The following is a 53,765-nucleotide window of genomic DNA, read 5'->3' as shown; positions in this document are numbered from 1 at the left end:
CGATTCGATATCTCTATTACAACCCATCGTCAGCGAAGGGCGATTCCCCCGAGAGCACGTTGCTGGGCGGCCAACGTGTTAACTTCCAGAACTGGCCCGCGCTTCAGCTCCGCTGTACGGAATGCTGGCTGTGGGGGCAAAAATATGGTCGCATTGACGGTGACTTTAGCGTCAATGGCGACACGCTGAGCCTGACGGGCGGCGTGCTGGACACCGGTTTTGGTCACATCACCGCCAGCGGCGTATGGGTCAACGGGCAGACGGGCCAGCGCACCTCGCTGAAGGGCAAAGTGCGTGGCGATAAAGTCGACGCCGCGACGAACTTCTTTGGCGTCGAGACGCCGATCCGCGGTTCCTCGTTTACCACCGATTATGATCTCCACTGGCGTGCAGAGCCGTGGAAACCGGACGTCGCCTCCCTCAACGGCATTATTAAAGCGCGGCTCGGGAAAGGGGAATTCACCGATCTCAGCAGCGGCCACGCCGGGCAACTGTTGCGTCTGCTCAGTGTCGATGCGCTGCTGCGTAAACTGCGCTTCGACTTCAGCGATACGTTCAGCGAAGGCTTCTGGTTTGATTCGATTCGCAGCACCGCGTGGATTAAAGACGGCATTCTGCATACCGACGACACGCTGGTGGATGGCCTCGAGGCTGACATCGCGATGAAAGGCTCGGTGAATCTGGTGCGTCGAGAGCTGGATATGGAAGCCGTCGTCGCCCCTGAAATCTCCGCCACCGTCGGCGTTGCCGCCGCGTTTGCCGTCAATCCGATCATCGGTGCCGCGGTGTTTGCCGCCAGTAAAGTGCTTGGTCCGCTGTGGAGTAAAGTCTCCATTCTGCGCTACCGCATCACCGGCCCGGTAGATAAACCGCAGATCAACGAAGTGCTGCGCCAGGCGCGCAGCGAGACAACGCAATGATTTGACGTGAGCTTTGAATTGCCTCACTCTCAATAGATAAAATCTTTCATACCGTCGCGCTGAGCGGCAACCGAAGAGTAGCATAACGATGAGTCTGAACCTGGTAAGTGAACAACTACTATCGGCAAATGGCCTGAATCATCAGGATTTGTTTGCCATTCTTGGTCAACTGACGGAGCGTCGTCTCGATTACGGCGATCTCTATTTCCAGTCGAGCTATCACGAGTCCTGGGTTTTAGAAGACAGCATCATTAAAGACGGTTCGTATAACATCGATCAGGGCGTCGGCGTCCGCGCCGTGAGCGGCGAAAAAACCGGTTTCGCCTATGCCGATCAGATCAGCAAACTGGCGCTGAAAAACAGTGCCGAAGCCGCACGTACCATTGTGCGCGAGCATGGCGACGGCAAAGTGAATACCCTTGGTGCCGTGGAACATCAGCCGCTTTATACCTGCCTTGATCCACTGCAGAGCATGAGCCGTGAAGAGAAGCTGGACATTCTGCGCCGCGTCGACAAAACCGCCCGTGCGGCGGATAACCGCGTGCAGGAAGTGTCTGCCAGCCTGACCGGCGGACGGCACGCTGGCCGCCGATGTGCGTCCACTGGTGCGTCTCTCCGTCAGCGTGCTGGTGGAAGAGGACGGTAAACGCGAGCGCGGCGCCAGCGGTGGTGGCGGTCGTTTTGGCTATGACTATTTCCTCGCCGACCTCAACGGCGACGTGCGTGCCGACGCCTGGGCGAAAGAAGCGGTGCGCATGGCGCTGGTGAATCTCTCCGCTGTTGCGGCGCCTGCAGGCACCATGCCGGTCGTGCTGGGCGCGGGCTGGCCTGGCGTGCTGCTGCATGAAGCGGTCGGTCACGGCCTGGAAGGCGACTTCAACCGCCGTGGCACGTCGGTATTCAGCGGTCAGATGGGGCAACTGGTGGCGTCTGAGCTGTGTACCGTGGTCGATGACGGCACGATGATCGATCGCCGTGGTTCCGTCGCCATTGACGATGAAGGTACGCCGGGGCAGTACAACGTATTGATTGAAAACGGTGTGCTGAAAGGCTACATGCAGGACAAGCTCAACGCGCGTCTGATGGGCGTGGCGCCGACCGGCAACGGTCGTCGTGAATCCTACGCGCATCTGCCGATGCCGCGCATGACCAACACCTATATGCTCGCCGGGAAATCCACGCCGCAGGAAATTATCGAATCCGTTGAATACGGCATTTTCGCGCCGAACTTTGGCGGCGGTCAGGTGGACATCACCTCCGGCAAATTTGTCTTCTCTACCTCAGAAGCGTATCTGATCGAGAACGGCAAAGTGACCAAACCGGTGAAAGGTGCGACGCTGATTGGCTCCGGTATCGAAGCCATGCAGCAGATTTCGATGGTCGGTAATGACCTGAAGCTGGACAACGGCGTCGGCGTTTGCGGCAAAGAAGGGCAGAGTCTGCCGGTGGGTGTGGGCCAGCCGACGCTGAAGGTCGATAACCTGACCGTCGGNNCCCCCCCCCCCTGCTGCAAATTCCCTCGCCCGTGCATTCCCTGGTAAAGCTGCGACACCCCAACGAAATAATCCGTCAGCGCGTTGATGCAAACCTGCACTTTCAGCGGCAGCTTATCTTTCTCGGTATACAGCGCATACACCGGTCGCGGGTCAGACTGATAGCGCGGCAGCAGTGTTTCCAGCACGCCCTGGTTGATCTCGTTGATCACCCACATCAGCGGCACGTACGCAATGCCCGCGNATTGTCCGGACGCACGCTATATTCAAGCCATGAATGGCTGGCAAGATCGGCGGGTTTCTCCGGCGTACCGGCTTGTTGCAGATAGCTTTTGGCGGCGCAGAGCACCATTGGCATTGAGCCAAGGCGGCGGGAAAACAGGCTGGAATCCTGTAGCGCGCCGACGCGGATCACCACGTCGAGACCGTCGGCGATGAGATCCGGCGCGGGGATGCCGGTGACCAGATTGATGGTCAGTCCCGGATGCTCTTTCAGCATTTCTGCGGTGATATTGGCGAGCACATTTTGTGCCATCGTTGAAGAACAGCCGATGCGCAGGGTACCGATGGGCGTATTGTTAAAGGCGTAAAGCTGCTCGTGCACGTCCTGCACTTCGTGCAGCATCCGTCGGCAGCCCTGGTAGTAAATTTTACCCGCTTCTGTCAGGCCAATGCTGCGCGTGCTGCGGTTTAGCAGCTTCACCTGCAACTCATCCTCCAGTTTCGACACCGTCTGGCTGACAGAGGAGACGCTCATTTGTAGCTGTCGTGCTGCCGCAGTGAAGGAGCCAAACTCGACCACTTTGGCAAACACCGTCATGCGTTTTAGTCTTTCCATTATTCACTCTGGCTTAAAAGTGATTTAGATCACATATCGTAGATAAGAGGATAACAGTTACGTTAATATACTGTTAGCTGAATAATAAAAAGCATCGCTACTCACCTGCTCCCAAATCAAGGTCAACATGAGTCTGTTCCCCGTCATTGTGATTTTCGGTCTGTCATTTCCGCCGATCTTCTTTGAATTACTGCTGTCGCTCGCCATCTTCTGGCTGCTTCGCCGGGTGCTTATCCCCACCGGAATCTATGATTTTGTCTGGCACCCCGCGCTGTTCAATACGGCGCTGTACTGCTGTCTTTTTTATCTGATATCGCGTTTGTTCGTTTGAGGTCGCTGTGAAAACACTAACAAGAAAAATCTCCCGTACGGCCATCACACTGATACTGGTTATCCTGGCGTTTATGGCTATTTTCCGTGCCTGGGTCTATTACACGGAATCGCCGTGGACGCGTGACGCGCGCTTCAGCGCTGACGTCGTTGCCATCGCCCCGGACGTCGCCGGTCTCATCACTGAGGTGAATGTCAAAGATAACCAACTGGTGAAGAAAAACCAGGTGTTGTTTGTCATCGACCAGCCGCGCTACCAGAAAGCGCTGGAAGAGGCCGAAGCGGATGTCGCCTATTACCAGGCGCTGGCTAACGAGAAACGCCGGGAGGCGGGGCGTCGTAATCAGTTAGGTATTCAGGCGATGTCGCGGGAAGAGATTGATCAGGCAAACAACGTGCTACAAACCGTTCAGCATCAGCTGGCGAAAGCACAGGCCTCGCGCGATCTGGCGCGTCTTGATCTGGAGCTGGAAGAGGCTGAAGCGGATGTCGCCTATTACCAGGCGCTGGCTAACGAGAAACGCCGGGAGGCGGGTCGTCGTAATCAGTTAGGTATTCAGGCGATGTCGCGGGAAGAGATTGATCAGGCAAACAACGTGCTGCAAACCGTCCAGTATCAGCTGGCGAAAGCACAGGCCTCGCGCGATCTGGCGCGTCTGGATCTGGAACGCACCACCATCCGCGCCCCTGCGGACGGCTGGATCACTAACCTGAACGTCTACACCGGTGAGTTTATCACCCGCGGTTCGACGGCAGTGGCGCTGGTAAAAGAAGGTTCATTTTATGTCATGGCCTACATGGAAGAGACCAAACTGGAAGGTGTGCGCCCGGGCTATCGCGCGGAAATTACCCCGTTAGGCGGCTCGGTGGTGCTGAAAGGCACTGTAAACAGCGTGGCTGCGGGCGTAACCAGCGCCAGCAGCAGCAATGACGCCAAAGGCATGGCGNNAACCTGAACGTCTACACCGGTGAGTTTATCACCCGCGGTTCGACGGCAGTGGCGCTGGTAAAAGAAGGCTCGTTTTATGTCATGGCCTACATGGAAGAGACCAAACTGGAAGGTGTGCGCCCGGGCTATCGCGCGGAAATCACCCCGTTAGGCGGCTCGGTGGTGCTGAAAGGCACCGTAAACAGCGTGGCGGCAGGCGTAACCAACGCCAGCAGCAGCAATGACGCTAAAGGCATGGCAACCGTCGACTCCAACCTCGAATGGGTTCGCCTGGCGCAGCGCGTGCCGGTGCGTATTCAGCTCGATCAGCAGCGCGGCAATCTGTGGCCTGCCGGGACGACTGCCACGGTTGTGATTACCGGTGCCAAAGACCGCGACGAGCGTCAGATGACGTTTTTCCAGAAACTGGCGCTGCGCCTGCGTGAGTTCGGTTAATCGTCATGGGCATTTTTTCTATCGCCAGCCAGCATATTCGCTTTGCGCTTAAGCTTGCCTGCGCGATTGTACTGGCGCTGTTTGTCGGCTTTCACTTCGAACTGGAAACGCCGCGCTGGGCGGTGCTGACCGCGGCGATTGTCGCAGCGGGCCCGGCGTTTGCCGCCGGGGGCGAGCCGTATTCCGGCGCCATCCGTTATCGCGGCATGCTGCGTATTATCGGGACGTTTATAGGCTGTATCGCTGCGCTGACCATCATCATTCTGATGATCCGTGCTCCGTTGTTGATGATTCTGGTGTGCTGCGTCTGGGCCGGTTTCTGTACCTGGATCTCCTCCCTGGTGCGCGTGGAAAACTCTTACGCCTGGGGGCTGGCAGGGTACACCGCGCTCATTATTGTGATCACCATCCAGACCGAGCCGCTGTTGACGCCGCAGTTCGCGGTGGAGCGCTGCAGCGAGATTGTGATCGGCATTGTCTGTGCGATCGTCGCCGATCTGCTGTTTTCCCCGCGATCGATCAAACAGGAGATCGACCGCGAACTCGACGCACTGCTGGTGGCGCAGTATCGGTTGATGCAGCTGTGTATCCGTCACGGCGACAGCGAAGAGGTGGACAAAGCCTGGAGTGCGCTGGTGCGCCGCACTCAGGCACTGGAAGGGATGCGCCGCAACCTGCATATGGAATCTTCGCGCTGGGCCAAAGCCAACCGTCGCCTGAAAGCGCTGAACACCCTTTCGCTGACGCTTATCACTCAGGCGTGCGAAACCTACCTGATTCAGAATACCCGCCCGGAACTGATCACCGACGCCTGGCGAGAGCTGTTTGATGAGCCGGCCGACACACCGCAGGATGTACATAAACAGCTCAAACGCATGCGTCGCGTGCTGGTGTGGACGGGTGAGCACGATACGCCGGTAACGATTTACAGCTGGATTGGCGCGGCCACGCGTTATCAGTTGCTTAAGCGCGGCGTGATCAGCAATGCCAAAGTCAGCGTCCGCGAAGAAGAGATTTTGCAGGGGGAAGTGGTGGTGCGCGCGGAATCCGCCGAACGCCACCATGCAATGGTCAACTTCTGGCGTACCACGATTTCCTGTGTGCTCGGTACGCTGTTCTGGCTGTGGACAGGCTGGACATCAGGTAGCGGTGTGATGGTGATGATTGCCGTGGTGACGTCGCTGGTGATGCGTCTGCCGAACCCACGCATGGTGGCGATTGACTTTATTTACGGCACGCTGGCTGCGCTGCCGCTGGGATCGCTGTTTTTCCTGGTGATCATCCCCTCGACGCAGCAAAGCATGCTGCTGCTGTGCATCAGCCTTGCGGTGCTGGCATTCTTTATTGGGATCGAGGTGCAGAAACGGCGGCTGGGCTCGCTGGGGGCGCTGGCGAGTACCATTAACATTATCGTGCTCCTGCCGCTGGGATCGCTGTTTTTCCTGGTGATCATCCCCTCGACGCAGCAAAGCATGCTGCTGCTGTGTATCAGCCTTGCGGTGCTGGCATTCTTTATTGGGATCGAGGTGCAGAAACGGCGGCCGGGGGCGCTGGGGGCGCTGGCAAATACCATTAACATTATTGCGCTGGATAACCCGATGACCTTCCATTTCAGCCAGTTCCTCGACAGCGCGCTGGGGCAACTGGTGGGCTGTTTCCTGGCGTTTATGGTGATCCTGCTGATCCGCGATAATTCGCAGGCGCGCACCGGTCGTGTGCTGCTGAACCAGTTTGTATCGGCGGCGGTGTCGGCGATGACCACCAATACGGCGCGTCGAAAAGAAAACCGGCTTCCGGCGTTGTATCAACAACTGTTTTTGCTGCTGAACNGCGGTGTCGGCGATGACCACCAATACGGCGCGTCGAAAAGAAAACCGGCTTCCGGCGTTGTATCAACAGCTTTTTTTGCTGTTGAATAAATTCCCCGGCGATCTGGCGAAATTCCGTCTCGCACTGACGCTGATTATTGCCCATCAGCGCCTGCGCGATGCGCCGGTGCCCGTTAATGACGATCTCTCGGCGTTTCACCGTCAGTTGCGTCGCACTGCTGATCAGGTGATTGCCGCCAATAACGATGTGAAGCGTCGCCGCTACTTTACGCAACTGCTGGAAGAGCTCGACATCTATCAGGAAAAACTGCGAACCTGGGACGCGCCGCCGCAGGTGACCGAACCGGTCAGGTGGCTGGTGGGTATGCTGAACAAATACCAGAATGCGCTGACCGATAACTAACCACTGAAAACCGACGCCAGAAGCGTAATGTCGATCAGCTAAGGATCAGTTGAACGATTTGGTAGTTATGTAAGAATCTGTAATCGCACAAGGATTACGGATTTTTTTATGCTTCTCTGTCAGGTTCTTAACATCGTTTGTAAATTCACTCCGAAAGGATTTGCTGCTCTTTCTGACCTTCTGTCACCTGAACTTATTGATGAACGCCTCGCTGATACCGGCACCGTAACAATCCGTAAGAGCCCCGTGAAGTACGTGGTGTAAAAATTAGTTTACAGAGAGGGTGACGTTCCAGGGTAGTAACTCTTTCACACGGTTGGAAGGCCAGGTGTTGGTGACCCTGAACGCGGTGTTAATGATATCCAGCTGTTCAGCGATGCTCTCTCCCAACGGCTTCAGTTTGCCACTGCAGACAGGGCATTCGGTTTCTGTCGGGGAGATAACCTGCCTGTCACGGGGGAGTGTTGCCGGAAGCGCTTTGTGGGCGGGAGAGTCTGATGTTTTTGGTACTGCATCTCCGGCCATTGAGGTGAGTTGCGAGTGCACTTCGCCAAGCCTGTTCTGGAGCTCGGTAATACGCTTTTCAGTCTGAGCTATTTTCTTTTCTATCTTCTCGCGGTTTTTCTCGCTGCTGCGGCCAAACAGCATTCTCTGTAGTTTAGCGACCAGCGCCCTGAGTGAGTTGATCTCGCGGGCATAGCTGGTTATTTCACCGGACAGCCTAATGATAATCGCCTGCTGGGCGACCAGCAGCGTTTTCAGTTGCTCGATGTCGTCGGGAAGTACACTGTTCATTCCCCTGTTTTATTACAGGGTATATTCGTATACCAGACCGTTCCATTCGTTTTGGATGCTGCTAGGCGATACCCTCCAGCAGCATGGACAACTGGGCGGGCGTCAGATGTACTTTCCCTTCATGGGTCACCGACCAGACAAAGCGTCCCCGTTCGAGACGTTTGGCGAACAGGCGCAGGCCGTCACGATCGGCCCACAGTATTTTCACCATTTTGCCACTGCGGCCACGGAAGACGAAGATATGCCCGGAGAACGGGTCATCTTTTAGCGTGTTCTGCACCTTCGAGGCCAGACCGTTGAAGCCACAACGCATATCGGTGACGCCAGTGATGATCCAGATTCTGGTTCCGGTTGGCAGCGTTATCATCAGGAGCCGTCTTTCGACTCGCCAAGTAATACTCGCAGTAAGGCCGGAGTCATAGTGCCATATAGTTTTACCGTTCCACCGGGGAATGCCACCTCGCAACAGAGTACATCGGCAGATAATGGTGGTGTCAAAGGGGCCGGAGCGACTGAGGGCGTTACGATACTTACCGGTAGCAGTTCAGCTGGCAGATTATCCGCACGGTTCAGTTTTCCCTGTTTATACTGGTGGCGCCAGTTATACAGCAGAATGTCATTAATACCGTGTTCACGGCCAAGACGAGCCACATTGATATCAGGTTGCATTAACAGCTCGACGAGGTGAAGTTTGAACTTTGTGGAGAAATTAGGTCGCCGGCGTTTTTCGGGTATTTCTCTGGTAGGAACAGGTCCGTATTGTTGGCTTTTCCAGGGGTAGATAAACCGTTCAAGTTGTTCAGGTGATATGTTTTAGGGAACGGGTCAGTTCAGACCTGAGCAGGCAAAGCGCCGGAACAGGTTATGCAGGGTGGTTCTGGGAATACTGATTCGTTTACTTGTCTGTTTCCCATGAACTTTTTTATCAAAGCGAAAATGTAGAGCTTCGTTAATCCATGCCCGATTATTCAATGCTCTGTGTCCATTATATGGAAAAATAGTAGACATTATTGTTACCCGGATGAGTCAGCTTATCCGGACGTCCTTGGTGGTGCACTTACTTTGCTTCCAGGTAAACGGTCTTTTGTTGTTCCCTGTGCGGTCGTTCAGGCGCGTCAGCTGCCGGGCGCTAATGTTATCCAGCAGGTCTTCGAAAAAACACGCCAGCTCTGGTTTGAAAAAACACCACTATCGCACTGGAACGGACTTACCCTGATGGTGATAGATGGTACCCTGTAGTGAACGCCGAATACCCCTGAAAATGATGTCGCCTCCGGTCGAACGGCGAATGCCATCTCTCACTCTGAATGGCCTCAAGTTCGCATGGTCTGGCAGATGGAGGTCACCAGCCATTTCCTGACAGGAACTGCTTTCGGTAGCGTATCAGCAACCAGTGAAGTTGATATTACCGCACAACTGGCAGTCATCGGGAGAGGAAAAACACTGGCTAATCCCACTCAAAAAAGTGTCGGAGCAAGAAGCACATAAGCGTAAGACCCCTTATGAGAAAAACGCCATTATACAGCAGATGATGGAGACTAGCATGAATGTCTCCTACGTCGCACGCTCGCACGGTATCCATCTCAGTCTACTGTTAAAGTGAAAGAAGCGATATCAGGAAGGTACCCCACGCTCTACAATCCTGACCTTATGATGCTACTCTGACCTTCCAGGAACTCGCTGACAGGGACACAACATGATTACACTTCCAGCCAGCAGCCGTATCTGGCGCATCGCTGGCATCACCGACCTGCGTAATGGGTTCTACAGGCTGACTTCTCCGGTTCTGAACACGCTAAAATTGCTAGTCCTTGGCACGGCGGTGAGCTGAAACCGTTTAACACCAGTATCTCTGAGCAACTAGAAATCATCCGCAATGCCTTTAAGTTTATTGAAACGGTGCACCCGAAGCTGGCCTGTAACCGATATGAATACATAAAGCAGGCCCCACTAACAGCAAAACACGTTGTGTGTGGGTATGCTGTGTCAGGCCTGCTGGTACAATGACGAAGTTATGTAAGTACTCGCCATTGTACCAGCAGGCCTTAATCTGCGCGCAGCAGGTGCTGAAACATGATAATGGCAAAAATAGAATTGTATACTACAGCATAAAGTTGATTAACTGATAGTAAATTTATCTTCAGTTAGCCTTGGCACTTCAAAAGGTTAGACGTTTTTACATAGCCGTATCCACACCATGTCCCTCTGACGAATTAAAAAAGAGGAATATTTAACTCGGCACTTTCTTTTTCAGGTTTATTAATTAACGCTTTCCCGTGGCAACCTGCACCAAAGTGTTCACCTTCCCAGCGACCGACAATGGCTGCCCCCATGGCGTTACTCATGACGTTGGTTGCGGAACGTCCCATATCCAGGAATGGATCGACACCCATCAACAGGATCAGCCCTGCTTCCGGAATGTGAAATTGGCTCAGCGTGGCGGCAATAACCACCATAGAAGCCCGGGGTACGCCTGCCATACCTTTTGAGGTCAGCATAAGAATCAACAGCATGGTGATTTGTTCACCCATGCTCAGCTCAATGTTGCATGCCTGCGCGATAAACACGGTGGCAAATGAGCAATAAGCCATTGACCCAACGAGGTTAAAGGAATAGCCAATTGGCAGGACAAAACTGGCAATTTTGGAAGAAACACCGAACTTTTCCAGTTGATTAAGGGTTCCCGGGAAAGCGGCTTCAGAACTGGACGTGGTGAAAGCCAGTAATGCAGGTTCTGTAATTTTCCTGACCAGTCGACCAATGCATGGTCCAACGATAATAGCGGACAGTCCAATCAGGATAGCCCACAACATACCCAGCGTCAGGTAGAACTCCCCCATAAAAATACCAGCACTTATCATTACCCCGAGACCGCGTTCAGCAATCAGCGCCGAAATGGCAGAAAAAACAGTCAACGGCGCAAACAGCATGACATAGCCAGTCAGTTTCAGCATGACGTGCACGAGTGCATCAAGTGCTTTAACAATTGGGGCACCTTTTTCTCCAACTGCTGCCAGACTGCAACCAAGGAAAATGGAGAATACAACGATTTGCAGGATCTCGTTACGTGCCATGGCATCAATGATGCTGGTCGGGATTGCATGTGAAACAAATACGGACACCGTAAACGGTTCAGACTTGATAGAAGAAACTGCACCTGCGTCATGCGGGACAAAATTAATCCCCATACCAGGCTTAAAAATATTAACAACGACTAAGCCTAATGCAATAGACAATAAAGAGGCACAAATAAAAAGGAATAACGTTTTAGAAAATATACGGCCTAATGTTTTTGCATCCCCCATTCTGGCAATGCCAACAACCAGTGTAGAAATAACCAGTGGAGCAATAATCATTTTTACCAGACGTAAAAATATAGTGGTAAAAATAGATATATCCTGCGCATAGACTTTTGCTGTTTCAACGGATGCCATATGGTTAATCGCTACCCCGGCAATCATGCCGAGGATGAGACCAGATATGATCATCTTTGTTAAACTCATCTTCATATTTTACTCCATCGGATAAGAGCTGGATTAATAATCAAAAGGGCACATTTTTGGCAAAGCAGCAGGTCAAACATGTGCCTGTTATTACCAGTTACATAGATAATCTGGAATACGCTGATACATTAAAACGCTGTATCCCAGTCGTTATTGTTGTATGCTTTTTATATTATTACAAAATAAAGTAATACCCAACAATAGTGTGTGTTTAGGCACCATAAACATTGATGTTACCAATACTCCTTCGATAATATTTCAAGGTATTATAACTTTTAAGATATTAGCCAAACTAATATACGGTTTTCTGATCAATCATATTAAAGATGCACAAAAACACCGTCAATGTACATCTAAATATTGTGTTAATGATGTAAAGTGTGTGTTAAAAAGTATTTATTTTTTATGTTATCTTATTTTTTTTATTTTAAAGACTGTTGGCAATTTAGAAATCTCCCGTTAACCTGATATCGGAATTCCCTTCTGTAACCACAATGGAACCTCGTCATGTTTGAGAACATTACCGCTGCGCCTGCCGACCCTATTCTGGGGCTGGCCGATTTGTTTCGTGCCGATGACCGCCCGACCAAAATTAACCTCGGAATCGGTGTGTATAAAGATGAAACAGGAAAAACCCCGGTTCTTACCAGCGTAAAAAAAGCCGAGCAGTATCTGCTGGAAAATGAGACCACCAAAAATTACCTCGGCATCGACGGTATTCCAGAGTTCGGGCGTTGCACCCAGGAGCTGCTGTTCGGCAAAGGCAGCGCGCTGATTAACGACAAACGTGCGCGTACGGCTCAGACCCCGGGCGGTACCGGTGCGCTGCGTATCGCAGCAGATTTCATTGCCAAAAACACCAGCGCAAAACGCGTATGGGTGAGCAATCCGAGCTGGCCAAACCATAAAGGCGTGTTTAATGCCGCCGGTCTGGAAGTGCGTGAATATGCATACTACGATGCGGCTAACCATGCGCTCCCGGTATCGATCCGACGCTGGAGCAGTGGCAGCAGCTGGCAAATCTGTCCGTCGAAAAAGGCTGGCTGCCGCTGTTCGACTTCGCCTATCAGGGCTTCGCCCGCGGTCTGGAAGAAGATGCGGAAGGCCTGCGCGCGTTTGCTGCGCTGCATAAAGAGCTGATTGTTGCCAGTTCGTTCTCGAAAAACTTTGGCCTGTACAACGAGCGTGTTGGTGCCTGTACGATTGTTGCCGCAGACAGCGAAACGGCTGATCGCGCCTTCAGCCAGATGAAATCAGTGATTCGCGCCAACTACTCTAACCCGCCCGCACACGGGGCCTCTGTGGTAGCGACCATTCTCAGCAACGACGCCCTGCGCGCCATCTGGGAACAGGAACTGACAGACATGCGCCAGCGCATTCAGCGCATGCGTCTGCTGTTCGTGAATACGCTGCAGGAGAAAGGTGCCGATCGCGATTTCAGCTTCATCACCAAACAGAACGGCATGTTCTCCTTCAGCGGCCTGACCAAAGAGCAGGTGCTGCGTCTGCGTGAAGAGTTTGGGGTTTATGCGGTCGCGTCCGGGCGTGTTAACGTCGCCGGGATGACGCCGGATAACATGGCGCCGCTGTGCGAAGCGATTGTCGCGGTGCTGTAAGCGCACCATCATGATGAAAAAGGCCGCTTTCGCGGCCTTTTTGCTTTTTACCAGACAGGCATTTCATCCTGCAGGAAAGGGTTATGCAGGCGTTCCTCGCCAAGCGTCGAGAGTGGACCGTGTCCGGGAATAAACGTCACATCATCGCCGAGTGGCAATAATTTGCGTTTAATCGCGTCGATAAGCTGACCGTGATCGCCACGTGGGAAATCACTGCGGCCAACCCCGCCTTTGAAAATCACATCGCCGGAAATTAACAGGCGGGAGGCGTCATCAAAGAACACGATATGCCCCGGCGTATGGCCAGGACAGTGCAGCACCTGCAGCGAAATGTTGCCAACGCTGACCGTATCACCCTCATTCAACCAGCGATCGGGGGTTAACGCCGGGCAATCGCCCAGCCCGAACATTTTGCTCTGAGCGGGTAAGCCCTGAAGCCAGAACTCATCTTCTTTTTCCGGACCGATTACCGGGATGCCGTAATGCTGCGCCAGCTCTCCCGCGGCGCCAACGTGATCGAGATGCCCGTGGGTCAGCAGAATTTGCATCAAGGTCACCCCTGCTGCGGTCACTTCCTGTTTGATTCGTTCTGCATCGCCACCCGGATCGACCAGCGCGGCCAGTTTAGTGTGTTCACACCAGATCAGTGAACAGTTCTGGGAGAACGCCGTAACCGGAATAATTCGATAGTTCATGATGCTCCTGCTTAATTACCAGTGCCGAACCGGACCGGTATCAATATGCACAAAGTTGCTCCGTGGGTAATATCCTACACCACCAGCGCGCAGAGATAACGCGGCTTTGCGAATATTGCTTAACGACGTGCCTTCGATATGGAAATCCATGGCCTGGCCTTTGGTGTGATAGCTCTGTTTCGCAACACCGCGACTGTGCGCACGCATTTCATTGTTAGTATCCAGTGAACGATAACCCGAAATCAGTTGAACGGGTTTACGGGTGCCAAGCAGGCCCTGGAGGCGGTAGAGCTGATCAAAGAGAGCGGGATCGATGGAACGCATTTTGTTCGCGCGGTAGTCACGGAAAAAATGATTTAGTTTTGCTAATTCTTCCTGAATATAGCCTCTGCCATCGAAAAACTCCGCTTTAATTGATTCGCCGGTATTCAGGTTGTTCAGCGTCAAAATACGCGGTCTGGGCGTCGAGAGGGTGGCAAACGCCGGCGTAGGTAAGATGGCAGCCGCGCCTAAGGCAACGCCACCTAACGCCAGCAGCTTGCGGCGATTAGCGTCAAATTTGTCCATGATAATCAGGTCTACAGGTAAAGTGGTCGTTATATATGCACTTCTGGCGCACGAAGGGAACCTTACCGGGCTACACCACTGCCGTCAAGGCACCCTATCCCAGGAAAAACGGCCCTTTTTGACTTCCGGGCGCGCTTTCCCTGTTTCATACGACAACTAAATGGCCTGAACTACTTCATTTATCTGATTAATTGTTCTGCTTTTGACAGAATTTGTGCGCCAGATCGCGCCGTGAGGTCATAATTGTAAATATCTGTACGATATTGCGTGCGCCCGTCCGCGCCGACAAAGGCCGTCAGGTAGTAGAGGTTCACCGGAATATTTTCCCGAATGTTCACGTAGCGCGTATCGCCCTGCTTCAGCGCGTCGGAAATCCGCGTATCGTTCCAGCCTGCGTCCTGCAACAGCATGTTGGCCAGCTCAGAAGCTTTATTCACGCGTACGCAGCCTGAGCTTAACGCACGCACGTCTTTCTGGAACAGGTTGTGGTTGGGTGTGTCGTGAAGGTAGATAGCCTCAGAGCTCGGCATATTGAACTTATAGCGACCCAGCGAGTTGGTCGCGCCCGGCGCCTGCTGGAAACGGAACGGCAGATTCGACGGCGTAATGGTTGACCAGTCCACCATCCACGGATCGATAGCCTCTTTGCTGTTCCAGCCACGAAGCACGGTGTAGTTATGACGCTCAAGGTAGCCCGGATCGTTCCAGACCTTCGGCAGAATATCTTTGCGTGCCAGCGTAGGCGGCACGTTCCACGGCGGGTTCACCACCACGTTATTCAGCGCGCTGCTCATCATCGGCGTCTTGCGATCCGGGCGACCCACGATAACGCGCGAGGCCAGTACCTGATCGCCGTTCTGGTAATAAACCAAAGAGAACGCCGGAATATTCACCATAATGCCAGTGGAGAGTTTGCCCGGCAGCAAGCGCAAACGCTGGATATTCAGCGCCAGCACCCCTGCCCGCTGCGCTGAGGATACGTTCAGCGCGCTGCGTGTGCCCTGCCCGATGACGCCATCAGCGCCCAGCCCCTGCCAGGTCTGAAAGCGCTTCACCGCCTCGACCAGCGCCCTGTCGTAAACCTGAGATTCGGTTTTGGCTTTGCTCGCAGACTGCGCTGACGGGCTTACCACCGCGTTATCACCCGGCAGCGCGATATCCGGCGTGGTCTCTGTCATGCCGGTACGGCGCAGAATTTCACGCAGCGCAGGCACATCTTTGCTCCGCTGACCAGGGCTCAGTTTTGCGGTAGAGGTCATTTCCGGCCACGGACGGGAATCCGCCACCAGCGCCAGCAGCGCCTGATGCATCGCAGCATACTGTGGATGTTGCGGAGCGAGTTCAGCAAGGAATNCCAGCCCCCCCTGCCATTGATTGATCACCGACAACGGCGGCGTAGCCAGCGTGTAGGGCTTCGTGCTGTATAACCAGCGGTTGCCCTGCAGCGGAATATTACTGATGAAATGCAGATAACCGAGCATGGCGTCAGACAGAACCACATCGCGCGCATCGCCGCTGACAGCGGGATCGGTCAGCAGCTCAACCCAGGTGGTGAACTGCGGCTGAAAGCCTGCGATAGCGACTTCGGCCAGTTGCTGCTGGAAAGCCTGCACCGCCTCGCGGCTCTCCCACATCGGTTTCATGTCGCGCGCGGCATACATCGCCGTCAGCACATTCATATAAACAGGTTTGTAGCCTGCCGGCAGCAAACCCTGAATGTGGCTGCGCGCTTTTTCTGCCGCGCCTTCAGGCATGGGCTTGATGCCCGCCATCATCGCCACCGTGTCAGATTCTGTGCCCGGCTGCGCCAGCGCTGTCGCGTTTTCGCCCATCGTGGCGGAGCTGTCCGCCGGCACCAGTTCAGGCTCATCGGCCTGTACGCTAAACAGTGGAGCAAATACGAAAGCCAGACACACGCTCAATGCTGACAATCGACGACATACGGCATTCTTAAGCAACATCCCTTGCCCCCTGTTGGCATTGCAGGCCTCTCAAAACGGGCCTTACTCTCAGTATATAAAGACAAAAATTCTTTTGCCTGACCAAACGTAAAGAAGTTTAAAGATAATACTATATTCTTAGGGCAAACCCGATAACAAAAAGGGCGACACCAGTGTCGCCCTTGCATTTTCAGATTCTATTTCTAAGAAGCGTCAGCTGTGCCCGGCAACGTCTCCGGCAACTGAGCCGCAAAGCCGCGCAGACCCACGACGTGAACGTGCTCCTGGTTCTGGAACACTTTACGCACCAGCTTGTAGGTTGTGCCTTTTTCCGGACTGATGTTTTCCGGCGCCGCAATGATCAGCTGCATTTCCAGACGTTCGCACAATTCGAACAGCGTGGCGATTGAGCGGGCATCAAGACGCGCCGCTTCATCGAGGAATAGCAGACGGCACGGCGAAATATCTTTGCCGCGCAGACGACGCGCTTCATCTTCCCAGCTCTGCACCACCATCACCAGGATGGACATACCGGTACCGATCGCCTCCCCGGTGGACAGCGCGCCGGATTCCGCACGCAACCAGCCGTCGGAGCCTCGGTTAACCTCCACTTCCATTTCGAGATAGCTGCGATAATCCAGCAGTTCTTCACCGATGGTTTGTGGCGTGCGCTGCCCCATATCGATTTGCGGATTCAGGCGCTGATACAATTTCGCCAGCGCTTCGGAGAAGGTCAGACGGTTGCTGTTAAACAGATCCTGATGCTGTTCGTGCTGTTCAGACAGCACTTCCAGCAGCGTGGCATGGGTTTCACGCACGTTAACGTTAAGTCGAACGCTGTTGACCTGGCCGAAGGAGACATTCTGCAACCCCTGGTTGAGCATGCGAATACGGTTCTGCTCGCGCTGAATGGTTTTGCGGATGATGTTTGACACGCTGCGGGAGCTGATGGCCAGCTTCTGCTCGCGCGAGGTCAGTTCTTCCGTCAGACGACCCAGCTCGATTTCCATCTGTTCAATGGCTTCCACCGGATCGTCGGTACGAATAATATCCTGACGAATACGCTCGCGCAGATGCTGGTACACCGCGACGAAGAACTGGATCTTACGCTCCGGCCGTTTCGGATCTTCCGACATGCGCAGCACGTCGCGCAGATGTTCGTTATCCGCCACCGCCAGACGCAGCGCACCCAGCGCCTTATCCGACATCGAACGCAGTTCATCGCCAGAGAGGTAGGCCAGTTCGCGACGGTGCAGACGGCGTTCGACGCCATTGTCTTTCACCAGACGCATCACCGCACACCAGCCCGCTTTCGCGCTCACTACCTGCTCACGCATTTCGAGATAGTTACGCTCCAGGCTTCGCAACTTACGGGTCAGGTTGTCCATTTCTGCTTCGCAGAAGGTCAGCGCTTTTTCCAGCTGATTACGACGCGCGCGGTTGTTGCTGAGCTGCGTATGCAGTTCATCACGGCGCTGGCGGGCGCGTTCTTCTGCCCCGCTGTCGGCACGCACGCCAATATCCTGCAGTTCGCGATGCAGATCGCTCAGCAGCTCTTTCTTGGTGTCGTACGAACTTTTCAGTGACGCCATCACCTGGCTGTACTGGCTGAGTTGCGCGGCATGACTACGCATCGCTTCACGGGCGCGGGTACGTTCTGTTTCGGCCTGCTCCAGACGCTGGCGCAGTTTTTCGTTCAGATCGCTGTTGCCGCTCAGCATTTCTGCGGAGTCGGAATAGCTGAAGTGAGCACGACGCTGCACCACTTCGGTCAGGGCAAACGCCTGCTGACGTGCATCGCGCTGCACCTGCTGCGAATAAGCGTAATCTTCACGTAGCTGTTCAAACTGTTCCGGGTCGCTCTGCAGTACCGACGCAATTGGCTCCAGTTTCGCCAGTTGGTTACCGAACTGCTGAATAAAGCGCGCGGCGTCCTGCGCTTCGTCCAGACGTTCCTGGATTTCACCAACGCGGTCAGCCAACGTGTCATCCGCCAGCAGACTGAGGCGCGGCAGCAGGCGGTTCAGTTGCGCTACGCCCTCTTTCGCCTGTTCAAACTGCGCCCGGCTCTGCTGGTTGTCGTTTTCGTGCGTGTTCAGCGCACGTTCCAGCTCGCTGCGACGGGTATTCAGTTTGCGAATTTCCGCTTCCGGATCGTCGTCAAACGCCACCGCCAGATGGCTGCCGATAAAGCGGCTGAAGGCCTGATGCAGACGCTGGGTTTTCTGCACGTCAAACGACAACGTTGCGAAACGCTCAGAGAGATCTTCGCGCTCTTTATGTAGCGCTTCGATACGGTTTTCACGCGCCGCGCGACCAAACAACGGCACGGACGGGAAGCGGGAATAACGCCACTGGCGATCGGCGATTTTCACCACCACCGCCTTTTCCAGCTCATCAACGCTGAACACGCTGTCATCAAAGGATTGCGGGTCGCCTTCGATCAGATAGAGATCTTCCGGGCAGTCCTCCAGACCGTCCAGTTGATCGGCGATCAGCGACAGATCGGGAACCACGATGGCGTGACGCGACGGACCGTACAACGCAGAGAAGTACGGCGCATCTTCGAGGCTGACATCATCGTAGATTTCGGACAGCAGCACGCCGCCAAAGCGCTCGGCCAGCGCGTTCAGACGCTGATCTTCAGAACCGCCCGGCTGGCTTAAACGCTCGATCTCTTCATCGACCGCCCGCTTGCGCGCGCCCACTTCATCACGTTCAACAATCGCTTCGCGTTCACGCTCCAGCAACTGTTGCAGGTATTCGGTCACGTCCTGGCTGGATTCGAACTGCTCGCCGCTCTGTTCGCATAGCTGGCTCAGGCTGCTTTGCGCCTGCAGCCAGACCGGCGCGCGCTGCATCAGCACCTGAACGCGGCCCTGCAGCTGCTCCAGCTCCTGACGCAGTTCCATGCGTTTTTCGCTGGCGTTTGAGACGCTTTCGGAAAGCGATGCAATGCGCTCTTCCAGTTCCTGATGCAGGGTTTCCAGTTCTTCCGCATCGTACTGTTTGCCCTGACGCTTGCAGAATTCCGCCAGCAAACGCTCGGCCTCCTGCTGTTCGCGCAGACGCTGTTCCAGCTCGTTCAGGCGACCACGCAGCGCATTTGCCTGCTCCGCCTGATGACGCTGGTTGACGCCGTCGCGCAGCAGCTCACGGGCCACCTCCCACGCTTCGTCGCGGGCAACGGGACCGTGAATCGCCGTGACCAGCTGGAATGCCTGTTCAAACTGGCTGTGCGCGGTTTGCGCCACGCTCATTTTCTGCTCGAGCGACAGCAGTTTTTCCGTCGCTTCCTGTTCTTTCGCCTGGAAAGTGTCCAGCCACTCGTCCGCGCTGTCCGGGGTTAAATCCGGCAGGTGGCACAGCTCTTTGGCGCGGGTCAGCGCCTGCAACGCCTGGGTATACTGAATGGCGCGAGTCTGCTGCACGTCCAGCGCCTGCTGGTAGTCGGCAAGCTGGCTTTTCAGTTCATCCACTTCCAGCTCGGCGGCTTCGGCACGCGCTTCGTTGTCTTCCTGCTGCTCGGTCGCTTCGGCCACCACTTCGTTCTGCTCTTCCAGACGGATTTGCAGCTCTTCGAGGTCCGCTTCGTAACGTTCGATTTTTTCCTGCTGACGCAGCGCGGTTTGCACCAGGTTCAGGTGATCGCTGGCGGCCTGATAATCCGCTTCCAGATCGCCTTCTGCGCCGCTGTGCTCCTGCAGTTCACGCGCCATGTCCACGTGTTTGTACTGCTCAGACGCCAGTTGCTGACGAGAACTGAACAGCTCACGACGGTATTCAAGCGCCTTATCAAGATGAATACGGCGTTCGTTGGCGTGACGCATATAGTCAGCGGCCACATAGTCGGTCGCTTCGGAAATCAAATGTTTGAACAGATCGCGGTCAGACTGGGTAACGCGAATGGCTTCCAGCGTCATGCGGTTCTCACGCAGCGCGGCTTCCATGTCCTGGAAGGCTTTGCGCACGCCGCTGTTTTCTGGCAGCAGGTAATCGCGTAGTGAACGCGTGATGGCGCTGGAGATCCCGCCGTACAGCGATGCTTCAATCAGACGGTAGAATTTACTGCGATCCGACGCCGAGCGCAGACGACGCGCGACGATGCCCAGATCAAACATCAGCGAGTGATAATCGGTGATGGAGTTGAACTGCTTAAACTGGACCCCTTCCATCGCTTCGAACTTGTCTTTCAGTTCCTGAAGCGAGAGCACGCGTGCCTGACGTTCGTTCAGCGTTTCCGTAAGAAACTGCGTCGGCTGAACCGACATCGGCAGCCCCTGAATGGCAAACGGCTTGATATCCACTTTGCGATCGCGACCGGCAATCTGTTGCAGACGAACGCCAACCAGCACGCGCTGGTGACGAGAGTTCATCACATCCAGTACCGAGTAGCAGACGCCCGCTTTCAGCTTCCCGTGCAGGCCTTTATCGCGGGAACCGCTGGTCGCCCCGGCTTCCGTGGTGTTACGAAAGTGCAGCAGCGTTAAGTCAGGGATCAGCGCCGTCACGAACGCCGCCATGGTGGTGGATTTACCGGCACCGTTACCGCCCGACAGCGTCGTAACCAGCTCATCGAGATCGAAGGTACGGGCGAAAAAGCCATTCCAGTTAATCAGCGTTAGCGACCGAAACTTACCACGTTCAATCATTATTCTTCCTCCCCGCTATCCGGCTGATTCTCTTCTTCGTTCTCATCATTGAGTTGCAGATGGTTTTCAATCGACATCGCCTCGCCGTCGCGGATCATGCGCAGCTGTGCTTCGCGTGGATCGTCGCCAGAGCGAACGTCTGCGCCAAAGCGGAAGACCGATTCAGTGATGCGGAATTTGCTGCTGTCGTGCCCCATAAACCAGACCATGCCGAGACGGCGCAGACGGTTCAGCGACGAACGCACTTTTTCCTGCAGTTTTTGCCGATCGAGATCAGAACCGGTGGAACGGTTGTTCACCAGCTTCAGCAGTTTGGGTTCATCGGCCAGCGTCAACAGTTCGTCGTAGAGCTCCTGTTGCGTGAAGATACCTTCGTTCGCCAGTCGTTCCGGGCTGAGGTACAGGTAGCAGAGAATTTTGCCAACCATCATGTCCAGCTCAGAGAGCACCGAGCGAGGAATGATAGTGGTTGAGCGCGGGCGCAGGTAGAAAAATCCTTCCGGCGCACGGATCAGCTCAACGTTGTAGCGGGCATAAAATTCTTCCAGATATTCCTGAAAGTCCATCAGATAGGCGTGATTATCCAGCTCATCAAGCCCTATATGACGCCCCGCGCGCAGAGCACTGTCGAGGGCAGGAAATAACGGGTTAGCCAGCGCCTGCGCCAGCTTAACCGGCATCACTTGTTCAATATTTGTCAATGACATGCGCCTGTACCTTGGCTCCGTAATCATTAATCGGCTGCCACTTCGGCGGCAGTCCGGTGAAGTCTGCTTGTGCAACGCCCAGGCGTACGGCCTGGTCGACGACAATTCGCGCCACGTCGAAATGACGCGCGCGCGGATATTGCACGAGGTATTCGCGCACTACGAGGCCGAGATCCAGCGGTAGCGATTTGTCTTTGTAGATGACCAGCTGTTGCTCGATCATCGCCGCCAGCTGTTCGCGGATCTCGTTGAACTCTTCGTACTCTAAATCCGGAGGAAGTTCCCCGGTGACCTCTTCGTCGCGCAGCGCCATCTCTTCGTCACGCATATCGAGCAGACGATCGGCGCTGGCGTAAGTCAACGCCCACGGCGCATCAAAGTAGCTTTGTACCGACTGGCGCAGACGCTGGGCAAAGACGCGGTTTTTATCCATGTCGATGGCGGTACGAATGAATTTGTAGCCGATCCACAGGTCGATCGCCTGCTGGCCCCAGCTGACAATACGGTCAAGCTTGCTCTGCAGATCGAACACCAGCCGGTCGACGAAGTGCAAATCATCATGCGCCAGCGTCGCATCCTGAATGCGCAGCAGGTTCGCCTGCAGCTTATCGCCCGCCGCATCCAGCGTATCCTGCAATTCGCGCAGGGTGCCGGAGGTTTCAGATAACAGCACTTCGCAGCTGGAAATTGCTGCGCGCCAGTCTTTGTTCAGCAACTGGGCAATGTCGTCTTTCACCTGCTGCTGCTGTTCATCCATCACGCGCTGGGTGAGATCGATACTGTCGAAAATCTCCGCCACGGAATATNNATACACGTTACGATGCCAGTGGAATTCATCGCCGCCTTCGTCCGCACTGTCGGCGGCGCGCTTGAGTTCGCCCGCCACGATAGACAACTGCATAGAAAGGCGCAGCGTCGAAAATTCGCGCTGACGAATGTAGTAGTCGGTAATGCCGATGCCCAACGGCGTCAGGCGGTAGATGGCATTCCCTTCCGTCAGTTCGCTGGTAAAGCGGTTCAGCAGACGTTGACGCACCATGTCGTTGATCGCGTTGTTGGCGCGAACGCTGATGGTTTCACTGGTTTGCTCAAACGCATCACTCACGTGACGAAACGCATCGACCAGTTCGCCTTCCGTCATCTCCCCTTCCAGCCGTTCGCCGTTTAACGTAGCGACGGCCAGCAAAAACGAGAGTCTGTCGACCGGCAGCGAAATGGCGAAATCATTTTTTCTGGCCCAGGCAACCAGTTCGGGGACTGTCTGGGAAAATTCACTCATCGTTTTTCCTTGTATCTACCAGCGGCTTAATCGCGGTGACATGAATATAACGCCCCAGGCTGATATACGGCTCCTGGCGGCAATAGCGCGTTTCCAGCGCCAGCAACGTCTCGTAGCAATCGCGCTGCTGATGCTTTTCGCGCAGATAATCATGGAACACGCGCACACCGGTCTTGCCGGTGATTTGCCAGCCGGTCTCTTCCAGCCAGCCATAAACCTGTTGCGGTTCGCGCGGGTAATCCGGCGAAAGTGTACGTCTTTTTTTCTTCGGCATGCCTGCCTGGACATAATCAAAATTCCCGGCGACCATGTTATGCATCAACAGGCCGTTAGCATTGTAGAACATTAGCGACAATGCCCCGCCGGGGCGTAACACCGACCACAACGTCTGTAAAACCTCTTGCGGAGCGGCAACCCACTCCAGCACAGCATGAAACAATATCAGATCAACCGGGCTTTCCAAATGCTGCGTAATGTCCTGTACGGCGCATTGTTCAAAATGCATGTTGCCGCTCACACCTTTCTCCGCTGCCACTTGCGTCGCCCGGCTAATCATCTCACCAGAAATATCGCATAAGGTGACGTGATGCCCGCGCTGCGCCATTTTAATCGCGGTCTGCCCCTCTCCGCCACCGGCATCCAGAACTCGCAACGGTTGCGAGCCGAAAGCGTCCAGAAGGCGGTCGAGATCCTGCCACAGGATCGCCTGACGCAACTGACCCTTGGTCGTGCCGTAAATGTTACGCGCGAATTTTTCTGCAATGTCATCAAAATTGCGATCCCGCATGGCTCACTCCGCGATCCAGGCAAAAGGCGTATTTTGTCACAGACGCGACGAGAATGGAGCCATCTGGTGTAATATCACGGCATTCCGCCTGTTAAATGGTTAAAAAAGGACCCATTCCGCATGCTTTTCACGCTGAAAAANGCCTGATGTTCCCCCTGCCGCTGTTACTGATGTTCATTGGCTTCGGTCTGTTACTGATCGTTTTCAGCCGCTTTCAGAAAACCGGTAAAAGTTTCATCGCCGTCGGCTGGCTTGCCCTGCTGCTGCTGAGCCTGCAACCGGTCGCCGACGGACTGTTAAAACCCATTGAGGATAAGTATCCGACCTGGCGTGGCAGCGAGCGCGTGCAGTACGTGGTGGTACTGGGCGGAGGATATACCTGGAACCCGGCATGGGCGCCAAGTTCGAACCTGATCAACAACAGTCTTCCGCGCCTCACCGAAGGCATCCGCTTATGGCAGGCCAACCCCGGCGCGAAGCTGATTTTCACCGGCGCCGCCGCGCAAACCAACCCGGTCAGCACCGGTGAAGCGGGCGCCCGCGTCGCCGAAAGCCTCGGCGTACCGCGTAGTGAGATTATCGTGCTGGATCAACCTAAAGACACCGAAGAGGAAGCCGCTGCGGTTAAAGCAACCGTGGGCAGCGCGCCTTTCCTGCTGGTGACCTCCGCCTCACATCTGCCGCGGGCAATGATCTTCTTTCAGCACGCCGGCCTCAACCCGCTGCCTGCGCCAGCGAATCAGCTGGCGATTACGTCGCCGCTAAATCCCTGGGAACGCGCGATTCCCTCGCCCGTCTGGCTGATGCACAGCGATCGCGTGGGTTATGAAACGCTCGGTCGCGTGTGGCAGTGGCTGAAAGGGGTATCAGGAGAGCCAGGGGAGGAGTGATTTTGCGGCCAGGTCAAAATTGGCGCGGTTAAACCGCCCGGTGTTGACCAGCTGCGAGACTTCATCCCATAGCATGTAGAGCCAGCGCCGCCAGATAAACGCTTCTGCCACCGGTGCGCGCTGGAGATAGTGCCACAGCAGCCCTTCCGCCAGCGTGCCATCGGCCAGGCGGAACAGTTCATATTCCCGGGGTGCCCATAGCATGATCCCCGGGCCGACCATCGCCAGCAGTTGATCGCTGCGCGCATCTTTCAGCATGCTACGCAGCGTAAAATTACCGTGGATCAGCACGCAATTGTCGTTAAAACCGTCAAACAGCGCGGGCAGACACTCCCGGGTGCGAAACAGAATACGCTTATCCTGCATGGTGAGACCGGTATTCTGATAGAGATTCAGCGTGCCCCATAACACCTCAACCCGCTGGCGATACCAGTGCGGCCAGATGTTTTCCTGCGTGCTGTCGACCTGACCAACGCGCCCGCCGCTGTCATGACGATGCCAGGACAGCAGCGCCTCGACGATCTGATCTTTTAACTGTTCCCAGCGCTCGGGGGTTCTGGCAGGCGCTTCAACCGGAACGCCGCGCAGGCGTTCAATCAGCAGCACGTCCGGGCCAGGGTGTTCTTCGTGGGTCATCACGCCATACACAATCGGCATTCGCACCGTGCCGCTGCGCGACAGCATGGACACCTTGTACGCCAGCTGACGCGCCAGACCCGGCGTAGAGAAGCTCCGCGCCAGCAATGGTAAGGGATTTCCCTGAGAGTCATAGAGCGACCACATTGCCGAATCTGGCTTTTCGCTTACGCATTCCACCCGGCTTAGTCTTTCACCCAGCAGATGGCTCAGTTCGGCGCGCAGTTGTTCCATACGTGTTTACCCTCACAATGACTACTGCTTTTATAATGAGCGCCGCAAGGGGATATGTCACCCTGATAAGATCAAAAGTGACGCAGAAAAGTGAGTAAAAACGAGGCGGTAGCAGTTGCCCCGGGTATTCGGGGCAACGGGGATTAGCGCAATTCGGCACGTACGCGTTCGAGATCTTCAGGGGTGTCCACGCCAGTGCCAGGCACCTGTTTCGCAACGGCAACGTGGATTTTTTCGCCATACCAGAGCACACGCAGCTGCTCCAGCATTTCTATCTGCTCCAGCGGGCTCGGCGCCCAACTGACGTAGCGGCGAATGAAACCGGCACGATAGCCATAAATACCGATGTGGCGCAGCAGCGTGTCGCCGATAGCGTCGCGGCTTTTCGCAAAACGGTCGCGATCCCACGGAATAGTGGCGCGAGAGAAATAGAGCGCGTAGCCGTTGGCGTCCATTACCACTTTGACAGCGTTTGGATTGAACGCTTCTTCCGCCTCATGGATCGGCACCGCCAGCGTCGCCATACCGGCGTGGCTGCTGGCGAGATTCTCCGCAACCTGACGGATGATCACCGCAGGGATCATCGGCTCATCACCCTGAACGTTGACGATCACAGTGTCGTCGCTGAAACCACACTTCTCCACCACCTCGGCCAGACGCTCGGTGCCGGACTGGTGATCGGCGCGCGTCATGCACACTTCCCCACCGGCGGTTTCAACGGCACGGGCGACGTCTTCGTGATCGGTCGCTACGATGATCCGCTCCGCGCCTGATTCACGCGCACGTTCCAGTACATGGACTATCATCGGCTTGCCGTTGATATCCTGCAGCGGCTTTCCAGGTAAACGCGTGGAGGCAAAACGGGCGGGAATGATAACGACAAAACTCATGGATGGCTCTCTTCAGCAGCTAAGGTACGCGCTTCGTTTTCCAGCAATACGGGAATGCCTTCACGCAGCGGAAACGCCAGACTGTCGATTTTGCAAATCAGTTCCTGTTTGTCCTGGCTGTAATAGAGTTTCCCGGTGCAGACCGGACAGGCGATAATTTCCAGTAAACGGTGATCCATATTTCCTCCAGATGGGCTGGCTAAATCATCCCGCCAGCATATCACAGTGACGCGTCAGTCGGCGTCAATTTCCCAACCTTCAGCCTTCGTCGCAAACAAGGACGACGGCACCTGCCCCAACCGGACGCGGGTTGCCCCCTGCCAGTGCGCAAAGTCGTTAATGGCCTGGGTTAGCCCTTTCGCCAGCGAGACGCTGGGGCGTATTCCGTCTTCCAGATATAACGCAAAGATTTCCAGAACGCCTTCTTTTCGATGCATTTTGCTGTCCATGCGCCCCACCAGTTTGCCCTGATGCAGCAACGGCAAAACGAAATAGCCGTACTGACGTTTCGGCGCAGGCGTGTAGCATTCCAGTCGGTAGGTAAAGCCAAACAACTGCTCGGCTCGCTTTCTGTCCCAGACGACGGGATCGAAGGGAGACAGCACCGCGCTGTGCGTAGCGGTCAGTTTTCCGTCCACCGCCGCGTCCAGGTAAGGCAGCAGATCGCTGTCGAGCCACATTTCACCGAGAGTGTCCACCTCGACAGGAATGATGCGCTTCTCTTCCAGCCAGCGGCCCAGCAACGCAGGTAACGATGGCTGGCGCAGGCGATAATAGTCGGCCAGCCACTGCGGGCGAAAAATCCCCAGGCTGCGGGCGCTGTTTTGCAGCATGAGCGCTTCGGCTTCCGGCCTCGCCAGCAGATCCCGTTCATCATCCCAGTGTGGCATCACCCGGTGGGTTAAATCGTAGACGCGCTGAAAATTGCGTCGTTCAATGACCATCACCTTTCCGGCGGTAAACAGCCCTTCCAGATGGCGCTTATGCGGTTTCCATTCCCACCAGCCGGATTCGCCTTTTCGCGGATGTTCAAAATCCGCCGAACGTACCGGGCCGTTGTCAGCAATATGAGCGATGAGCTGTTCGATTTCGCGGGCGTGGGCGTCCATCCACGCCTTGTTGTACTTCCAGCCCATGTTGTCCAGCGCCAGCATGCGATGGCGTACCAGCGAGAAATCGCTGCGCGGGAGGAAGCATGCCTCATGCGCCCAGTATTCCATGAGGTCCCCGCGACGCAGGGCATCATCAAGCCAGGTCTGCGGATAATCGCCTAAGCGACTGAACAGCACCAGATAAGGGCTACGGGCGACAACGTTGATGGTATCAATTTGCAGCAAAGACATGCGTTCAATGGTACTGAGCACATCCTGAGGTTGTGCGCGGCGGCGGGGTCTTTTGAGCATCCCCTGAGCGGCAAGATGCAGATGTCGTGCAGCGGTAAGCGAAAGGTGCACTTCGGGCATAGCAGTCCCTCTTCAGAGCCGCAGACGCGCTACGGCTGCATTACTGTCGTTGCGTCAGCGCCACCAGCGCCTGGAGCAATTGCTGAGCACGGTCGTCCTCAAGACAGGCGTCGACCGGCAGATACCACCAGTTTTCTTTAGCAAACGCACGGCATTTAACGGCATCTTTTTCCGTCATGATCAGCGTTTGCCCTTGTTCCAGCAGCGCGTCGACATCAGCGGCAGTAAGCGCCTGATGGTCGGCCAGCGCGACCGTTTTGATCGGGTGCACACCACAGCTTTCGAGGGTGGCAAAAAAACGGGGAGGATGGCCGATACCCGCCATCGCCACTACTTGCGTCAGTTCGCGGGCATCCCGCGGTTCACCGGTTAACAGGTTTACAGCTTTCCCCGGGCGCAGCTGCATCGCAATTTCACCGGGCCGCGCAACACCGCCGTTTACGATCACCGCATCGACGGTTTTCAACCGTGAGGCGCGTTCCCGCATGGGGCCAGCCGGTAGCCACCAGCCGTTGCCGAAACGACGAACGCCGTCGATCACCACGATTTCCATGTCACGCGCCAGACGGTAATGCTGCAAACCATCGTCGGTGATGATGAGCTGAAGATCGTGTTTTTCCAGCAGCGCGCTGACCGCATCGCGCCGCCGTGGAGAAACCGCCACCGGCACCCCGGTTCGCTGAAAGATCAGCACCGGTTCGTCGCCCGCTTCCGCCGTAGAGGTGTTTTCAGAAAGAAGTAAGGGATAGTGTGCCGCTTTGCCGCCATAGCCGCGCGACACGACGCCCACACGGATCCCGCGCTGGCTCAGCTGCTCCACCAGCCAGATCACCACCGGCGTTTTACCGTTACCCCCTGCTGTTAAATTTCCGACGATTGCCACTGGTACCGGCGCGCGCCAGGACGTTCTCAGCCCCAGGCGATAGCTCAGGCGAATGAGCCCGCTCACCAGGCCATAAAGCCAGGAGAGCGGTAACAGCAGCCGCCAGAGCGGCGATTCGCCGGACCAGATACGTGAAATCATTCGCCGAATTGCATCTTATGCAGCTGGGCGTAAACGCCCCGGTGAGCCAGCAGATCCGCATGGCTGCCGCGCTCAACGATCTGGCCATCTTCCACCACCACAATTTCATCTGCCTGTTCAATGGTGGAGAGACGGTGCGCAATCACCAGCGAGGTGCGGTTTTTCTGCAGCTCATCCAGCGCGGCCTGAATTGCACGTTCCGATTCGGTATCCAGCGCGGAAGTCGCTTCGTCGAGGATCAGAATCGGGCTGTCGCGCAGTAACGCACGGGCGATAGCGATACGCTGGCGCTGGCCGCCTGAGAGCAGAACGCCGTTCTCTCCAATAATGGTGTCGAGACCGTTATCCATCTTGTTGATAAAGTCCATTGCATACGCCATACGTGCGGCCTGTTCGATCTGCTCGCGGCTGTACTCTTCAGTACGAGCGTAGGCGATATTGTTGGCCACCGTGTCGTTAAACAGATGCACGTTCTGCGACACCAGCGCGACCTGATTACGCAGGGAAGTGAGTTTGTATTCGCGCAGGTCGTGCCCGTCGAGGAGGATCTCGCCTTCGTCAATATCATAGAAACGCGTGATCAGGCTGGCGATGGTGGATTTCCCGGATCCCGAACGCCCGACCAGCGCAACGGTTTTTCCTTCCGGAATATTCAGGTTAATGTTGCGCAGCGCGGCCGTTTCACGGCCCGGATAGGTGAAAGTGACGTTGCGGAATTCCAGATTGCCTTTCGCACGTTCAATTACACGCATGCCTTCGTCTTTTTCCTGTTCGCTGTCGAGAATGGCAAACAGCGTCTGGCAAGCGGCCATCCCGCGCTGGAACTGGGCGTTGACGTTGGTCAGCGATTTCAGCGGACGCATCAGGGCGATCATTGAAGAGAAGACGACGGTGATGGTACCGGCGGTCAGGGTCTCCATAACGCTCGGGAAGCTGGCGGCATACAGCACGAATGCCAGCGCCAGTGACGCGATGAGCTGGATGATCGGGTCAGAAATGGAAGAGGCGGAAACCATTTTCATCCCCTGCAGACGCATTTTGTTGCTGACCTTATCGAAGCGTTTGGTTTCCACCGTCTGGCCACCAAACATCAGCACTTCTTTATGCCCTTTCAGCATCTGTTCCGCGCTGGTGGTCACCTGCCCCATCGTATTCTGCATGTTTTTGCTGATGTTACGAAAACGCTTCGATACCACGCGAATGGCAATCGAAACAATGGGTGCCAGCACGATGAGGATCACCGACAGCTGCCAGCTGTACCAGAACATCATCGCGAACAGGCCGATGATCGACGCCCCTTCACGCACGACGGTAATCAGTGCGCTGGAAGAGGACGATGCCACCTGTTCAGAATCGTAAGTGATACGCGACAGCAATGTCCCGGTGGATTGCTTGTCGAAGAACGCCACCGGCATGCCCATCATGTGGCTGAAAAGACGACGACGCATGGTCATCACCACTTTTCCCGACACCCAGGAGATGCAGTAGCTGGAGATATAGCTGGTTATGCCACGAAGGATCATCAGCCCGATCACAACCAGTGGCATCCACAGCAGCACTGAGCGATCCGTTTTACCAAAACCGTCGTCCAGTAACGGTTTAAGGAGCGATAGCATGAAGGTATCGCTGGCTGCGTTGAGGACTAACGCAACACCCGCCACGATCAGCCCTGCTTTAAATGGCGCAATCATTGGCCAGAGTCGGCGGAAGGTCTGCCACGTGGAGAGATCTTTGTCGTTCTGCATTCAAAAAACCAGCTTATGTTGAAATAGCCGCATATTCTACCCGTTATCACGAGACACGCCAAACCACTGATGATACCAGCGAGGGAAAATTTGATCTCGTAAGCTGCGGATTTGCCAGTTGTCGTGCTGAAACAGCACCGAAATCTGCCCCTGATGAGGCGTGTCATACCACTGATAACCCTGCTGGCGGTAGCGTTTTACCACTTTTACCGAGGGCAGACGCCAGGCGTTATACCGGGATGCCGATGCCAGCGCCGCCTGCCCACCGACCCGCTGCAACAGCGCGATGCCGGATGAGGTACTACTGCCATGGTGCGGCACCTGGATAAGTGTAGACGTAAGATGTTGCCAGTAATGGCTGAGCATAGAAAATTCGGCTGACAATTCAATATCTCCGGTCAGCAAAATACTGTATTTGCCATCATCCACCCGAACAACACAGGAACGGTTGTTCCCCTGCGTTTGCGCCCCTGTCAGCGGCCACAGCACGCGAAACGTCAGCCCTTCCCACTGCCAGCTGTCTCCGCGAAAACAGGACTGATGACCACTCCACCCCAGTGGACTGCGGATCCACACCTGCGGCCAGGCGCGGGCCAGCGAATCTAACCCGCCACGATGATCGAGATGTTCGTGGCTGAGAATAATCCCCTCCGGCTGCAGATGATGCCAGCGAAGCCAGGGAATGATGAGCTGTTGCCCGCTGTCACCGCCCGGCCACGCCAGCCCGGTGTCATACAAAATGGCTTTATCATGACGGTCGATAACCATCGCCAGTCCCTGTCCAACGTCCAGCATCGNCGTCCAGCATCGTGCCCCGCCAGTCATCAGACGGTTTATGCGGCCAGAGCGGATACGTCAGTACGGCAGTCACGGTCAGGCAGATAGCAGGCACCGACTTCCAGCCACCCAGTTTCCAGGCGATCAGCCCGAGCCATGGCAATATCAGTGCCGGTAGCCACCGGGCATCCAGACTCAGCCAGCCATCGGGTAAACGGGCAAGGAAGCCAAACAGCTGCGCCAGTATGCGATCAGTTAGCCACCATACGCTCGTTTCGGCGATTGCAGGTCCGATAAGGTGCAACAGCATGCCGGTGAGGATCAGGGGAACAACCGCAAAGGTGACGACGGGCACCGCCAGCAGATTTGCCACTATCGAACTCAGGCTGATGCCATGAAACAGCGCCACCTGCAATGGCATCAACAACAACATCAGCCCCAGTTGCAAATGTAGCAGCCCTGCCAGCCATCGGCCCCATAGCGGTAACGACTGCGCCGGGAAAGGCATCCACTGATACCAGAAGATGAGCGCGGCGACTGCGACGGCAGACAACCACAGACTCTGAGACAGTATGGCCAGCGGATCGCTGAAAACTATCGCGCCGACACAACAGATCCAGACCGACCACGGCGACCAGCGTCGCCCGCGCAGTCGTAAGCTGTAAAGGATCGCCAGCGCGGCGATGGTGCGTAATGCGGGCGGCTGTAGCCCGGTAAACAGGGCATAACACAGCGCACATCCGAACCCCGCGACAAGCGGTGCCCGCCAGTTGATATAACGGCATGGCAGAAAAAACTGCAGGGCGCGCACCAGCAACCATCCCAGTGAGGCGACCAGTGCAATGTGCAGCCCGGAAATCGCCATCAGGTGCGAGGTGCCGGTTTGTTGCAGCAACCGCTTCACCTCAACCGGAAGCGTCGTACGTTCACCGGCACCGAGCGCCAGAATGACGGGCTGCCACCGACGTTGCGCAAGGCTTTCCGTCAGTGATGACAGGTAACGAGCGCGCCAGCTGCATGTGGCGTCCAGTGCCGTCGCCGACAGAAAGCGACCGGAGATCGCCGTATGCCGGGCAAGCGCGGTACGCTGACTGTCAAACCCGCCCTCATTAAGCTGCCCGTGAACGGGCCGCATGCGGAGGGTCATATCCCAGCGTTGCCCGGCGCAGGCCGGTTGCGGAAGATAGTTGCCATAGAGCGAAACCGCAATAGACGGAAATTGCCGCTTACCGTTCAGGCGAACGATCTTACCCTGATGTGTTGTTTGCCCGTCAGTGGTAGTAATAACGACTTCCGCCTGCTGGTTTTTCCCGGTCAAAGCGTTGACCGGCCACAGCGTCTGGTGCGCTGCAAGGCATCCCCAGCAGAAGAACAGTAGCGTCAGCGCGCTATATTTTATGGCTGACGCATGACAGAAGAGCAGTAAAACCGCCAGAACAATCACGCCCTTTATCAGCATCAGTCCCGGCAACTGGGGCAGCCCGATAAGCGGCAATATCCCGAGTACGACACACCAGGCGACTTGTGGCAAACGCATCAGTACCTCCCTGTTTTTGGGGAGTGTGACGCAGAAAAGCAATGAATGTCAGAGAGCGCATGTTAACAATGCGGCGAGCTACGGAAGGAACAGGAGGTGTTGCACTCACGCCGCAACGGTTTTGCGAGCAGGATTCCAGCGCATCGAAAGAAGGCATTAAAAAAGCACCCAAAGGTGCTTTTCTCAGTCAAGTTACAAACTAACTCAGCTGCCGTAAATATTGGCGCGGTCGCGTAATTCTTTACCCGGCTTAAAGTGCGGAACGTATTTACCTTCCAGATCCACTTTATCGCCCGTTTTTGGGTTACGCCCGGTGCGTGGTGCACGATAGTGCAAAGAGAAGCTGCCAAAACCGCGGATTTCAATGCGCTCACCCTGGGCCAGGGTCGTAGCCATGTGTTCCAGCATCTCTTTCACAGCATCTTCAACCGCTTTCGCAGGGATGTGAGATTGCTGGCTTGCAAGTCTTTCAATGAGCTCTGACTTGGTCATGATTCCTCCGGTTTCCTTTCAGGAAAGTTGGCTAACAGCTTAAACAAGGGCGGCCGTAGCCGCCCTTTGTTGTTGATTACAGGACGAAACCTGCAATCTGTCAAGTGTACTCATTAGACTTCAGGCGGTTACGCCCGAAGTTTCAGAGTAACTTACTCGCCTTTAGCTGCTTTGAAAGCTTCAGCCATTGCGTTAGAGAAGTTGCCTTCTTCCTGTTTGTTGTTAACAGAAGCGATAGCATCTTTCTCGTCAGCTTCGTCTTTCGCACGGACAGACAGGCTGATTGCGCGGTTCTTACGGTCAACACCGGTGAACTTAGCTTCAACGTCGTCACCCACGTTCAGAACCAGAGTGGCATCTTCAACGCGGTCACGGGAAGCTTCAGAAGCACGCAGGTAACCTTCAACACCGTCGGCCAGTTCTACGGTTGCGCCTTTCGCGTCAACTGCAGTCACTTTACCGTTTACGATTGCGCCTTTCTTGTTCAGTGCAACCCAGTTGTTGAACGGATCTTCTGCCAGCTGCTTAACGCCCAGGGAGATACGCTCACGCTCTGCGTCAACCTGCAGAACAACTGCAGCGATTTCGTCGCCTTTTTTGTATTCACGAACTGCTTCTTCGCCTGCAACGTTCCAGGAGATGTCAGACAGGTGAACCAGGCCGTCGATGCCGCCGTCCAGGCCGATGAAGATACCGAAGTCAGTGATAGACTTGATTTTACCTTCAACACGGTCGCCCTTGTTGTGGGTTTCCGCGAACTGCTGCCACGGGTTAGATTTGCACTGCTTCAGACCCAGGGAGATACGACGACGTTCTTCGTCGATGTCCAGAACCATCACTTCCACTACATCGCCAACGTTAACAACTTTAGACGGGTGGATGTTTTTGTTGGTCCAGTCCATTTCGGAAACGTGTACCAGGCCTTCAACGCCTTCTTCGATTTCAACGAAGCAGCCGTAGTCGGTCAGGTTGGTCACGCGACCAGTCAGTTTGGTACCTTCCGGGTAACGCTTAGCGATAGCGACCCACGGATCTTCGCCCAGCTGTTTCAGGCCGAGGGATACACGGGTACGCTCGCGGTCGAACTTCAGCACTTTAACAGTGATTTCGTCGCCCACGTTCACGATTTCGCTCGGATGCTTAACGCGTTTCCAGGCCATGTCAGTGATGTGCAGCAGGCCGTCAACGCCACCCAGATCAACGAATGCACCGTAGTCAGTGAGGTTCTTAACGATACCTTTAACTTCCATGCCTTCCTGCAGGTTTTCCAGCAGTTGATCGCGCTCTGCGCTGTTTTCAGATTCGATAACTGCACGGCGAGAAACCACAACGTTGTTGCGTTTCTGATCCAGCTTGATCACTTTGAATTCAAGCTCTTTGCCTTCCAGGTGCAGGGTATCACGGACCGGACGTACATCTACCAGGGAGCCCGGCAGGAACGCGCGAATACCGTTCAGCTCAACAGTGAAGCCACCCTTAACTTTGCCGTTGATAACACCGGTAACAGTTTCAGCGTCTTCGTAAGCTTTTTCCAGCGTGATCCACGCTTCGTGACGTTTCGCTTTCTCACGGGACAGCAGAGTTTCACCGAAGCCGTCTTCTACTGCATCCAGAGCAACGTCAACTTCGTCACCGACCTGGATTTCCAGCTCGCCCTGGGCGTTTTTGAACTGCTCTGCCGGGATGGCGGATTCAGATTTCAGACCGGCGTCAACCAGTACGACATCTTTATCGATAGCAACAACAACGCCGCGAACGATAGAACCCGGGCGGGTTTCGATTTCTTTTAAGGATTCTTCAAAGAGTTGAGCAAAAGATTCAGTCATGTTTAATCTTCAGGTTAATATTAACGTCCACCTGGCTTCATGCCGGATGGGGTTGTTTCACATACCCGCTAACACTCCATTGCTGCGGGGGTACTGCAAGAATTCTGAGGCGTCTCGCTGATTATTCAGCGGAGGCCAGTTTTTGGCGCGCGTATTGTAACGCTTTTTCAATCACTTGCTCAATGCTTAATCGTGTGGAATCCAGCACTAAAGCATCGGCCGCAGGAACCAAAGGCGCCACCGCACGGTTGCGGTCACGGTCGTCGCGTTCCTTTATCTCTGCCAAAAGGCGCTCAAAGTTAACACTAAAGCCCTTCTCCTGCAACTGCAGCATACGGCGGTGCGCCCGCTCTTCCGACGAGGCGTCAAGGAAAATTTTCACCGGCGCGTCAGGAAAAACAACCGTTCCCATATCACGACCGTCCGCAATCAGACCCGGGGCTTCGCGAAATGCGCGCTGACGGCGCAGCAACGCTTCACGTACGCGCGGGAACGCGGCCACCTGCGACGCGGCGTTTGCCACTTCCTGCGTGCGGATCTCGCCGCTGACGTCTTCACCTTCGAGGATCACTTCCAGATTGCCGTCAGTGGAGACAAAGCGGACATCCAGATGCGCCGCCAGCGGGACTAACGCTTCTTCCGATGCCACATCCACGTGATGATGTAATGCCGCCAATGCCAGAACGCGGTATATCGCGCCTGAATCTAACAGATGCCACTGCAACGCTTCCGCCATTGCCTTGCACAGGGTTCCCTTACCCGCACCGCTAGGCCCATCAATGGTGATTACCGGGGCAATTGCCGTCATCTTTTTCTCCTTCAGCAAGGCATAGTTACATAAACGCCGCGCATTATACTCGCCAAAGCATCAGACCGTTACTACTGCTTGCAAAATGCAGACTACTGGCAGCGAATTGTATGAGAATTAAGCAAGTATAGTGGGCTGACGCCGCGCCAGCCCAAAAGATGACAGATTTTCCTATTTATCGTCGGCAATGCGATCGCGGATATGCTGAGCGCGATCGGCTGAGGTGGGGTGAGAATCCATCAAAGATTTGGCGCGTCCGGCGTCCATAGTGGCGAGTTTTTCGAAGGCGCTGACAAGGCCCTCTCGCTTGACGCCTCGCTTTTTCAGCAGTTCGTAGGAGAAGTCATCGGCATCGGATTCCTGACTGCGGGAGAACGCTGAGTTAATAACGCCTTCGGCCAGATCGCCCAGTTGCGATTGCGAAAGTTGCGCGGCAACGCCGCTGGTGGCGGAGATTGCGTCGCGAGCGGCAAGCGTGGCATATGCCGTTTGCATCGCTTTACGGGAATGCCCCAGCGACACATGACCGAGCTCGTGACCCAACACACCTTCGATTTCGTTGTCGGTCATCATGTCCATCAGGCCAGAATAGACGCGCACGCAGCCGTTAGCCATGGCCCACGCGTTAACGTCACGGGTCAGATAGACCTTATAATTGACCGGCGTACCGTCGATGTTATTACCCAACGCTTTAGCAATTTTCTTCAGCCGTTTGGAATATTTACTGGAAGCGCCTGCCAACTGGTTTTCGCTGTCCATCTGTTTGCAGCTATTGTTGCTGAGCGTTTTGACGTCGGCATCGGAGAGTGTCATTGCGTTGTAGGCCGACATGCCTGAGCTGGCAATCAGCTCACCGTTGACGCCGTTTTTGCATCCCGCCAGCAGAACGGCGCCAGCCACCAGCGCCAGTACAAGTTTTGTATTCTTCATATATATATCATCCACTGATAACCATAATTAAAATATATAAATCAACAGGTTGAACCAGCGGTGAAGATAGCACCCGGCAGGAAGGCAAAAAAGTTCATAAGCAGACATGAAAACGCCGACCCTGGGGCCGGCGCTGTGTGAGCAGTCAGGCTGGCGTACTGATGCGCGCCAGCTGGTCAAAATAGTCAGGGAAAGTCTTCGCGGTGCATTTCGGATCGAGAATGGTGACCGGTGTGTCAGACAGCGCCACCAGCGAGAAACACATCGCCATACGATGATCGTTATAAGTGCCAATCTCAGCGAAAGTCAGTTCAACCGGCGGCGTTACGCGAATAAAATCCTCGCCCTCTTCCACCGTAGCGCCGACTTTCCGTAGCTCTGTTGCCATCGCATACAGACGATCCGTCTCTTTCACGCGCCAGTTATAGATGTTACGCAGCGTGGTCGAGCCATTGGCAAACAGCGCCGTAGTGGCGATGGTCATTGCCGCATCCGGGATATGGTTCATGTCCATATCGATGGCGTTAAGTTCCCCGCGAGTACAGGTAATGAAATCATCACCCCAGGTGATGGCCGCGCCCATCTTCTCCAGCACATCGGCAAAACGAATATCACCCTGCACGCTGTTGCGGCCGATCCCGGTTACCTTCACCGTGCCGCCTTTAATAGCGGCGGCGGCGAGGAAGTAGGACGCCGAGGAGGCGTCGCCCTCAACCAGATATTCGCCTGGCGACTGGTACTGCTGCGCGCCGCGTACGACAAAGCGCTGATAGCGTTGGTTTTCAACCTCCACGCCAAAGGTTTTCATCAGATGCAGCGTGATATCAATGTAAGGTTTTGATACCAGTTCGCCTTTAATGGTGATGGTGGTGTCCTGCGGTGCCAGCGGTGCCGTCATCAGCAACGCTGTCAGGAACTGGCTNGGCCCCGCCGTTGCCGGTGACCTCACAGCGGGTACGGTCGGCAGAAAGCGTGTAATGAACTCCCAGCGCACTCAGGGCATTCAGCATGTGGCGCACATCGTCACTGTCCAGCAAGTTGGTCAGCACGGTGGTGCCATTGGCTAATGCAGCCAGCAGCAAGGCGCGATTCGAAACGCTCTTCGAACCTGGCAGATTGATGGTGCCATCCACCCGCGCGATGGGTTGTAACGTCAGGAATTCCATGAAACTCAGCTCTCAAAACAGGTCAATAAAAACCCCGCAGCAGGGCTACGGGGGTGAAAAGGCGATCGATTACCCGCGACGACGTTCGAAATCCTGCATAAAGTCGGTCAGGGCTTTTACGCCTTCCAGCGGCATCGCGTTATAAATGGAGGCGCGCATACCGCCAACCACGCGGTGGCCTTTCAGCGCGTGAAGACCTGCGGCAAACGACTCTTCAAGGAACAGTTTGTCGAGCGCGCTGTCCGCGAGCTGGAACGGAATATTCATGCGAGAACGGTTAGCGGGGGCAACGTCGTTGCGATAGAAATCGCTGTGGTCGATGCTGCTGTACAGCAACTCCGCTTTTTGCTGGTTGATCTTGTCCATTGCCGCCACGCCGCCCTGCTTTTTCAGCCATTTGAATACCAGGCCCGCCAGATACCAGGCAAAGGTCGGCGGCGTATTGAACATAGAGTCATTTTCACTGAGCACGGTGTAGTCAATGATTGACGGGCACGCGGTCTGCGCTTTGCCCAGCAGATCGTCACGCACGATCACCAGCGTCAGCCCCGCCGGGCCGATGTTTTTCTGCGCGCCAGCGTAAATAGCGCCGTAGCGACTGACATCGAGCGGGTGAGAAAGAATAGAAGAAGAGAAATCCGCCGTGACGATGGCGTCGCCGAAATCCGGCGTTTCATGAATAGCGATACCGTCAATGGTTTCGTTCGGGCAGTAGTGCAGATACGCAGCGTTATCGCTGAGCTGCCATTCACGCATGGGCTTGACGGCGCGCAGGCCATCAATGGTCACTTTGGCATCAATAACGTTCGGCGTGCAGTATTTTTTTGCTTCTTTGACCGCGCTTGCCGCCCAGTAGCCCGCATCAACGTAGTCAGCGGTGGTTTTATCACCCAGCAGGTTCAGCGGAATACCGGCGAACTGGCCGCGACCACCACCGTGGCAGAACAAAACTTTATAATTCGAGGGGATGTTCAGCAGATCGCGAAAATCCTTTTCTGCCTCTTCCGCAACCTGAATAAATTCTTTTCCGCGATGGCTGATTTCCATCACCGACGTACCTAAACCATGCCAGTCACACAGTTCCTGCTGCGCCAGTTTAAGCACCTCGGCCGGTAACATTGCCGGACCAGAACTAAAATTGTAGACCTGAGTCATTTCCCCTCACCACGCTAATTTGCCATAAAAAAATCCTGTGGATATCGGTTTTATCATTCAGTGACACGCGCCGCAATGGCTAATAGCGACGCCCGGGGAAATGTGGCGCACTTCACACAACAGGATCGACCAGCACGGCGGTGAAAAACCGACAAAATGGCTATCAGGTTATCCGGGTTGCCCGGCTGGCTTTAGACCATTCAGGATGACCACAGCGCGGACAAACCAGCTTATCGCCGGTCTCCATCTGCCGGACGGCACTGCAGCGCACACAGGCGTAGTCGTCATGTTCGGGTATGACCTTAAACCGCTCGTTGCAATACTTCGGCAGAATCGTCAGCCCTTTTTTCACCTGATCGTCAGGGTAGAAATAGACGCTGACCTGACCATTGGTTTCCATTATTGCCAGGCGAACCTGCCCCAGTTGCTCCACACCGCGCAACCGCAACTCCATGAAAAACTCAAACTCGGTTAAATTTTCGGCGTTCAGTTTTTCCCACGCCAGTTCGCCGTTTTCAATAACAACCACCGGTTTCCCTTCGAGAATATCCTCCAGTTTTTCACTGCGGGACATCATCCACATCACCAGCCGGTACAGCAGCGCCAGCGAGATAAACACCACCAGCACCGGCAGCATCGGCACATCGTCATAAAACGCCACATCCCCCGCCGCCGAACCCAGCGTCAGGATGATCAGCACCTCAAACAGCGACATCTGGCGAACGCCGCGCCGACCGGTAATTTTGAGGAAAATGAATACCAGTACGAAGGTGTAGATACTGCGCAAGGCCACTTCCCCGAGAAAGTCGACCGGCACTTTGTCCAGCGCCATTCTTTGCCAGTCAAATGCTTTCATTTTTTCTCCCGTCCCGTTTGTCATTGCTGTTAAGCGTAGCCTGGTTGTTTATTTTCGTCGGCAGCGCTGCGACGATAGCGCCAGTCAGGCAAAACCCGTATCATTGCGCGCTTTACGTACGAACTAAGTGATCGCCATGACTCAAACATTTATTCCCGGCAAAGATGCCGCGCTGGAAGATTCCATCGCTCGCTTTCAGCAAAAACTGCTCGATCTGGGCTTTGATATCGAAGAGGCCTCGTGGCTGAATCCGGTACCGCACGTCTGGTCTGTGCATATTCGCGACAAAGAATGCGCGCTGTGCTTCACCAACGGTAAAGGGGCAACGAAAAAAGCCGCGCTCGCATCCGCGCTCGGTGAATACTTCGAGCGTCTTTCAACCAACTATTTCTTTGCCGATTTCTGGCTGGGCGAAACCCTCGCCAACGGGCCTTTCGTTCACTATCCCAACGAAAAATGGTTCCCGTTGACCGATGACGACGAAGTCCCGGCAGGCCTGCTCGACACGCGTCTGCGCGCTTTTTACGATCCCGATAACCAACTGACCGCCAGCATGCTGGTTGATCTGCAGTCCGGTAACGACGCGCGTGGCATTTGCGGTCTGCCGTTCACCCGCCAGTCCGACAACCAGACTATCTATATCCCGATGAACATCGTCGGCAACCTGTACGTGTCGAACGGGATGTCTGCGGGCAATACCGCTGACGAAGCGCGGGTTCAGGGGCTGTCGGAAGTGTTCGAACGTCATATCAAAAATCGCATTATTGCGGAAAGCATCAGCCTGCCGGAAATTCCGCAAGAGGTCATGGCGCGCTACCCGGGCGTGGTGGAATCTATCAACAAGCTGGAAGCGGAAGGTTTCCCGATCTTTGCCTACGACGGTTCGCTGGGCGGCAAATACCCGGTGATCTGCGTGGTGCTATTCAACCCGGCAAACGGTACCTGTTTCGCCTCGTTTGGCGCGCACCCGGATTTCGGCGTGGCGCTGGAGCGCACCGTCACGGAACTGTTGCAGGGCCGCAGCCTGAAGGATCTCGACGTCTTCACGCCGCCAACCTTTGATGATGAAGAAGTGGCGGAACATGCCAACCTTGAAACCCATTTCATCGATTCCAGCGGTCTGATCTCCTGGGACATGTTCAAGCAGGACGCCGACTATCCGTTCGTGGACTGGGATTTCTCAGGCACCACGCAGGAAGAGTTCGCCACGCTGATGGCTATTTTCCAGGCAGAAGATAAAGAAGTCTACATCGCCGATTACGAACATCTGGGCGTGTACNNCCCCCCTGCCGTATTCTGGTGCCGGGCATGTCCGATATCTATCCGGCGGAAGATTTGTGGCTGGCGAACAACAACATGGGCAGCCATCTGCGCGAAACGCTGCTGTCCCTGCCGGGCAGCGAGTGGGAAAAAGAAGAATACCTGGCGCTGATTGAGCAGCTTGATGAAGAAGGTCACGACGACTTTACCCGCGTTCGCGAATTGCTGGGCCTGGCGACCGGTAAAGACAATGGCTGGTATACCCTGCGCATTGGCGAGCTGAAAGCGATGCTGGCGCTGGCGGGCGGTGACCTGGAGCAGGCATTGATCTGGACCGAATGGACGATGGAATTTAACGCCTCCATCTTTAGCGCGGAACGGGCGAATTACTACCGCTGCCTGCAGACCCTGTTGCTGCTGGCGCAGGAAGAGGAGCGNNTACCTGAACGCCTTCGTGCGGATGTACGGTGCGGACGCGGTGGAAGCGGCCAGCGCCGCGTTGAGTGGCGAAGCGCCATTCTACGGTTTGCAGCCTGTGGATGGCGATCTGCACGCCTTCCCGGCACATCAGACTTTATTGCATGCCTATGAGAAACTTCAGCGCGCCAAAGCGACCTGGTGGGCTAAATAGCATTTAAAAGCTGCATAATTGGTAGGCTTAACGATTTCTCTGCTATATATTACGGGGCCAGTCAGAAGGCCCCGTTTTTTATTTTCACGCTTATTATTTTAAATGTGATAGTAAAGTTAAATATGGGTGAAATATATTTTTATTAAATCACCGGTAATGTTAATTAAAATGTAATTTACTCCATTTTAATTAACCGATTCAGCAAGGGGGTGGAGAAAAAATTCAACTGTATTAGTAATTTTTAAAATTTATTTTTAATTGGATAATCAAACAGTTACGCCGTATTTGCTGGAAATCCATGCGTTTTACGGGCCTATAAGCCAGGCGAGATATGATCTACATCAAATTCTCTTCTATAATGCTTTGTTAGTATCTCGTCGCCGACTTAATAAAGAGAGAGTTAGTGTGAAAGCTGACAACCCTTTTGATCTATTACTTCCTGCAGCCATGGCGAAAGTCGCTGAAGAAGCAGGTGTCTATAAAGCAACTAAACAACCGCTGAAAACCCTTTATCTGGCAATTACCGCGGGCGTGTTCATCTCTATTGCTTTTGTCTTTTATATCACCGCGACGACCGGCACAGCCTCGATGCCCTTTGGCATTGCTAAACTGATCGGGGGGATTTGCTTCTCACTCGGCCTGATCCTTTGCGTCATTTGCGGCGCTGACCTCTTCACCTCAACGGTGCTTATCGTGGTCGCAAAAGCCAGCGGAAAAATTACCTGGTGCCAGCTGGCACGCAACTGGTTCAACGTGTATGTCGGCAACCTGATTGGCTGCCTGTTGTTTGTCTTATTGATGTGGTTGTCTGGCGAATATATGGCCGCGAATGGTGGCTGGGGGCTTAACGTTCTTCAAACCGCCGACCATAAAATGCATCATACTTTTGTTGAAGCCGTTAGCCTGGGTATCCTGGCCAACCTGATGGTTTGCCTTGCGGTCTGGATGAGCTACTCCGGTCGCAGTCTGATGGATAAAGCCATGATTATGGTATTGCCCGTTGCGATGTTTGTCGCCAGCGGCTTCGAGCACAGCATTGCAAACATGTTTATGATCCCGATGGGTATCGTGATCAAACATTTTGCAACTCCGGAGTTCTGGACCGCAGTTGGTACAACTCCTGACAGTTTTTCTCACCTGACTGTTATAAACTTCATCACTGATAACCTGATTCCGGTGACTATCGGTAACATTATTGGCGGGGGTTTGTTAGTCGGGTTGACATACTGGGTCATTTACCTGCGTGGCGACGATCATCATTGCTGATGGTTTTCTCAGGCAGTAAATAAAAAATCCACTTAAGAAGGTAGGTGTTACATGTCCGAGCTTAATGAAAAATTAGCCACTGCGTGGGAAGGTTTCGCGAAAGGTGAATGGCAGAATGCCGTCAACGTCCGTGACTTTATCCAGAAAAACTACACCCCGTACGAAGGTGATGAAACCTTCCTGGCCGGTGCCACCGATGCCACCACCAAGCTGTGGGACAGCGTGATGGAAGGCGTTAAACTGGAAAACCGCACTCACGCGCCAGTTGATTTTGACACCTCTGTTGCTTCCACCATCACTTCTCACGACGCGGGCTACATCAATAAAGCGCTGGAGAAAATTGTTGGTCTGCAAACTGAAGCCCCACTGAAACGCGCCATCATCCCGTTCGGTGGTATCAAAATGGTTGAAGGTTCCTGCAAAGCGTATAACCGCGAACTGGACCCGATGCTGAAAAAAATCTTCACCGAATACCGCAAAACCCATAACCAGGGTGTATTCGATGTTTATACCAAAGACATCCTGAACTGCCGTAAATCCGGTGTTCTGACCGGTCTGCCTGACGCTTACGGCCGTGGCCGTATCATCGGTGACTATCGTCGTATCGCGCTGTACGGTATCGACTTCCTGATGAAAGACAAATACGCACAGTTTGTTTCTCTGCAGAGCGATCTGGAAAACGGTGAAACGCTGGAAGCGACAATCCGTCTGCGTGAAGAAATTGCTGAACAGCATCGTGCGCTGGGTCAGATCAAAGAAATGGCAGCAAAATACGGCTGCGATATCTCTTTACCGGCAACCAACGCTCAGGAAGCTATCCAGTGGACCTACTTCGGTTACCTGGCTGCAGTTAAGTCTCAGAACGGTGCGGCAATGTCCTTTGGTCGCGTGTCTACCTTCCTGGATGTGTTCATTGAACGTGACCTGAAAGCAGGCAAAATCACTGAGAAAGACGCTCAGGAAATGATTGACCACCTGGTCATGAAACTGCGTATGGTTCGCTTTCTGCGTACACCTGAATATGATGAACTGTTCTCTGGCGACCCGATTTGGGCAACTGAATCTATCGGCGGTATGGGCGTTGACGGCCGTACGCTGGTCACCAAAAACAGCTTCCGTTTCCTGAACACCCTGTACACCATGGGGCCGTCTCCGGAGCCGAACATCACCGTACTGTGGTCTGAAAAACTGCCGCTGAACTTTAAAAAATTCGCCGCAAAAGTGTCCATCGACACCTCTTCTCTGCAGTATGAGAACGATGACCTGATGCGTCCGGACTTCAACAACGACGACTACGCTATCGCATGCTGCGTAAGCCCGATGATCGTTGGTAAGCAAATGCAGTTCTTCGGTGCGCGTGCAAACCTCGCGAAAACCATGCTGTACGCTATCAACGGCGGTGTTGATGAAAAACTGAAAATGCAGGTGGGTCCGAAATCTGAACCGATCAAAGGCGATGTCCTGAACTTTGACGAAGTGATGGAACGCATGGATCACTTCATGGACTGGCTGGCTAAACAGTACGTCACCGCGCTGAACATCATTCACTACATGCACGACAAGTACAGCTACGAAGCCTCTCTGATGGCGCTGCATGACCGTGACGTTATCCGCACCATGGCGTGTGGTATCGCTGGTCTGTCCGTTGCTGCTGACTCCCTGTCGGCTATCAAATATGCGAAAGTTAAACCGATTCGTGATGAAGACGGTCTGGCTATCGACTTCGCTATCGAAGGCGAATACCCGCAGTTTGGTAACAACGACGCTCGCGTAGATGATCTGGCGGTTGACCTGGTAGAACGTTTCATGAAGAAAATTCAGAAACTGCATACCTACCGCAACGCTATCCCGACGCAGTCTGTTCTGACCATCACCTCTAACGTTGTGTATGGTAAGAAAACCGGTAACACCCCGGATGGCCGTCGCGCAGGCGCTCCGTTCGGACCAGGTGCTAACCCGATGCACGGCCGTGACCAGAAAGGTGCTGTTGCCTCTCTGACTTCCGTGGCAAAACTGCCGTTTGCTTACGCTAAAGATGGTATCTCTTACACCTTCTCTATCGTGCCGAACGCACTGGGTAAAGACGACGACGTTCGTAAAACCAACCTGGCCGGTCTGATGGATGGTTACTTCCATCACGAAGCGTCCATCGAAGGTGGTCAGCACCTGAACGTGAACGTGATGAACCGCGAAATGCTGCTCGACGCGATGGAACACCCGGAAAAATATCCGCAGCTGACCATCCGTGTATCTGGCTACGCAGTACGTTTTAACTCCCTGACGAAAGAACAGCAGCAGGACGTTATCACCCGTACTTTCACTCAGACCATGTAACTGGTTTTGACTGAAATCGCGATTTAAAAAGCGTACAATCAAAGGCTCCACGTCAGTGGGGCCTTTTTAACACCTTCCCCGCCGCAGTCTCTTTTGTCCGCTATCTATACTCAATGGATAACCGCCAAAACAGACTCGACACAGCCGACTGAGCTGTGCACATACCCAGGCCCTGGATGGGCCACATCTGGAGAAAACACCGCAATGTCAGTAACTGGTCGCATTCACTCCTTTGAATCCTGTGGCACTGTCGATGGCCCCGGCATCCGCTTTATTACCTTCTTCCAGGGCTGCCTGATGCGCTGCCTGTATTGCCATAACCGCGATACCTGGGATACCCACGGCGGCAAAGAAATCACCGTTGATGAGCTGATGAAAGAGGTGGTGACCTATCGCCATTTTATGAATGCCTCCGGTGGCGGCGTGACGGCCTCCGGCGGTGAAGCCATTCTGCAGGCCGAATTCGTTCGTGACTGGTTCCGCGCCTGCAAAAAAGAAGGCATACACACCTGCCTCGACACCAACGGTTTCGTCCGTCGCTACGATCCGGTGATTGATGAACTGCTGGAAGTAACCGATCTGGTGATGCTGGATCTTAAACAGATGAACGACGAGATTCACCAGAATCTGGTGGGCGTGTCTAACCACCGCACGCTGGATTTCGCGAAATACATTTCCGCCAAAGGCATTAACACCTGGATCCGCTATGTCGTGGTGCCGGGCTGGTCAGACGATGATGATTCCGCCCACCGACTCGGTGAGTTTACCCGTGACATGGGGAACGTGGAAAAAATCGAACTGCTGCCTTACCACGAGCTGGGCAAACATAAGTGGGTGGCGATGGGCGAAGAGTACAAGCTGGACGGCGTGAAGCCGCCGAAAAAAGAGACCATGGAACGCGTTAAGGGCATTCTTGAGCAGTATGGTCACAAAGTGATGTACTGACACTGTCAGAACAGCAAAAAGCCCCGGGAGCGCGTAACGCCACCGGGGCTTTTTTGTATCAGGCATGCGCCACTGGCGTCGGATGATGTTCCACTTTGCGCAGCAGCATCAGAAGATAGATGAACGATACCCCGGCAATCATGATGAACAGCAGGTTATCGGAGTAATTCTGCATCAGCATCGCCGTAAAGGTCGGCCCCAGCAGGCTGCCGATGGTATAGCTCAGCAGCAGCGCCTGATTCATGGCGACCAACTGGTGATGCTGAACTTTTTCACAGGCCCAGGCCATCGCCACCGGATAAAGCGTAAAACCCGCCGCCCCCAGCACAAACAGCGCGGGTGCCATGGCTGCCTGACTGAGCATCGCCGCACAGCCAAGAATGGCCACAAAAACCTGCACCCGCAGCACCAGCAAACGCCCGTAGCGATCGGCAAGACGACCAACCGGCCACTGGCCGACGATCCCCGCGCTGACCATCACCGCCATCCAGAAACCAATGCTCGAATCGCTGACGCCTTTATGGTTCAGCCACAGCGGCATCAGGCCGTACAGCGACCCCAGCACAATACCGGAAATCACACAGCCGTTAACGCCCAGACGCGCGCCACGCAGTTTGAACATCGACCAGACGTGATTAGCCTCGTGCGATTCCTGCTGCTGGCTGATGATGCGGGTAAACAGCAGCGGAAGAATGCCCGCCAGCGTCAACGCCGCGGCCCACGGCAGAACGCTCATCAGGTCCGTCGGCAGTTTGCTGACCATCAACTGGCCCAGCGCCGTACCGACGTAATAGACCATCATATACGCCGCCAGCAGGCGGCCACGATTACGCGAGGTGCCGCTGCACATTAGCGCGCTTTCTACGACAACCCAGATCATGGCGCAGCCGACGCCAGCGATAAAACGCCAGGTCATCCAGCTCCAGAAACCGACCATGAAACCCAGGCCGATACAGCCGACTGCGAAAATCAGCGAGGCGAGATAATAGCTACGGTTGAAACCCATGCGTTGAATCAGGCGCCCGGTGAGCAACGTGCCGACCAGATTACCGGTAAAATAGGATGAGCCCACCATCCCCACCTGCCAGGTAGGAAGATTTTCATGAGCGAGCCAGAGCGGAACGAGCGTGTTTAATACTGCGATCGCCAGCGTCAATAAAAGCAGGCCACAGAGTAACAAAAGCACTGGCCGGGAATAGGTGGACATGGGTACAAAAAACCGTGAGCGAGTTCATATTTCGTGCGCATCATGCCATTGCTGTAAACATTGTCAATCCACCAGAATTCAGCAATGACGCGGTTTTCAGAGCATCGATTGATGTTTCTTATTCAATTACTCACGGCAGGAATTATTCTCCCGCTTATTCCTTTGTTTTTATTAATTAATCAGGAAAACTGACGGGAAAGATCGGTTGAAAAATTTCATGGATAGAAAAACAGACAAAAACGCCAGCATCACAGGACGCTGGCGTTTTTCAAAGGAACAAAACCGGTTTAGCCGATGTACTGCAGGCCGTTCATGTAAGGACGCAGCACTTCCGGCACTTCGATGCGGCCGTCTGCCTGCTGATAGTTTTCCATTACTGCCACCAGCGTACGCCCAACCGCCAGACCAGAGCCGTTCAACGTATGCACCAGGCGGGTTTTCTTGTCGGACTTGCTGCGGCAGCGAGCCTGCATACGACGCGCCTGGAAATCCCAGACGTTAGAGCAGGAAGAGATTTCGCGATAGGTGTTCTGCGCCGGCACCCAGACTTCGAGATCGTAAGTTTTAGCAGCGCCAAAACCCATGTCACCGGTGCACAGGATGATTTTGCGATACGGCAGACCGAGCAGCTGCAGCACTTTTTCTGCGTGACCGGTCATCTCTTCGAGCGCGTCCATAGAGTCTTCAGGACGAACGATCTGCACCATTTCCACTTTGTCGAACTGATGCATACGGATCAGACCGCGCGTGTCACGACCATACGAACCCGCTTCAGAACGGAAGCACGGCGTATGGGCGGTCATTTTGATCGGCAGATCGTCTTCGTCGATGATTTCGTCGCGTACCAGGTTGGTCAGCGGCACTTCCGCAGTCGGGATGAGCGCGTAGTTACTGCTGTCCGCCTCTTCTTCCAGCGGACGCGTATGGAACAGGTCACCGGCGAATTTCGGCAACTGACCGGTACCGTACAGCGTATCGTGGTTAACCAGGTACGGGACGTAGTTTTCACTGTAGCCGTGCTGCTCGGTGTGCAGATCCAGCATGAACTGAGACAGCGCGCGATGCATGCGGGCGATCTGCCCTTTCATCACCACAAAACGGGAGCCGGTCAGCTTCACAGCCGCAGCAAAATCAAGACCGCTGTGCATTTCGCCCAGGGTGACGTGATCGCGAACCTCGAAATCAAACTGGCGCGGCGTGCCCCAGCGGCTGACTTCAACGTTATCATTTTCGTCTTTACCGACCGGCACGCTGTCGTCAGGAATGTTCGGAATGGCCAGCGCGATATCGCGAATTTCTGCCTGGAGAACATCCAGCTCAGCTTTCGCCTTATCAAGCTCTTCACCCAGTTTGTTCACTTCCAGGCGTAATGGCTCAATGTCTTCCCCGCGCGCTTTTGCCTGGCCGATGGATTTCGATCGCGAGTTACGCTCTGCCTGCAGATTTTCAGTTTGTACCTGCAGAACTTTACGACGCTCTTCAAGAGCGCGCAGCTTATCTACATCCAGCTTAAAGCCCCGGCGTGCCAGTTTTTCAGCGACTGCGTCTGGCTCATTACGCAGCAGATTGGGATCGAGCATGCTTATCCTGTGCTTATCGAATTGAAAAAGGAGAAAAAGGCCGCAGCCTGCGGCCACAGATATAAGTGACAACATTACCGCAACGCCAGGCTTAGCGGTAGCGTTTTATAGGGCTATTTTGATCCTGTCCGGCAAGCCAGGCGAGCTTTTCGCCAATCTTCCCTTCAAGACCTCTGTTTGTCGGCTGGTAATAGCGCGTTTGTGCCATCTCCTGGGGGAAATACTCCTCCCCGGCGGCATAGGCATTGGGCTCGTCATGGGCGTAACGGTACTCCTGCCCGTAGCCCATCTCTTTCATCAGTTTGGTTGGCGCGTTGCGCAGATGCACCGGCACATCGTAATCCGGGCGCTCGCGGGCATCGGCCATCGCTGCTTTAAAGGCGGTATAAACAGCGTTGCTTTTCGGCGCACAGGCCAGATAGACAATCGCCTGCGCAATAGCGCGCTCCCCTTCTGCGGGGCCGACGCGGGTGAAGCAGTCCCAGGCGGCGAGCGCCACCTGCATCGCGCGAGGATCGGCATTACCGACATCTTCAGAAGCAATCGCCAGGCACCGGCGCGCCACGTACAGCGGATCGCCCCCGGCTGAGATAATGCGCGCATACCAGTAGAGCGCCGCATCCGGCGCGCTGCCGCGTACCGATTTATGCAGCGCCGAAATCAAATCGTAAAAACGGTCGCCTTTGTTATCAAAACGCGCACTGCGCTCACCGGCGATTTCCGTCAACAGCGTCTGCTTAAGCACGCGCTTCCCGGCGTCATCCGCTTCGGCCATATCGGCCATCATTTCCAGCGTATTGAGCGCCCGACGCGCGTCGCCGTTCACCAGTTCAGCAATCGCCCGGCGCGTCTCATCAGGCAGGACGATATCCTGACCACCGTAGCCGCGCGCGCTGTCTGACATCGCCTGATCGAGCACCTGCTCGATATCTTCAACGGTCAGCGATTTCAGCAAATAGACGCGAGCACGAGAAAGCAGTGCCGAATTCAGTTCAAAGGAGGGGTTTTCTGTCGTCGCGCCAATGAACGTAATGGTGCCGTCTTCAATGTGCGGCAGAAAGGCGTCCTGCTGGCTCTTGTTGAAACGGTGAACTTCGTCGACGAACAGAATGGTGCGGCGACCGGCGTTACGGTTTTGCCGGGCGCGTTCAATGGCTTCTCGGATCTCTTTCACGCCGGAAGTGACGGCGGAAATGCGCTCGACGTCAGCGCTGGCGTAGCGGGCAATCACTTCTGCCAGCGTCGTTTTCCCGGTTCCTGGCGGTCCCCAGAGGATCATTGAATGCAGATGACCGGCTTCAATGGCGCGTGGCAACGGTTTGCCCGGCGCCAGCAGGTGCTGCTGCCCAATATACTGCGCTAAATTTTCTGGCCGCATACGGGCGGCCAGAGGTTGAAACGCATTCTCGGAAAAATCGAGCGACAGGTTGCTCACACTCGCCTCTTTTTTACTTACGCTGATCGTCTACCGTCACGCCCTGCGGTGGGGTGAACGTAAATTTAGACGCATCCGCCACGCTGTTCTGCTGAGATTTCAGCTGATAGCTGCTGCGCTGGTCGTCCTGCTCAACGGCGCTAAACTGATGGATAGTGCCATCACGGCCGACGTTGATCGTAAACTGCTTCAGGTTGCCGCTGCTGCCTTTCGGCGTCAGCAGGAAGTCATCGCCATTCTGTTTGATGTTGTACTGCTGCCAGTCGCTGGACTGGTTGCGGGCAATCAGCATAAACGGCGTATTGCTGGTCGCATCCTTCAGCCAGGTCGCGGTCGCCTGCTCGACAAACGGGTTGTAGAACCACAGCGTTTTCCCGTCAGAAACCAGAATGCTTTCGTCCGGCTGCGTCATGTGCCAGTTGAACAGATTCGGTCGTTTTACCCATAAGTCACCCTGACCTTCCTGCACGGCATTGCCGCTACCATCGGTCACTTTCTGCGTGAAGCTGGCATGGAAACTGCTGACTTTATCCAGACGGCTCTTTAGATCGCTGGCGGCATCCGCCCACACGCTGCTGGCGACCAGACCAGAAAGTAAGGCACAGGTGATTGCGAGTTTTTTCATTGTTCAGTTCATCCTTAGTGTACGTCATGCTTCTGCCACCACTGTAGGCATATCCCCCACAGGGTGACAGAAGAAAATACTGATTTATGACTTATTTACCCATCTTTGCAATCATTCGAAAGGCGGCGGCGCCAGCACTTCGCGGTTGCCGTTATGGCCCTGCTCGCTGACGATGCCCTGCGCTTCCATCTGCTCGATGATGCGGGCGGCACGGTTATAGCCGATACGGAACTGACGCTGTACGCCGGAAATCGATGCTTTACGTTTTTCGGTGACGAAATTCACCGCCTGATCGAACAGCGGATCCAGCTCTTCGCCGCCGTCAAAGCCACCGCCGCCACCTTCGCTTTCGGTATCGGTGGTGATGCCCTCGACGTACTGCGGACGACCACGCGCTTTCCAGTCCTGCACCACGGCATGGACTTCCTGATCACGCACGAAAGCACCGTGGACGCGTACCGGCGTCGTTGAGTTCGGGCCGGAATAGAGCATATCCCCCATGCCGAGCAGCGATTCCGCGCCGCCCTGGTCGAGGATAGTGCGGGAGTCGATTTTGCTCGACACGGTAAAGGCGATACGCGTCGGGATGTTGGCCTTAATCAGACCGGTAATAACGTCCACCGACGGACGCTGCGTTGCCAGCACCAGGTGGATACCGGCGGCACGCGCTTTCTGCGCCAGACGCGCAATCAGCTCTTCCACTTTCTTGCCGACCGTCATCATCAGATCGGCGAATTCGTCAACCAGCACCACAATGTACGGCAGTTTTTCCAGTACCGGATGGGTGGCGTCCATACTGTCGCCCGGTTTCCAGTACGGATCCGGAATCGGACGGCCCATCCGCGCGGCTTCGGCGATTTTCTCGTTGTAGCCCGCCAGATTACGCACGCCCAGCGCCGACATCAGCTTATAGCGGCGCTCCATCTCGTTAACGCTCCAGCGCAGGGCGTTGGCCGCATCTTTCATGTCCGTCACGACTTCCGTCAGCAGATGCGGAATGCCTTCATACACCGACAGTTCCAGCATTTTCGGGTCGATCATGATGAAACGCACATCTTCCGGCTGCGCTTTGTAGAGCATGCTGAGGATCATGGCGTTCACGCCCACCGACTTACCGGAGCCGGTAGTCCCCGCTACCAGCAGGTGCGGCATTTTCGCCAGATCGGCAATAACCGGATCGCCCGCGATATCTTTCCCCAACACCACGGTCAACGGTGACGGATTCTCACGGAACTTCGCGCAGTCCAGCACTTCACGCAGGTACACGGTATGGCGTTTCTTGTTCGGCAGTTCGAGGCCGACGTACGGCTTGCCTGGAATGACTTCTACCACACGCACGGCGACGGTCGAGAGCGAACGCGCCAGATCGCGTGACAGGTTAGAGATACGCGCGGCCTTCACGCCAGGTGCCAGGTTCAGTTCGAAACGGGTGATCACCGGACCCGGCGAATAGTTCACCACGTCCGCTTTGATACGGAAATCGGCCAGACGCGCTTCCACCAGACGCGCCATCTGCTCCAGCGCAAAGGTATCCACCGGCTCGATTTCCGTCGGCGGCGGCGTNTTGTACAGGTGGTTGCTGTTGCGGCTGCTGATACGACGGTTGCGGCTGAGCGTGCTGCGGCGCCACGGCAGGCGGTTCCTGCATCGGGCTTGGCATAAACAGCGGCTCGCTCGGCGACTCATCCACCAGCGCTTTCATTGGCGAGAAATCGACATCATCCAGCGGCGATCCGCCGTAACGCGCCTGCTGCGTGGCCGCAAACTGACGTGCCAGCTCGGCTTCCGCTTCAGCATCTTCGTCATACTCATCTTGCGGCTGCGCATAGTGATGTTGCTCTTCACCGTTGTAGCGCTGCTGCTGCGAAGCGGCAAACTGGCGCGCCAGTTCGTCCTGATGCTGCGCATCCGCCTCGTCATCGGTCATATCGCTGTCGGAATAGTGCTGATAACGTCCTGCTTCACGTGCTTTTTCTTCCGCCATCCGCTGGGACGGCAGCTTGATGCCGTAAGAAGCACGCTCACGGCGCGTAGGAAGCCGTACACGGTTCGGACGCGGCAACTGCGGGCCAATCCCCTCNTTTACGCTGGCGGCGGCAGGCGTGATGGCTGACAGTGGGTCAGCCACCGGCGGCACAGAAGGCGCAGGGGTTGATACAGGCTGCGCAGGTTCTGGCGTCGGCTGATACCACGCCGCCAGTTGTTCACGTTCGCGCGCACGCTTCTCTTCAACTTCTTCGAAGTAATAGAGCGGCGGACGCTGCGGTTTGATTTCGTCTTCCGGTGCTGGTACGGCGTCAGCCTGCCATTCCGGC

The 53,765-nt window shown here is 55.0% G+C and carries 33 protein-coding genes and 12 pseudogenes; 14 read left to right on the top strand and 31 right to left on the bottom strand.

Going from position 1 to position 53,765, the window contains the following annotated elements; genetic code table 11:
• Nucleotides 1–920: YhdP family protein (locus GM30_RS10390; protein ID WP_274519052.1), on the top strand; the 920-nt coding region annotated here is incomplete at its 5' end.
• 88 nt (nucleotides 921–1,008) lie between these two features.
• Nucleotides 1,009–2,461, top strand: a pseudogene (gene tldD, locus GM30_RS10385) (metalloprotease TldD).
• On the opposite strand, the pseudogene GM30_RS10380 reads toward tldD, so the two are convergent.
• Nucleotides 2,437–3,251, bottom strand: a pseudogene (locus tag GM30_RS10380) (HTH-type transcriptional activator AaeR); the annotation flags it as partial. The pseudogenes tldD and GM30_RS10380 sit on opposite strands and share 25 nt — an antisense overlap.
• Nucleotides 3,252–3,378: 127 nt before the next feature.
• On the opposite strand from GM30_RS10380, the gene aaeX reads away from it, so the two are divergent.
• From aaeX to aaeB, 4 genes and pseudogenes are all read left to right on the top strand, one after another.
• Nucleotides 3,379–3,582, top strand: coding sequence for a p-hydroxybenzoic acid efflux pump operon protein AaeX (gene aaeX / locus GM30_RS10375; RefSeq protein ID WP_049848560.1), 204 nt, complete (start codon nucleotides 3,379–3,381; stop codon nucleotides 3,580–3,582).
• A gap of 7 nt (nucleotides 3,583–3,589) precedes the next feature.
• Nucleotides 3,590–4,528 (top strand): annotated as a pseudogene (locus tag GM30_RS27915) (p-hydroxybenzoic acid efflux pump subunit AaeA); the annotation flags it as partial.
• A gap of 224 nt (nucleotides 4,529–4,752) precedes the next feature.
• Nucleotides 4,753–4,965 (top strand): annotated as a pseudogene (locus tag GM30_RS28210) (p-hydroxybenzoic acid efflux pump subunit AaeA); the annotation flags it as partial.
• Between the two features lie 5 nt (nucleotides 4,966–4,970).
• Nucleotides 4,971–7,197 (top strand): annotated as a pseudogene (gene aaeB / locus GM30_RS28205) (p-hydroxybenzoic acid efflux pump subunit AaeB).
• Nucleotides 7,198–7,524: 327 nt separating this feature from the next.
• Here aaeB and GM30_RS10355 read toward each other — a convergent pair.
• The 3 genes and pseudogenes from GM30_RS10355 to GM30_RS27905 form a co-directional block, all read right to left on the bottom strand.
• Nucleotides 7,525–7,992: pseudogene (locus GM30_RS10355) on the bottom strand (IS66 family transposase); the annotation flags it as partial.
• A 61-nt stretch (nucleotides 7,993–8,053) separates the two neighbouring features.
• Nucleotides 8,054–8,359 (bottom strand): IS66 family insertion sequence element accessory protein TnpB, encoded by a 306-nt coding sequence (tnpB, locus tag GM30_RS10350; protein ID WP_049848559.1) that lies wholly within the window; start codon nucleotides 8,357–8,359, stop codon nucleotides 8,054–8,056.
• Nucleotides 8,359–8,727: a transposase gene (locus GM30_RS27905; RefSeq protein WP_420802259.1), complete on the bottom strand. Its 369-nt coding sequence runs from the start codon at nucleotides 8,725–8,727 to the stop codon at nucleotides 8,359–8,361. The genes tnpB and GM30_RS27905 overlap by 1 nt, the downstream gene beginning before the upstream one ends.
• Before the next feature lie 961 nt (nucleotides 8,728–9,688).
• On the opposite strand from GM30_RS27905, the pseudogene GM30_RS27190 reads away from it, so the two are divergent.
• Nucleotides 9,689–9,790 (top strand): annotated as a pseudogene (locus GM30_RS27190) (IS66 family insertion sequence element accessory protein TnpB); the annotation flags it as partial.
• Nucleotides 9,791–10,205: 415 nt separating this feature from the next.
• On the opposite strand, the gene GM30_RS10340 reads toward GM30_RS27190, so the two are convergent.
• Nucleotides 10,206–11,501, bottom strand: a complete 1,296-nt coding sequence (locus GM30_RS10340) for a dicarboxylate/amino acid:cation symporter (RefSeq protein WP_049848557.1) — start codon at nucleotides 11,499–11,501, stop codon at nucleotides 10,206–10,208.
• 501 nt (nucleotides 11,502–12,002) lie between these two features.
• Here GM30_RS10340 and GM30_RS10335 point away from each other — a divergent pair.
• Nucleotides 12,003–13,111 (top strand): annotated as a pseudogene (locus GM30_RS10335) (amino acid aminotransferase).
• 47 nt (nucleotides 13,112–13,158) lie between these two features.
• On the opposite strand, the gene GM30_RS10330 reads toward GM30_RS10335, so the two are convergent.
• The 7 genes from GM30_RS10330 to cmoM form a co-directional block, all read right to left on the bottom strand.
• Nucleotides 13,159–13,806: an MBL fold metallo-hydrolase gene (locus tag GM30_RS10330; RefSeq protein ID WP_049848556.1), complete on the bottom strand. Its 648-nt coding sequence runs from the start codon at nucleotides 13,804–13,806 to the stop codon at nucleotides 13,159–13,161.
• A gap of 15 nt (nucleotides 13,807–13,821) precedes the next feature.
• Nucleotides 13,822–14,373 carry a peptidoglycan L,D-endopeptidase MepK gene (mepK, locus tag GM30_RS10325; protein WP_049848555.1) on the bottom strand — a complete coding sequence of 184 codons (552 nt, stop codon included), beginning with the start codon at nucleotides 14,371–14,373 and terminating at the stop codon, nucleotides 13,822–13,824.
• A 179-nt stretch (nucleotides 14,374–14,552) separates the two neighbouring features.
• Complete coding sequence (gene ldtD, locus GM30_RS10320; protein ID WP_049848554.1) at nucleotides 14,553–16,334, bottom strand: L,D-transpeptidase; 1,782 nt, start codon at nucleotides 16,332–16,334, stop codon at nucleotides 14,553–14,555.
• Nucleotides 16,335–16,516: 182 nt separating this feature from the next.
• The gene (mukB, locus tag GM30_RS10315) at nucleotides 16,517–20,965 is read right to left on the bottom strand and encodes a chromosome partition protein MukB (RefSeq protein WP_049848553.1); all 4,449 of its coding nucleotides are present in this window, start codon (nucleotides 20,963–20,965) and stop codon (nucleotides 16,517–16,519) included.
• Nucleotides 20,965–21,672 (bottom strand): chromosome partition protein MukE, encoded by a 708-nt coding sequence (gene mukE / locus GM30_RS10310; protein ID WP_049848552.1) that lies wholly within the window; start codon nucleotides 21,670–21,672, stop codon nucleotides 20,965–20,967. Before mukE ends, mukB begins: the two co-directional genes overlap by 1 nt.
• Nucleotides 21,653–22,951, bottom strand: coding sequence for a chromosome partition protein MukF (gene mukF / locus GM30_RS10305; protein WP_049848551.1), 1,299 nt, complete (start codon nucleotides 22,949–22,951; stop codon nucleotides 21,653–21,655). The genes mukE and mukF overlap by 20 nt, the downstream gene beginning before the upstream one ends.
• On the bottom strand, nucleotides 22,944–23,738 hold the full coding sequence (gene cmoM / locus GM30_RS10300) for a tRNA uridine 5-oxyacetic acid(34) methyltransferase CmoM (RefSeq protein WP_049848550.1): 795 nt from the start codon (nucleotides 23,736–23,738) through the stop codon (nucleotides 22,944–22,946). The genes mukF and cmoM overlap by 8 nt, the downstream gene beginning before the upstream one ends.
• Nucleotides 23,739–23,833: 95 nt before the next feature.
• On the opposite strand from cmoM, the gene elyC reads away from it, so the two are divergent.
• The gene (elyC, locus tag GM30_RS10295; RefSeq protein WP_420802258.1) at nucleotides 23,834–24,628 is read left to right on the top strand and encodes an envelope biogenesis factor ElyC; all 795 of its coding nucleotides are present in this window, start codon (nucleotides 23,834–23,836) and stop codon (nucleotides 24,626–24,628) included.
• On the opposite strand, the gene GM30_RS10290 is transcribed toward elyC, so the two are convergent.
• The 14 genes and pseudogenes from GM30_RS10290 to GM30_RS10225 form a co-directional block, all read right to left on the bottom strand.
• Nucleotides 24,605–25,498, bottom strand: a complete 894-nt coding sequence (locus GM30_RS10290; RefSeq protein ID WP_049848549.1) for a YcbJ family phosphotransferase — start codon at nucleotides 25,496–25,498, stop codon at nucleotides 24,605–24,607. The two genes, elyC and GM30_RS10290, sit on opposite strands and share 24 nt — an antisense overlap.
• Before the next feature lie 143 nt (nucleotides 25,499–25,641).
• A complete protein-coding gene (kdsB, locus tag GM30_RS10285; RefSeq protein WP_049848548.1) occupies nucleotides 25,642–26,388 on the bottom strand; it encodes a 3-deoxy-manno-octulosonate cytidylyltransferase in 747 nt (248 codons plus the stop codon).
• The gene (locus tag GM30_RS10280; RefSeq protein ID WP_049848547.1) at nucleotides 26,385–26,567 is read right to left on the bottom strand and encodes a Trm112 family protein; all 183 of its coding nucleotides are present in this window, start codon (nucleotides 26,565–26,567) and stop codon (nucleotides 26,385–26,387) included. The genes kdsB and GM30_RS10280 overlap by 4 nt, the downstream gene beginning before the upstream one ends.
• Nucleotides 26,568–26,621: 54 nt before the next feature.
• Nucleotides 26,622–27,851, bottom strand: coding sequence for a winged helix-turn-helix domain-containing protein (locus GM30_RS10275; RefSeq protein WP_049848546.1), 1,230 nt, complete (start codon nucleotides 27,849–27,851; stop codon nucleotides 26,622–26,624).
• Nucleotides 27,852–27,891: 40 nt separating this feature from the next.
• The gene (gene lpxK / locus GM30_RS10270) at nucleotides 27,892–28,875 is read right to left on the bottom strand and encodes a tetraacyldisaccharide 4'-kinase (protein ID WP_049848545.1); all 984 of its coding nucleotides are present in this window, start codon (nucleotides 28,873–28,875) and stop codon (nucleotides 27,892–27,894) included.
• Entirely contained in the window at nucleotides 28,872–30,620 is a 1,749-nt protein-coding gene (gene msbA / locus GM30_RS10265) for a lipid A ABC transporter ATP-binding protein/permease MsbA (RefSeq protein ID WP_049848544.1), read from the bottom strand. Before msbA ends, lpxK begins: the two co-directional genes overlap by 4 nt.
• Nucleotides 30,621–30,656: 36 nt before the next feature.
• Nucleotides 30,657–32,934 (bottom strand): annotated as a pseudogene (locus GM30_RS10260) (ComEC family protein).
• A 204-nt stretch (nucleotides 32,935–33,138) separates the two neighbouring features.
• Complete coding sequence (ihfB, locus tag GM30_RS10255) at nucleotides 33,139–33,426, bottom strand: integration host factor subunit beta (protein WP_049848543.1); 288 nt, start codon at nucleotides 33,424–33,426, stop codon at nucleotides 33,139–33,141.
• Nucleotides 33,427–33,578: 152 nt separating this feature from the next.
• Complete coding sequence (gene rpsA / locus GM30_RS10250; protein ID WP_038154692.1) at nucleotides 33,579–35,252, bottom strand: 30S ribosomal protein S1; 1,674 nt, start codon at nucleotides 35,250–35,252, stop codon at nucleotides 33,579–33,581.
• Nucleotides 35,253–35,373: 121 nt separating this feature from the next.
• On the bottom strand, nucleotides 35,374–36,060 hold the full coding sequence (cmk, locus tag GM30_RS10245; RefSeq protein ID WP_049848542.1) for a (d)CMP kinase: 687 nt from the start codon (nucleotides 36,058–36,060) through the stop codon (nucleotides 35,374–35,376).
• A 171-nt stretch (nucleotides 36,061–36,231) separates the two neighbouring features.
• Complete coding sequence (loiP, locus tag GM30_RS10240; RefSeq protein ID WP_049848541.1) at nucleotides 36,232–36,990, bottom strand: metalloprotease LoiP; 759 nt, start codon at nucleotides 36,988–36,990, stop codon at nucleotides 36,232–36,234.
• Between the two features lie 145 nt (nucleotides 36,991–37,135).
• A pseudogene (gene aroA, locus GM30_RS10235) lies at nucleotides 37,136–38,156 on the bottom strand (3-phosphoshikimate 1-carboxyvinyltransferase).
• Between the two features lie 69 nt (nucleotides 38,157–38,225).
• Nucleotides 38,226–39,311 carry a 3-phosphoserine/phosphohydroxythreonine transaminase gene (gene serC, locus GM30_RS10230; protein WP_049848540.1) on the bottom strand — a complete coding sequence of 362 codons (1,086 nt, stop codon included), beginning with the start codon at nucleotides 39,309–39,311 and terminating at the stop codon, nucleotides 38,226–38,228.
• Between the two features lie 163 nt (nucleotides 39,312–39,474).
• Nucleotides 39,475–40,167, bottom strand: coding sequence for a DUF421 domain-containing protein (locus GM30_RS10225; protein ID WP_049848539.1), 693 nt, complete (start codon nucleotides 40,165–40,167; stop codon nucleotides 39,475–39,477).
• Between the two features lie 136 nt (nucleotides 40,168–40,303).
• On the opposite strand from GM30_RS10225, the gene GM30_RS10220 reads away from it, so the two are divergent.
• The 5 genes and pseudogenes from GM30_RS10220 to pflA all read left to right on the top strand — a co-directional run bounded on the left by GM30_RS10220 (nucleotide 40,304) and on the right by pflA (nucleotide 46,603).
• Nucleotides 40,304–41,599, top strand: coding sequence for a YcaO-like family protein (locus GM30_RS10220; protein WP_420802257.1), 1,296 nt, complete (start codon nucleotides 40,304–40,306; stop codon nucleotides 41,597–41,599).
• Nucleotides 41,524–42,058: pseudogene (locus GM30_RS27900) on the top strand (hypothetical protein). The gene GM30_RS10220 and the pseudogene GM30_RS27900 overlap by 76 nt, the downstream one beginning before the upstream one ends.
• 405 nt (nucleotides 42,059–42,463) lie before the next feature.
• Nucleotides 42,464–43,324 carry a formate transporter FocA gene (gene focA / locus GM30_RS10215; protein ID WP_049848538.1) on the top strand — a complete coding sequence of 287 codons (861 nt, stop codon included), beginning with the start codon at nucleotides 42,464–42,466 and terminating at the stop codon, nucleotides 43,322–43,324.
• A 51-nt stretch (nucleotides 43,325–43,375) separates the two neighbouring features.
• Nucleotides 43,376–45,658 (top strand): formate C-acetyltransferase, encoded by a 2,283-nt coding sequence (gene pflB / locus GM30_RS10210; RefSeq protein ID WP_049848537.1) that lies wholly within the window; start codon nucleotides 43,376–43,378, stop codon nucleotides 45,656–45,658.
• A 204-nt stretch (nucleotides 45,659–45,862) separates the two neighbouring features.
• Nucleotides 45,863–46,603, top strand: coding sequence for a pyruvate formate lyase 1-activating protein (gene pflA, locus GM30_RS10205; protein WP_038154709.1), 741 nt, complete (start codon nucleotides 45,863–45,865; stop codon nucleotides 46,601–46,603).
• A gap of 58 nt (nucleotides 46,604–46,661) precedes the next feature.
• On the opposite strand, the gene GM30_RS10200 is transcribed toward pflA, so the two are convergent.
• From GM30_RS10200 to GM30_RS10180, 5 genes and pseudogenes are all read right to left on the bottom strand, one after another.
• Nucleotides 46,662–47,810 (bottom strand): MFS transporter, encoded by a 1,149-nt coding sequence (locus GM30_RS10200; protein ID WP_049848536.1) that lies wholly within the window; start codon nucleotides 47,808–47,810, stop codon nucleotides 46,662–46,664.
• Nucleotides 47,811–48,097: 287 nt separating this feature from the next.
• Nucleotides 48,098–49,390 carry a serine--tRNA ligase gene (gene serS, locus GM30_RS10195; RefSeq protein WP_049848535.1) on the bottom strand — a complete coding sequence of 431 codons (1,293 nt, stop codon included), beginning with the start codon at nucleotides 49,388–49,390 and terminating at the stop codon, nucleotides 48,098–48,100.
• Nucleotides 49,391–49,481: 91 nt separating this feature from the next.
• Nucleotides 49,482–50,825, bottom strand: coding sequence for a replication-associated recombination protein RarA (gene rarA, locus GM30_RS10190; RefSeq protein ID WP_049848534.1), 1,344 nt, complete (start codon nucleotides 50,823–50,825; stop codon nucleotides 49,482–49,484).
• A 13-nt stretch (nucleotides 50,826–50,838) separates the two neighbouring features.
• Nucleotides 50,839–51,450 carry an outer membrane lipoprotein periplasmic chaperone LolA gene (gene lolA / locus GM30_RS10185; RefSeq protein WP_049848533.1) on the bottom strand — a complete coding sequence of 204 codons (612 nt, stop codon included), beginning with the start codon at nucleotides 51,448–51,450 and terminating at the stop codon, nucleotides 50,839–50,841.
• 111 nt (nucleotides 51,451–51,561) lie between these two features.
• Nucleotides 51,562–53,578: pseudogene (locus GM30_RS10180) on the bottom strand (DNA translocase FtsK).
• Nucleotides 53,579–53,765: the final 187 nt, after the last annotated feature.

Source organism: Trabulsiella odontotermitis (assembly GCF_001188485.1).
In the GTDB taxonomy this organism is placed as follows: Bacteria; Pseudomonadota; Gammaproteobacteria; order Enterobacterales; family Enterobacteriaceae; genus Trabulsiella; species Trabulsiella odontotermitis_A.
Note: the sequence above shows the minus strand (reverse complement) of the source record. Positions and strands in the feature narration are given on the sequence as shown.

What these genes read in the sequence shown, in the direction of transcription:
- pflB (WP_049848537.1), top strand. Translation starts at nt 43,376, where the DNA reads ATGTCCGAGCTTAATGAAAAATTAGCCACTGCGTGGGAAGGTTTCGCG.
- aaeX (WP_049848560.1), top strand. Translation starts at nt 3,379, where the DNA reads ATGAGTCTGTTCCCCGTCATTGTGATTTTCGGTCTGTCATTTCCGCCG.
- serS (WP_049848535.1), bottom strand. Translation starts at nt 49,390, where the DNA reads ATGCTCGATCCCAATCTGCTGCGTAATGAGCCAGACGCAGTCGCTGAA.
- ihfB (WP_049848543.1), bottom strand. Translation starts at nt 33,426, where the DNA reads ATGACCAAGTCAGAGCTCATTGAAAGACTTGCAAGCCAGCAATCTCAC.
- mukE (WP_049848552.1), bottom strand. Translation starts at nt 21,672, where the DNA reads ATGTCATTGACAAATATTGAACAAGTGATGCCGGTTAAGCTGGCGCAG.
- GM30_RS10225 (WP_049848539.1), bottom strand. Translation starts at nt 40,167, where the DNA reads ATGAAAGCATTTGACTGGCAAAGAATGGCGCTGGACAAAGTGCCGGTC.
- lolA (WP_049848533.1), bottom strand. Translation starts at nt 51,450, where the DNA reads ATGAAAAAACTCGCAATCACCTGTGCCTTACTTTCTGGTCTGGTCGCC.
- pflA (WP_038154709.1), top strand. Translation starts at nt 45,863, where the DNA reads ATGTCAGTAACTGGTCGCATTCACTCCTTTGAATCCTGTGGCACTGTC.
- GM30_RS10290 (WP_049848549.1), bottom strand. Translation starts at nt 25,498, where the DNA reads ATGGAACAACTGCGCGCCGAACTGAGCCATCTGCTGGGTGAAAGACTA.
- mukB (WP_049848553.1), bottom strand. Translation starts at nt 20,965, where the DNA reads ATGATTGAACGTGGTAAGTTTCGGTCGCTAACGCTGATTAACTGGAAT.
- tnpB (WP_049848559.1), bottom strand. Translation starts at nt 8,359, where the DNA reads ATGATAACGCTGCCAACCGGAACCAGAATCTGGATCATCACTGGCGTC.
- cmk (WP_049848542.1), bottom strand. Translation starts at nt 36,060, where the DNA reads ATGACGGCAATTGCCCCGGTAATCACCATTGATGGGCCTAGCGGTGCG.
- rpsA (WP_038154692.1), bottom strand. Translation starts at nt 35,252, where the DNA reads ATGACTGAATCTTTTGCTCAACTCTTTGAAGAATCCTTAAAAGAAATC.
- kdsB (WP_049848548.1), bottom strand. Translation starts at nt 26,388, where the DNA reads ATGAGTTTTGTCGTTATCATTCCCGCCCGTTTTGCCTCCACGCGTTTA.
- GM30_RS10330 (WP_049848556.1), bottom strand. Translation starts at nt 13,806, where the DNA reads ATGAACTATCGAATTATTCCGGTTACGGCGTTCTCCCAGAACTGTTCA.
- loiP (WP_049848541.1), bottom strand. Translation starts at nt 36,990, where the DNA reads ATGAAGAATACAAAACTTGTACTGGCGCTGGTGGCTGGCGCCGTTCTG.
- serC (WP_049848540.1), bottom strand. Translation starts at nt 39,311, where the DNA reads ATGACTCAGGTCTACAATTTTAGTTCTGGTCCGGCAATGTTACCGGCC.
- lpxK (WP_049848545.1), bottom strand. Translation starts at nt 28,875, where the DNA reads ATGATTTCACGTATCTGGTCCGGCGAATCGCCGCTCTGGCGGCTGCTG.
- GM30_RS10340 (WP_049848557.1), bottom strand. Translation starts at nt 11,501, where the DNA reads ATGAAGATGAGTTTAACAAAGATGATCATATCTGGTCTCATCCTCGGC.
- msbA (WP_049848544.1), bottom strand. Translation starts at nt 30,620, where the DNA reads ATGCAGAACGACAAAGATCTCTCCACGTGGCAGACCTTCCGCCGACTC.
- GM30_RS10200 (WP_049848536.1), bottom strand. Translation starts at nt 47,810, where the DNA reads ATGTCCACCTATTCCCGGCCAGTGCTTTTGTTACTCTGTGGCCTGCTT.
- mepK (WP_049848555.1), bottom strand. Translation starts at nt 14,373, where the DNA reads ATGGACAAATTTGACGCTAATCGCCGCAAGCTGCTGGCGTTAGGTGGC.
- cmoM (WP_049848550.1), bottom strand. Translation starts at nt 23,738, where the DNA reads ATGCGGGATCGCAATTTTGATGACATTGCAGAAAAATTCGCGCGTAAC.
- GM30_RS10275 (WP_049848546.1), bottom strand. Translation starts at nt 27,851, where the DNA reads ATGCCCGAAGTGCACCTTTCGCTTACCGCTGCACGACATCTGCATCTT.
- GM30_RS10280 (WP_049848547.1), bottom strand. Translation starts at nt 26,567, where the DNA reads ATGGATCACCGTTTACTGGAAATTATCGCCTGTCCGGTCTGCACCGGG.